Below are 57671 nucleotides of genomic sequence, written 5' to 3'. Positions count from 1 at the left end.
GATCGATAATAGATAAACGCTCATGGCTTAGTATGTGCCCTTTTTCGGTCACAAATAAATCGCTTTCATCGGGGCCGCGGTGCGACATCCTTTTAGATAGCTGCTGTACTAATGCCTCGTCTTTCCCCTTACCAATAATTGCTAAAATTCCACACATACACTGTTGTTTTATAATTTTATGCCAAAAACAACTTTTTTAGTTATTCCCAACAAGACAAATTTGAAGTTATAGTTTAAATTATAAAACACAAAACACAATAACGCTTACAAATTGAAACATTTAAACATTTAATTATATAAATCTATAAGATTAGTAGGTAATTTCTTTAGCAATAGATTACAAATCATAAAAAAACCATCGCTAACGATGGCTTTTTTCTATACCTGCTTTTTTAGAAAGATAATCGGGCATATAGGAGATTGCCTGTTTTAGCCGTATATTATTTGCGGTTACTACATTTTTATTATCAAGATTGCGGTTGTAATTCTCAAATAACCAATACATCAAAACTCTATTATAATCATCCAGATTTTTGTCGGCGATCATGTTGAGTATAACTTTTTCAATATTTTCTTTATCCTGAGCTTCAGAAAGCGATCTGCCGATACGCCCAATGCTTCCAAAATAATGGTTTTCCGAAGGATTTCCAACTCTTAAACTTATGCCAAGAAGTAAATCGTTTACGTTTATATCTAAAACCTCCAATTCTTTGATATATGTTTTTCTACCTTCGTAAGCATAACTGGCATCGCTTACCCTGTCAAACCTGTCATTCATTATATCAAGGTGCGATCTTAAGAATATTTCCCATTTCGCAGTTTCTGCTGCGAGTTCAGCTATGTTCATTGCGTGAATGCGCGGGCTGCTATCCATGCTGCAACCGCCTATAACCCTGCGATTTCGTTTTAATTCCAGCGCTGTATCCCTCGATATATAACGTGCCACATATTCCTCAAATTCATCGTCTGTTACCTCTTTTCCTTCCTTTGCATACCGTAATGCAGCAACAAATAAATCCTGCAACTCCTTGTCGGTTTTCATTAGGAGGTCTACTCTTTTGAGACGAACCTTTTCCCATTCTTCAAGTCTTTCCGAAAATTCCCTGTATTTTTTATGGTCAAGATTGTCAACAACGTAGGCGGTAGTATCAACTGCTGTGGTATCTGCTAAAACGAGTACTGCAGATGTATCTACCGCTGTAATTGTAGAATTTTCTCTGATAAAAATCGGTTTATCCAGCTTTTTATCGATGTAATTGAGCATTTCGCGAATTTTACCTTCGGTATAAGAATAGCGCACTCCTGATTTGGCGGCTCCCGCTAAATATACTGTGGCTGTAGTATCTATAAGACAATCAGAATACTGAACTAATCGTGAGTAATTTTCCTTAAGCTTTACAGATTTAAGTCCGTCAAGATAAAAAGCTTCAAGAGATTCATTGCTATACTCTGATTTTTCCCGGTACATAAATACCCAGCCTTTATTTTTAGCTCCCATCTCCTTATGTTTCGAGACTTGCAAACTTAATTCATATTCTTTGTCGTTAAGGCCTACATTCTCAAGCACGACAATGTCTTTATCTGCATAATCTTTATAGCGATGCTTAACAACAAGCAAATCAGGGTCAAGCTGTGCTTCCGGATACTTTTTTTTGAGTTTTTTAGGGCTAATCCCAGATTCAATTTCCATTTTTGCCTTTCTGGCATTAGGACCTTCTATAGAAAAATAAGTCCCTTTTCCCTGTAATTTTGTGTAGTAAGGCTTATTATCGCAGGTCCTGAATTTAAGGTTCAGGGAATCTACAATATGCTTTAGCTGGTTTACGGCAGTATCAGAATAGATAAGTCCGTTTTGAGATGGAACAAACTCTCCAGATTGAGACCATCCGAATGAGAATGATAAGATAAATAGTAAGGACAGGGTTTTCATAAACTAAAAATTTAAAAGTTTAACAATACCTTCTTTACAATTTAAACGATTTCTTCAATCAAATATTTTGTCCCGCTTATATCAAATTCACCACCTTTTTCCATTCCCATCAATTTAGTACCTAAGGGTGACTGTGGCGAAAGCGCAATAACGGTAATCCCGTCTATAACGATCTTGGGCAATGCCGCACTTACAAAGAGGTGCATAGCGTTAGCTTTTACAAGGGTGCCTACGGCAACCTTTGTTGTTTTTGCCTCGGGGTTAATCTTTTCAAGTATACCTTTCTGGATAATAAATTCACCCAGCTTATTATTTAGTTTTTCCTGCTCAAGATGCATCATAGACAATGCTGTTTCGTGCTTATCCCCTGCCGATCCTTTTGCATCGTTAGCAGCATCTTCTGTAAGTTCAGCAATCATGTCGCGAAAGGCATCTATCCTGTCGTCTGTCTGCTGTTTATAGTAATTAAGTACTTTATGTTTTAATGTTTCCATTGAAAGATAAAAAGGATTGAAATTAAAAAATTCTCTTTCCGACGATTTTACCGAAAAGAGAATCTATACTGAGTTTTTAAATTATTTAATTTTCTTAAAAATTAAACTTATATGAAGCACCTATAAGGAACTGGAATCCCTGCACTTGGTAGTTTACCCAACGCTGGTAGTCCTGGTTTGCTATGTTGTTCAGCTTAAGGAAACCTGTAAGGCGTTCACTGTACTTATAGCCCACATGGGCATTAAGGTCAAAATAGTTTTTAAGAGTTACCACCTCTGTATCATAAACCGCAGCAGATGTATCTACAAAAGTATTGTTAGGCAGTACAAGGTCTTTTCTGTCGCCTACAAAGAACAGGTTAAGACCTGCATACCATTTTGTATTGATATCTACGTCAAGGGTTGCACCCACTTTTATTTGTGGAAGGTTCCATGCTTCAGCCTGCCTGTCTACAGAATAGCTGTTGTATGTACCGTTGATTCCAAAGGTTACACTTTTAGAGAAGTCAGCTTTAAGCTCTCCAAAAAAGCTTACCGTTTTCACTTTATCATACACTACGCTGAATGAGTTTCCGTACTGGAATCCAAAAAGGTCAGCTCCCGGACCCGGTAATACTCCCGGATTAAAATTAAGGAACATTGCTTTGTTATCTTCACTCATGTACGACCCACGAATGTTATAAGCCACTGCGTTAGCGAGCTTACCTTTAAGCCCAACATACACATCATATTGCTGGTCTGTAGGTGTGATAACCTGCATAGGCGATATGAACGGATTTTGGCTTGCAAAATCAGCATATGAATTTTGCTGCAATGTACCTTCGGCACCAGCGTAAGCCACCATAAGGTCGCCCACTACTTTATACGATGCCTTAACCTGCGGGTAGATATGAAAATTGTTATCGCTCTCGCCGTTTATCTTGCCCATACTGTAAAAAATGCCTGCACCCAACTGCACGGAAAGGTCGTCTTTTTGATATACGATACTCGGCTGGATACCTACATTAAAGTTGGTATAGTCTATAGGGAACTCAGCGTCATCTGCCAGTGTTCCGCCTACATAATCTGCAATAAAATCAACTTTTACCCTTTCATCCATCACATCGATATCTAACGAGGGTTTTACAAAAAATCGGTTCTCAGCAGATCCGTATGCATCCCAAAAGCGTTTGTATTGCACCGATGCATCTCTAAAGAAACTGTCTTCGGCGGCTATTTTACCGCCTATATAAAACGAATTATACGTTTGCTTTGGGTCTATTGCCAGTAACGCCCCCTGGTCAAAAGGGACATCCTGATACTCCAGCGGAAGCCCGTACCAGTTATATACCTGATTTTGGAAACCTAGGTCAGTATTCCAGCTAAATGTCTTTTGGCGATTACCATAGGTAAGATCAATAGACGTGTTGTAATATTTATCATCAAGCTTTACGCCTTCTATACCACCCTGAGATGAGATATGCCTAAGCACACCGCCTACATACTCATTACGGTTAAGGCTCTCGGTAACAAAAAGCTCAGCGTTTATAGTTCCATAGTTACCTATGCCAAGTGTAGCATAATTATTATAAAGGGTCTCGCGCTTTGGCTTGTCTACCCCTGCCGCCTTACCTTTAGACGGTGTAAATGTAGACGCTACCGGAAAAGAAAATATGTTGTATTCTATCTTCTCTTTTTGCGTATTATCCTCATCTTCAATAACAGGAGTTTCTTTTACCTTGAAAGCGTCAGATACTGTCGGCGTATATGGTTTTACCACATTTACAACTTCCGTACCTATGTTTTCGTCCTTCTTTTGCGCGTAAGCCCCGGTTGCCGAGACAAATGCTGCTGCTATGGCTATATATTGAAATTTGATCTTCATGGCTTCTCTAAATTAATTTTGGATAGATGAATTACGTTTTGCTTCTTCGCCTTTAATGGTGTCAAGCTCATTTTTAGCTTCTTCAACAACATCGGCATAGGCTGTAAAGTTCTTGATAACACTTTCCAGGATATATGTAGCCTGGAAGCTGTCTTTAAGCCCGTAGAAGTTTTTAGCCATTACAACAAGGCCTTTGGCTCCAAAATATTTGTAACCCGAATAATCTTTAGAAAGCTTTTGCACCGCAGTGTTAGAAGCATCATATTTTCCATCTTTATTTTTAAAATAAGCATCATAGTAAAGTGCCTCTGCAGCAAGCTCACCTTTTGCCATTGTAAGAAGTTTAGCGTAGGCTTCCTTAGCTTTTGGCTCGTTATTAGACTTGATGGCAGAACGCGCCACAATGATCTGTGCATCACTCTTAACCCTGTCCTCTGTTTTACTGTTAGCCAAAACTTTATCAGCATATATTACTGCATTAGCATAATCCTGCTGATCATAGTAGCACTTCATAAGGTTAGACTGTGCAAATGTTACGTTTTGCGGGAAATCAGCTTCTGCCTCAAGGCGCTTCAGTACAGGGATTGCTTTAGCATAATCGTTTTTCTTAAGATGTATCTGCGACAACCTTGCCAGCGCCTGCTCTGTATATTCATTCCTTGATTTGCTGATAACAAATTCATAGTTGGGAACCGCATTGCTTTCCAGCCCTTCTGCATAATAGGATTGTGCCAGGTAGAAGTTTGCCTTAAGCGACGATATTCCATTTGGGAATTTGCTTACATAGCTGCTAAGCGACGATATAGCCTGTTTTGTATTGTTTTGCAGGTATTGCTTTTCGGCAGCCTCAAATGCAGTATTATCAAGATCAGCATCACTTACATCAACGAAGTCAAGTGTTTTAACCCACGATGCATATTCGTCTGTACGGCCGCTGTCTACATAAATAAGTCGTGCTGTAGCCACAGCCTCAACAGCCTCGGGCGTATTTGGGAATTCTGCCACCACTTTTTTGAATTTAGCCAATGCCTGTTCGTCATTTTCTGAGTTGTAGTATATCAGTGCCTGGCGCATAATCGCCTTTGATGTATACGAGCTTCCTTTGTATTCGGTTATAAGCCTGTCATAGGCAGCAATCGCTTTCTGAGTTTGCTTTTCAGCTACATAGGTGTTACCAATTTCATACAAGGCATCATCGGCATATTTAGATTTAGGATATGTAGAAACAAATTTAGTCAGGTCTTCTATCTTCTTCTCGTTTCTTGCCACAAAACCATAGCTGATACCTTTTTGGAAGAAAGCATAATCAGCGTCAATGCCTTTCATGTCTATAGCTTTGTTGTAGGCTTCCATTGCAGGCCAGTATTTTGCAGTAACAAAATTACTGTCACCTAAACGCAGGTACGCATCATTAAGGCGCACCGCATCTCCTTTTGCAGCAGCCGAAGACACATACTCCTGGAAATACTTAGCCGCATTTTCATATTCTTTAAGCTTGAAATATGTATAGGCAAGGTTATAATTATAATTTTTAAACTCCGGTGTATTCCTGGCTTCTGCAGATCCTCCAAACTGTTTATAACTCAACAAAGCTTCACTAAAGCCGTCAAGTACATATTCTGTTTCTGCCTTCCAGTAGGTAGCACGTGCTGTGATCTTGGCATCGCGTGGCTCTGCAATAGATTTCTTAAACATCGTCATTGCTTCCTGATAATTACCATCTGTATAAAGCTCAAGTCCCCTGTAGAACGTAACTTTTTGGTAAGCCGGCCTGTTAGCCGGCGATTTATCTTTTTCTAATAAGGCAAGCGCCTCTTTATAGTTTTTAGACGTTATATACGAGTTGATAAGCAGCGTTTGTACTTCCTGCTTGAATTGCGTATCGGGATATTTTTGCAGGTAGGCTTGTAATACTTCCGGCACACTCTGGTAAGGGTTACCTATCTCGTAGCTCAGCTTTGCATAATTAAGGTAGGCATCTTCCTGAATTTTAGCATCAAATTCCATTTCCGATGCATTTTTGAATGCATTCAGCGCCTGTTGTTTTTTACCTGTTTTCAGGTAGCTCTCGCCCAAATGATAGTATGCATTTTGCGCTACGCTGTCCTGTCCGCCAATGATTTTATTGAACTCAGCAATAGCGTTTTCAAAATCCCCTTGTTTGTAGTATGCATATCCTAACTGGTAAAAATCAGTGTTATTCCACTTCCCTTTTTTACCCCTGTATTCTTTAAGATAAGGGATAGCCTTGTCATACTTGCCAAGGTTAAAATAACTTTCTCCGATTATCTTGTTAAGCTCAGACTTTTCATTAGCATCAGATTTTGCAAGCTGAGGCACACCAAGGTCAATAGCCTTTTGGAAATTACCCAGTTTAAAGTTCATGTCTGCCTGAAAGTACGACATTTTTTCCCTGTACCTGTCCTTATCTTCAACCTGGTCAAAAAGCTGGTTTGCTTTTTTATAGTCATCACTTTCATACGACATAAAACCCAGGTAATATTTTGCCTGAGATCCGTACTCCTTAGAATTAATGATCTTGTTAAAATATTTCTCGGCCTGTTTTTTATCGCCTGCATTAAAATAGCTGTATCCCTTCTGGAAGTTATAACGCTCCCTGTCGGCAGCACTCATATTGCTTTCGTCAACCTTATCATACCATTGCAACGCCTGAGGGTATTTACCCTGTCCGAAGTAATAACCGGCAACCTCAACATAGGCCTGGTTCTGCTTTGTGCTTGTCGGATAGTCTTCAACAAAATTCTCCATGAGCATATCGGCATTCATCTGGTCCAGTCGTATTGCACAGTTTGCAATATAGTAAGCACAGTCAGCCTGAACCTCCATTTCCTGGTTGCTGCCTCTAGTTTTTTCAAAAAGTATCTGTGCTGCCTGGTACTGCTTGTCGTTATAAAGCAATACAGCCTTGTCAAAATCTTTAAGCTCGTGCGTGTAAATACTGGATTGTTGTGCCGAAAGGCTTAAACCCCAAAGGGGTACAGAAAATAGGAGTAGCCTGTTTAGTCTGCGCATGTCTTATTTGTTTTTTAGGTAAGCCAAATATATCAATTCTTATTATATTTTAACGGATGTTATTTTGGTTTTAGTATAGCCCTCCTTCCTGCTGTATTGCAGTGTAATACTGTAAATCACCTGATTTCAGGCAGCATTGCCTTAAAACTTTAACCCAACTTTAACCCTTTGCGTTAACAATACACCAAAAACAACAAACACCACACCCTGCGCAAAAATAAAATTTTGAATACCGCCGTTATCTTATTACTTTTACCAAAACAAACACCCTAAAACTTATGTCTCAGCCTGTATTATCATTACAAGATGTTACCATTTACCAGGACAGTAATGCCGTTTTATCTAATATTACCCTTGATGTTAATCATGGCGAATTTATTTACATCATTGGTAAAACAGGATCAGGTAAGAGTTCACTGATGAAAACCCTATATGCCGACCTTAAACTCAGGGAAGGTGAAGGCACATTTGTTGACTATGACCTTAAGACTTTAAGGGAGAGAGATATACCTTACCTGAGAAGAAAAATAGGAATTGTTTTTCAGGACTTTAAACTGCTGCCGGACAGAAGTGTATACGACAACCTTTTGTTTGTACTTAAAGCTACAGGCTGGAGCGAAAACAGGGAGATGGATGTTAAGATCAAGGAGGTACTTGATAAAGTAGGCCTTAAAAATGCCGCCAATAAAATGCCGCACCAGGTATCAGGCGGAGAACAGCAAAGGATTGCCGTTGCACGTGCCCTGCTTAACGATCCTGAGGTTATTCTTGCCGATGAACCTACCGGTAATCTTGATCCGCAAACCAGTGTAGAAGTTATGCAGCTGCTGCGTGAAATAAACCAAAACGGGAAAACAATAATAATGGCAACACACGATTATGCCCTGTTAATGAAATTCCCCAGCAAAACATTAAAATGCGAAAACGGTACCTTATTTGAAGTTGTTCAAAGAACGGTCTAGATATCATTAAAAGAGCTGCCAAATGGCAGCTCTTTTAATTTAAACCCGGTTGCTATTCATCATTCATAGCTTCCCTCAGTCTTTTCTTTTGGTTTCTCAACAGGTCTTTCATATCCCTTACAGCATCGCGGGCAACCTTGTCAATCTTTCTGAATTTCTTAGAAAAATAGTCCATTTTGCCTTTTTCTTCTTCGCTAAGCTTTTGCTCAATTTTTTCCCTGAAAGTGGCAAATTCTTCGTTTACATTTTCAAGGTTTTCGTAAGCTGCTTTTAACTCATCGTGCAGCTCTTCAATATCCTTTACCCCTTCACGGCAGTAAGCCGTATTCTTTTTATTGAACTCCTTACGCAGTTTTTTTTCCTGTTTGTCAAATAATCCCATCGTGTGTGTTTTTGGTTGTGCAAATCTTGCCACATTAAGCGTAATGCGCATTACTTTACTATTACCATTACATTATATTACTTCAGCCGGCAAACAAAAACTATGGCATTATTTTGTAACTTGGTACTTACTAAAAATTCAACCATGCCAACAAATAAACCCTTACGCAGGGCAGCCATCGTGGGGTACAACCGTATTCCCTTTGCCCGAAACAATACCGCTTATACTACCGCCAATAACCGCGATATGATGACTGCAGCCCTTAACGGACTCATAGACCGCTATAACCTCCAGGGAAAAGAACTGGGGGAAGTGGCAGGCGGAGCTGTTATAAAACACAGCTGGGAGATAAACCTTATGCGCGAATGCGTACTCCAAACATCCCTCGACCCTAAAACCCCGGCTTGCGATATCCAGCAGGCGTGTAATACAGGAATAGAATCGGCTGTTTATATTGCCAACAAGATTGCCTTGGGCCAGATAGACTGCGGTATTGCAGGCGGTGTAGACTCTACAAGTAATGTTCCGCTAGAGTTTAATGAGCATATCAGGAAGATATTGTTATCTGTTCGCCGAAGCAAAGGCACTTTTGATAAGATAAAACAACTGGCAAAGATCAGGTTCAGTGACTTTGCTCCTGTTGCTCCTGAAAACCTTGAACCGGGAACAGGATTATCTATGGGCGGACATACCGAATATACTGCCAAATATTATAAGATATCACGCGAAGAACAGGACAACTATGCACTGCACAGCCACCAGAAAATGGCTGCCGCAACCGACAGGGGATTCTTTAACGATATGCTGTCGCCTTACCTTGGTCTGGAACAGGATAACAACATGAGGCGTGATACTTCTATAGAAAAGCTTGCTAAGCTTAAACCCGCTTTTGATAAGGAAAATGGCTCGCTTACAGCCGGAAACTCCTCTCCCCTTACCGATGGCGCTTCGTGCCTGCTGATTGCCAGCGAAGAATGGGCGTTGCAAAACAACCTGCCCATACTTGCCTATATATCGCATGCAGAAATGGGTGCTATTGAATATGTAAAAAACAAACAAAACCTGTTGCTTGCCCCTGTTTATGCGGCTCCTAAAATGCTGGAGAAAGCCGGGCTTACACTTCAGGATTTTGACTTTTATGAAATACACGAGGCTTTTGCAGCACAGGTACTGGCTATATTAAAAATATGGGAAAGCCCTGAACTGTCTAAAGAATTTGGCGTTGAAGCTTTAGGAAAAATTGACCCTGCCAAACTTAATGTAAACGGCTCCAGCCTGGCCACAGGTCATCCATTTGCCGCTACCGGCGGACGTGTGCTCGCCACTATGGCAAAGCTCCTCCACGAAAAAGGTAGCGGACGCGGCTTCGTATCGGTATGTGCTGCCGGAGGGCAAGGCATGACCGTCATCTTAGAAAAATAAAGGAAGAGGGCTGTCTCAAAAGTAATTTTATAGCCATTTTGTCATTTCGATCGCAGCGAAGCGGAGTAGAGAAATCTCTAAAAATAAATCAGTTGATATTTTTTGACTACACTTCGTTTCGTTCAAAATGACGCTTTCACAACAGCCTCTTTCTCTTTTACGGCAATACAAAAAAAATATCGCATAAAGAATTACTTTTGCGGCATGACTACGATTATTGACCACCATCACTTTATTATATTCAAGCCTTTTGGTTACCTAAGCCAGTTTACCTACAACCTTAAACGCAACAAAAAGCTTTTGGGAGAACTGCATGACTTTCCCGAAGGTACAATGGCTATAGGCCGTCTTGACGAAGATTCTGAAGGTTTGCTGCTACTCACTACCGATGGCATGATGAGTGAGATCGTGCGCAGTAAAAAAGTTGAAAAAGAATATTACGCACAGGTCGATGGCCTTATCACACAGGAAGCCGTAGATAAGCTTAAAGAAGGTGTAGAAATAGGCTTTAAAGGCACTAAATACATTACCCGAAAATGCGAAGCTTATATCGTAACTGATAAACCTGATTTCCCCGAGCGCGGACGTAAAATTCGTGACGAGCGCCACGGTCCTACCGCATGGGTTTCCATTACCGTTACTGAAGGTAAATTCAGGCAGGTGCGCAAGATGACGGCTGCTGTTGGGTTTCCTACCCTGCGCCTTGTTAGGGTACGTGTAGGTGATGTATTACTCGGTAATTTACAGCCGGGAGAAGTTCAACAAGTAGAAGGATTTGACGTGTAATACAACTCGAAAATTAGCATAACTTTAATCAAATCTAATTTTTTAAAGGGTAGTTTTAATCAAAATTACCGCCATGAAAAACCTTTACGCAATAGTACTTATTGTCACTTCTTTCTGGGCAGCGTCTGCACAGGATGAAATAGATACCGACAGGCCTGACCAAACGGAAACACCTTCCATCGTTCCGGCAAAACGTTTCCAGATGGAGAATGGTTTTGTACACCAGCAGAATGCAAAGAGCGAGAGCGAACTGGCCCTGCCTACTTCACTATGGAAATTTGGCGTAAGCAAAAATGTTGAACTGCGTGTTGATACCGATCTTATCTATAACAAATCGCACGACAGTACATCTACCGGGCTAAGCCCCATTACCGCTGGCATTAAAGTAAAACTATGGGAAGAGAAAGGCTTTATACCAATGACGTCGCTTATAACTCAGGTATTGTTACCAAAGGTGGCATCAGGCCAGCTTCAGGTGAAATACCTCGCTCCCGAATTAAGGCTATTGTTCCAGAATTCTATTACCGATGATATTGACCTGGGTTATAATGTAGGCATGAAATGGGATGGAGAATCTACCGATCCTACATATGAATATACCTTATCCCCAAATATAAGTATTACCGATAAGCTTAAAGCCTATATTGAAATATATGGTTTTATGCCCCAGCAAAAACATCCTGAAGAATGGTTTGACGGCGGTTTAATGTTTTTAATAACCAAAAATGTACAGGTAGATATTTCGGCAGGTTACGAGATAAGCGCACTGCATAAACACCACCAGTACTTTGAAAGCATAGGGTTTTCCTTCAGGATCTAAACCTCTTTTTTATCAGACAGAAGCTCATATATTTTTTGCTGTGCCCGTTTATGATCTTCGGTTTCTAACTGTATCTCTATAAGTTTTAGCATTTCGCTTTTTATCGTCTCATCATAAATAGGGAAACACACCTCTACCCTGCGGTAAATATTACGGTTCATCCAGTCGGCAGACCCTAAGTAAACTTCTTTGATTCCTATATTATGGAAAACAAAGATTCGTCCGTGCTCCAGGTAACGGTCAATAATACGCTTTACGGTTACATTTTCGCTCAAGCCTGCTATACCGGGTATCAAGCAGCAAATGCCACGCACTATAAGATCAATCTTTACCCCCGCCGCTGAAGCTTCATACAATTTATCGATAAGTACTTTCTCTTCGAGGTTATTGAGTTTGATAATTATCTGTGCAGGCAGTCCTTTGGCAGCATTAGCTATTTCCCTGTCTATAAGCGCAAGAAAACCATCCCGCAGGTTAAATTGTGCCACAAGAAGGTGTTTGTAGTCATATTTATCTTCGTCATCAGGCTTTTTCATCAGGCTAAGAAACTTGAACACCTGTTTGAGTTCTGTCATTATGCCTTCGTGGGCAGTAAGCAGTATATGGTCGGTGTAAAAACGTGCTGTAGTTTCGTTTAGATTTCCCGTTGCCAGCAGTCCCAAAGCCTTAACGTTATAGCCTTTCCTAAACTTAACCAATGCAATCTTGGCATGTATCTTAAGCGAGGGCACACTATGGATTATTGTAACCCCTGCATCGCTTAGCTTTTTAGACCATCGTATGTTGTTAGACTCATCAAAACGGGCTTTAAGCTCAACTATTACCGTCACTTTCTTGCCGTTTCGGGCTGCGCTGATAAGAGCATTTGCTATTCGGGAGTCCTGCGCCATCCTGTAAACGGTAACGTACACCTCTTCAGCTTCAGGATGGATCGCAGCTTCATTAAAAAAGCGAAGCACCGTATCATACGATTCATAAGGCGTATGTATCATTATATCCTGTTGCTGTACATGATCCAGCAGCGACTTGCCCTGGAATGTAAAAGGTATAGCAGGCCATTTTTTATATTCAAGGCTGTCTTTATGTACAGGGATTTCGGCAAGGTCTTTAAGATTATGATAGGAGCCGCCCATAATAACATTTGCTCCCTTTAGCTTTAATATACCGATAAGTACATCAAGGTATTCGGCAGGCATCTTGTCATCATACAAAAAGCGGGTAGCAATACCAAAATCGCGCTTAGCGATCTTCTTTTCCATCTGGGCAGCCAGTCCTTCTTCATAATCGTCATCAAACTCAATGGCAGCGTCTCTGGTTATCTTGAAGCTATATGCTCCATTTATGGTATATCCCATAAAAACGGCATCGAGATGCTCCTTGATAATATCGTCTATAAAAAGAATGTACTGTTTAGCATCAATTTTTGTACTGAAGAACCTTGGCATCTCCTCTGAAGGTATATTTACGATATGCAGGTATTCATGACCATTATCATCAGAAAGTGACACTAGGAAGTAAAGTTTGTTATTCTCGGTAAAAAAGTCGGTATCCTCATTAAGCCCCATGCATTTAACATAGGTAAGGATTCGGGTAAAGAAGTAATTCTCTGCTTCAGCGCTAACCTCATCGGGAATTGGCCTGTCATAAACAAGCTCTATATTTTCGGACGCAAGTCCCGGCAATATCTCCCCTTTAAAAATATCACCGAATATCTGCTGCTGCTTAAACACAGTACTGCTTATCTGGTGCAATATTCTTTTGTATCCGCTCTTGTGCCTTTCTTCTTTTTTACCGGTAAGCTTCTTTAAGGCCATAAGCGCAGGAACGCGAACACGGTAAAACTCATCCAGGTTAGATGAATATATGGAAAGAAACTTTATCTTTTCTAGAAGAGGAACGCCTTTATCGGCAGCTTCTAAAAGTACTCGCTCATTAAAGCTGAGCCAGCTTATATCCCGGTCGTTATAATGGACAGTTGCAGGTAGTATAGAGGTATTGTGTTGAGACATAATTATAAATAAGCATAAAATTACAAACTTATACGCTACACCCGGTTAACTTTTTGTTACGGATGCTGGTAATTTATAAGGTAGGAATATACGCCTAATAGTATTGTAAGTAATTTTTTAGCAAAACTTTAATTACCTCCCACCTCAAATATGTCTATTTTTAGCCTACAAATGGATGCAAAGCTTAAAAAATATTTACGCAAAGGATTAAAAATTTTCCTTTGGACAATAGGATCGATCGTGGGATTGTTCCTGCTTGTCGTGCTATTACTGCAAATACCTTATTTTCAAAACATTGTTAAAGACAAGGCCGTAACTTATCTTGAAAAAAAGATAGGTACAGAAGTTAAAATTGGCAAAATAGAGATAGGGCTGCCTAAGAAAGTGATTCTTGAAAGGGTTTATTTTGAGAGCCAGCAGGGAGACACGCTGCTTGCAGGTGATAAACTTGCAGTTGATATCAGCCTTTTTAAGCTTCTAAGCAACGAGGTTGAGATTAATTCCATAGATCTTGAAGGCATTACAGCCAATGTAAAGCGTAATAAGGACTCCGTTTTTAACTTTGACTATATTATTGATGCCTTTGCTTCTAAAGAGCCAAAGAAGGATACTACGTCTGCCCCAATGAAAATTTCAATAAGGAAAGTAAATCTCGACCGCGTTAATGTAAAATTTGACGATAAAATCTCTAAAAACAGCCTCGCCGCAAACATCAAACATTTTGATACGCGCATTACTAAATTTGACCTAGATAAAATGGACTTTTCGATCCCTAAAGTAAATCTTGACGGACTAAAACTAACCCTTAAACAGGGAATGATCGCTGAAATAGCCCAAGGCACACAAAAAGCGGCCGAAGAAGCCTCTAAACAACCCGACCTTAAATTAAAGCTCGGCGAAATAAACCTTGCGAATATTGATATTGGGTATGACAACGAAGGCAGCCGACTCGACACGGGGCTTAAGCTGAAAAAGCTATTTGTAGAATTTAACGAAATTGATCTTAAGAAACAGCTTATAGACCTGAAAAATATTGAGATTGATAACCTGAAAGGCCAGCTTGCCTTTGGTAAGTTTGAAAAACAGGTTCAGGAAAATTTACCTGAAGAAAGCGAAGCTGTAGAAAAGGCACAATGGAAGTTTAAGCTTGGCAATGCCGATGTAAAAGATGTTGCTTTTAAATTTGACGATCAGAATTCCGCCCCTGTTACGAAGGGAATAGACTTTAAACACCTTGACATTAACGGATTTAACTTTGAAGCTAAAGATTTTGACTATTCTCCCAATGCTATAAAAGGAAAGATAAATAAACTGACAGTAAACGAAAAAAGCGGATTAGTTATAGACGACCTGCGCACCCACTTTTTCTACGGACCAAAAGGTGCAGAGCTAAAAGACCTGTATCTTGAAACACCGCAGACACTGGTTAAAAGAGAAATTATTGTAGGCTATCCCTCGCTTGACGCCGTAACTAAAGACATTGGCAGTCTTAGCGTTGACGCTACGCTCGACGGCAGCGAGATAGGGTTTAAAGATGTACTGCTTTTTGTACCAACACTTGCCGATACCGCTCCTTTTAAAGGAAATCCTAATGGCGTACTAAAGATAAACAGCCGTGTTCAGGGTAAAGTTAGCGACATTCGCATTGCTGAGCTTCAGGTTAGCGGTATTGGCGCTACCACCATAGATGCAAGCGGCAGCATTACAGGGCTGCCCGATGTTAAAACTGCTTATTTTGACCTTGACGTGAAGGCTTTCACTTCTACAGCAAAAGATATCAATACGTATACACCAAAAGGTACATTACCTGCTAACATAAAACTGCCGGGCAAACTTTCGGCGAAAGTCACATTCAAGGGAAAAATTGACAATTTTAATGCAAACGTTGACCTGAAAAGCAGCTTTGGTAATGCTAAGGTAAAAGCACAATTCGACCAGCGAAGAAAAGGCCGTGAAACTTATGATGCCACCGTTGACATAGATAATTTTGATGTAGGCACGCTTATAACAAATGACTCCATCGGAAGGATATCTGTAAAGGCTAAAGTAAAAGGCACAGGGCTTGACCCACAAACAGCCAACGCAAAAATTCTCGCAAAAGTTATCAAAGCAGAATACAATAGCTACACCTATCGCAACCTGAATGTTGATGGAAAGATAAATGGAGGTAAGTTTGAGGCCGTTGCCGATATGGCCGATCCTAACCTTGAATTTCAGTTGACTGCAAATGGCGGATTTAATGGCAAATATCCTAATGGGAAGATTAGGCTAAATGTAGATATCGCCGACCTTGACAAACTTAACCTGCACGCGGGACCACTAAAACTGCGCGGCAATGTAAACGCCGATATTACCGATGCTGATCCTGATAACCTTAACGGTACTGTAAGCCTTCACAGCTTTATGTTTGTTAACGACAAGGAAGAGTTTGCACTGGATTCCATAAATATAATTGCAATTACAAAGCCCGATACTACTTCTATAGAGATAAAATCGCCTATTGTAAAAGCGTATATGAAAGGTAAATATAAGCTTACACAAGTGGGGCCTGCCCTCTCTAATACCATCTCTAAATATTATGCCACAGCGCCTGCAACTACAAAAAAATCGAACCTGCCGCAGCAGTTTGACTTTGGCCTTGTAGTAGATAATGATCCTGTGCTGTATAAACTTGTTCCGCAGATAACACGTATAGAGCCTATAAAAATTGAAGGTAAGTACAACAGCGCTACCGACAGCATTTCTATCAACGGATCTATACCGAGGGTTGTTTATGGCAACTACACCATATCTGGTGCAAACCTTAAAGTACAGAACGAAGAAAAAGCGCTTGCCTACAACCTTGTTATAGATGAGGTACAGAGTGAATCGCTCCTATTGCCACATACTACCCTAACCGGAAATGTGCAGGATAATATTGTTACTTATAAACTGCAGATTCAGGATAAAAAAGAAGAAGAGCAGTATATGCTTGCCGGTCAGCTGGAAGCTAAAGACGGAAATACCGAACTGAAACTTGACCCTGATGGGCTAAAACTGAATTATGAGCCGTGGAATATTGCCGTAGATAACCTGCTCCGTTTTGGCAAAGACGGTATTTATGCCAATAATTTTGAAATGAGCAGTGAAGGTGGTTCGTTGAAACTACAGTCGGCTTCCGAAGCCTCAAATGCACCGCTTGATGTTGAACTGGACAACTTTAAGATTGAAACGATCACTAACATGATCCAAAAGGACGAACTTAAGATTGCAGGTATGATAAACGGTAAGGCAGAATTAAGGAACCTTACTACAAGTCCCGTATTTACATCTGACCTTGATATAACCAACCTTGCAGTTAGTAAAGACACTATAGGCGATATTAAGATTAAGGTAAACAACGAAATTGCGAACACCTACACCGCTGACGTTTCTATAACAGGAAACGGAAACCAGGCCGATATCAAGGGTAATTACAATGCCGAATCGCAGAGCTTTGACCTTAATCTTGACCTACAAAAATTAACTATTGCGAGCCTGCAGGCATTTAGCTTTGGTAATGTAAAAGATGGCGAAGGAGATTTATCGGGTAATTTTAAAGTAACGGGAACCGCGACAGCGCCTAATGTAAACGGTAACCTGAAGTTTAACGATGTTGCCTTGAGGGTAACACAGCTTAACTCCTATTTTAAAGGTATGAATGATAACATCACCTTTACAAATACCGGTATTAACTTCAACAACTTTGATATTCAGGACGAAAAAAATAACGAGCTTACTATTAACGGCGACATCAAAACAACCGATTACAGGGCATTTGGATTCAATCTTACGGTAAAGGCGGATAATTTTAGGGCGGTAAACTCTAAGGCAAAAGACAACGACCTCTATTATGGCGACCTGTTTATTGATACCAACCTAAACATTAAGGGCACGATGGACGCGCCTGTGGTTGACGGTAACCTTAAAATTAATGAAGACACTAAATTTACCGTCGTACTGCCACAGCAGGATCCGTCTATAGCCGACAGGGAAGGCATCGTTGAGTTTATTGACCAGGACAACATGGAAATAAAACAGCGCCTTAAAATGGAAGAGACGCTGAACAGCACAGCCGTAAAAGGCATAAAGGCATCGGTAGATATTGAGATCGTTAAAGAGGCGGAGCTTAACCTTGTTATTGATAAAGGAAACGGCGATTACCTTCAGCTTAAGGGAGAGGCACAGCTTACAGGAGGCATAGATGAATCAGGGAAAACAACGCTTACAGGACGATATGAGTTTAGCGAAGGGGCTTACCAGATGACCTTCAATTTCATTAAACGTAAGTTTGATATTGAAGAAGGCAGCTATATTCTATGGACAGGAGAACCTACAGATGCTACGGTAAATATTACAGCGGCATACAAAACAGAGGTACCTCCTATTGACCTTGTTGACCAACAGATGACCGCTTCTACAAACAGAAACACCTTTAAGCAAAAAATACCTATACATACGCTGCTTAAAATAAATGGCGAACTGCTTAAACCTGAATTGTCTTTTGATATTATTGTACCTGACGGAAACTATAATATCCCTACTGACGTGTTGAACTTAACCAAAACAAAACTGGATCAGATAAGGCAGGAACCATCTGAAATGAACAAACAGGTATTTGCTGTGTTACTATTAAACAGATTTATTGGCGAAAATCCATTCTCTAGCGAGGCGGGCGGAACAAGCGGAGAATCATTGGCAAGACAGAGTGTGAGTAAGATACTTTCGCAGCAGCTTAATAATCTGGCGGGCGACCTTATAAAAGGCGTTGAACTTAATTTTGACCTTGAATCTACAGATGATTACACCACAGGGCAGCAGCAAAACCGTACCGACCTTAATGTTGAAGTCTCTAAACGTTTATTGAACGACAGGCTTAAAGTAACTGTAGGAAGCAGCTTTGGGCTTGAAGGACAGCAGGCAAACGAGGAAACTAATAATATTGCGGGCGACCTTGCCGCAGATTACCAGCTTACGAAAGATGGCAGGTATCTTGTAAGGGCCTACCGTAAGAATGAGTACCAGGTTGCATTACAGGGCCAGGTAATTGAAACCGGTGTAGGTTTTGTTATAACGATGGACTATAACAAGTTCAGGGAATTGTTCCACAGGACGGAAGAAGAAAAACAGGCACAACGCCAGGAACGCGAACGCAAACAGCGCGAAAAGATAGAAAAACGAAAAAAACAAGCTGAAAAAGTTAAGGAGGATGCTGAGAAAAAAGCAGATGGAACAGAAAATCAGTCTGGAGATACAAAAGACGACCTGCCGCCAAACAGTACTAACGACAAGGACAAAAAGAATGAATAACAAGTACCTATATTATCTTATCCTGACGCTGCTGTTTGCTTATGGTTGCAGCAATACCAAATACCTGCCTGAGGGCGAAATGCTCTATGTGGGCGGCGAAGTAAAGGTAATTGATACCGTTATGAAGCGAAAAGACCGTAAAGCCATGGAAAAGGAGCTCGAAGGGCTGCTACGCCCTAAACCCAACCGCGCCATTTTAGGCCTTAAGCCAAAATTATACATTTACAATATAGCCGGAGAGCCTAAAAAAGAGAAAGGATTCCGTCATTGGCTGCGTACTAAAGTGGGCGAACCTCCTGTACTTTTCAGTCAGGTTGACCTTGACTACAATGCCGATGTATTACAAAACTATAGCGAGAATAAAGGCTATTTTAAAACCCGCACTGCAGCCGATTCTACCTCATCAAACAAAAGAGCGAAGGCAAAATATACCGTTACAACAGGACAGCGATATACTATTCGTGAAGTGCTTTTCCCGGGAGACTCAACAGCTACAGAACTTGACAGTACTGTTGCCAGCATTAAGCGGAGGAGCCGCCTTAAAAAAGGTCAGCCTTACGATCTGGCCGTAATAAAAGAAGAACGTGAACGCATAGACCAACGCCTTAAAAACAAAGGCTACTATTATTTTAACCCTGATTATATACTTGTACAGGTAGACAGCACCGTTGGTAACCATCAGGTGGACCTTATTGTAAAAGTAAAAGACGAGACGCCCCAAAAAGCTCGAAAAGTATATTCTATTGACGACATTTATGTTTACCCCAATTATTCGTTAGCTACCGCTAAAGATACCCTTATTACCGCTCAGGATTCCGTTATTAAATACAAAGACTTTGTTATTACAGATCCTCAACATACTTTCAGGCCTATAATATTTGACCGCACATTGTTTTTTCATAGGGGCGACAAATACAGCAGAAGGGATCATAACCTGTCTTTAAACAGGCTTGTAAACATGGGGACCTTTAAGTTTGTTAAGAATGAATTTCGCCTTTCTGATTCTTTGCCATCGGCACTGGATGTATATTATTACCTTACTCCCCTGCCCCGAAAATCGATAAGGGTTGAAATATTGGCTAAGACCAACTCTGCGAATTATAACGGTTCTGAAATTAATGTAAACTGGAGCAACCGTAATACCTTCAGGGCAGCAGAACTGCTTAATGTGAGTGTTTTTGGTGGTCTTGAAGTACAGGTATCAGGACAGAACAAAGGGTATAATGTGTATCGTGTGGGTACAGAAGTAAGCCTTACATGGCCCCGATTTATATCTCCGATACACATAGCTGATTCAAGTGCCTACATACCACGCACCCGGGCATTGGTAAGCTATGAATATCAGAATAGGTCTAAACTTTATTCCCTGAATTCCTTTAAAGCTAACTTTGGGTATTTATGGAAAGACAATCCCCGTGTTGAGCATCAGCTTATGGTTACCGACATCAATTTTGTAAGCCCTACAAACGTCACTGATATATACAGGGCACAAATTGAGGCTGATAAAAATGAAACAGGCGCACTTGTATCACCGCTTGAAAAAGTAATTGAGAAACAGTTGATCTTTGGCCCAACGTATTCGTACACGTATAATAATTCTACCCAAAAGCGTAAAAGAAATACATTTTACTATAAGGGATCTATAGACCTCGCAGGGACTATTGCCGGTATTGCCACAGGTGGAAACACTGACGACCCTACAAAATTGTTTGGCGTTCCGTTTAGCCAGTTCATTAAAACAGAGCACGATTTCAGGCATTATTTAAATATAACTGCAAATTCGCAACTTGCAAGCAGGATTATTGTGGGGGCCGGCCTTCCTTATGGCAATTCTAAGGAGCTTCCGTTTATCCGCCAGTTCTTTATAGGCGGTACTAATAGTATCAGGGCATTCAGGGCGCGTTCCATTGGTCCCGGAACTTACAGGAGAGAAGTTGATAACAGCTCGTTCCTGCCCGATGAATCCGGAGATATAAAACTGGAAATGAATACCGAATACAGGGCAAAATTATTTAGTGTAATACACGGTGCCTTGTTCATAGATGCCGGTAACATCTGGCTTTGGAATAAAAATGACAACAAACCGGGTGCACAATTCTCAAGCAAATTCATGGATGAAGTTGCTGTAGGTACAGGTGCAGGTTTAAGGGTAGACCTCTCTTTCCTTGTACTAAGACTTGACCTTGCATGGCCGTTAAGAAAACCGTATCTACCTGAAGGTGAACGCTGGGTTATTGACGATATAGATTTTGGGAGTAAATACTGGAGAAAAGAAAACCTTGTATTTAACCTGGCGATAGGTTATCCGTTCTAATTATCCAATCTGCTGTTACAAAATAGGATCTCGTTCGTTATAAGAAAAAGCTTTCTTATGAAACGAACCGTAAAATATATAGCACTAGCCATTGCACTATTGTTAGGATGGATGGCATTTTCTGTGCTATATCCTAATTCTTATGATGTTCCCCAATTTAAGGAGCGAAAAGGGACAAAATACTGGAATCTTTCCACGGGTTCGAGGATCGGATATACATTTATGCCGGCAAAAGGTGTAAGGAAATCATCACCGGTATTATTTCTCCAGGGAGGTCCCGGCGGATTTATAACAGACAAAAACATCGGGCTTTTAGGTAAATTGTCAAACGACGGATACGACGTTTATCTGTATGACCAGATAGGCAGCGGGCATTCGGCGCGTCTGAATGACATAACTGAATATACAGCTGACCGCCATAAGAAAGACCTGGAAGCCATTGTAGCAGAAATTAAAGCCGATAAAGTTATACTGATAGGACAGTCGTGGGGCACGATTCTCGCAACACTTTATGTTGCAGATAACCCTTCTAAAGTAGAAAAAGTTGTATTTACCGGGCCGGCACCTATCGCTCCTTTTAACAATGATGCGTTACAACAACCAGCGCCCGACAGCCTTGATCTTAAAGAGCCAGTGTTTAATAATAGGGATGCTAATCTTAAAGCTAACAATTTAAGAACAAGAGCCGCTTCATTTATGGCTGCGGTGAACGGCAAAAAACTGATGACCGATAAAGAAGCTGATGATTTTCAGACCTATCTTAATAGTCAGCTGAATAAAGCTACGGTAGCAAATCCTGATAATGCTGTTCCCGCTGAGGCAGGTGGAGGCTATTATGCACAGGTTATGACATACAACAGCCTTGCCCGAACCAAAGACCCAAGAAAAGCTCTAAAAGGCATGCAAATACCTATACTTGTATTGAAAGGCCAGTATGACAACCAGAAATGGGGCGCAGCGAAAGAATATCTAGACCTGTTTCCTAATCACAAGCTAATGGTAGTAAAAAAAGCAGGGCATTCTGTAGCAACAGAACACCCTGAGATTTATGTCAATGAGATCAGATCTTTTTTAAAAGGCTAAACTGTTTTGGCAGCCTCCTCTTTTTTTCTGCTTTTATCAGGCCTGATGATCATTCGTAAAGACTGGTCTTTAGAAAAGTAAGCTACCATCCAGTTGTATGCGGTAAGTATCCTGTTGCGGTATCCTATAAGCGACATAACGTGAACGAATAACCACATAGCCCAGGCGATAAAACCTTTAAAATGCATTTCGGGCTTAGGAAGATCGGCTACAGCCTTATTTTTCCCTATGATTGCCATAGATCCCTTATCTTTATATGTAAATGTTTTAAGGGGTTTGCCACTAATTTCATTCTTAAAATTCTTAGCCAATAACACAGCCTGCTGAATTGCAACCTGTGCCAGCTGCGGATGCCCGCCCATAAAATGCAGGTCTACCGCTTCCATGATACAGGTGTCGCCTAATGCATAGATGTTAGTGGTATTGGTCACTTTATTATAACCGTCTACATTAAACCTCCTGCCACGGCCGTAGCTCTCTGCGGGTATGCCTTCAAATACCTTTGCCGAAACTCCGGCTGCCCATATAAGGTTTTTAGACTGTATGGTTTCGCCATTATGAAAGTACACAGTATCATCTTTATAATCAACAACCCTGGTATTTAGCTTAACGATAACGCCAAGCTTCGTTAAAGCTTCCAGTGTATCTTCCTGCGATTTTTTGCTCATTGGTGCAAGCAGCGCGTCGCCTCCGTCTACAAGGTAAATATTACTGGCACTGGTAGAAAGTTCAGGATATTCTTTAAGCAGTATGCCGCTGCGCATTTCGGCAAACATACCCGATACCTCAACACCTGTAGGCCCGCCTCCTGCAACAACAATATTAAGGTACTTACGGCGCTCACGGCTGTTTGTAAGTATTGTTGCTTTTTCCATACGCTGAAGCAGCTTGTTACGCATCTCGATAGCATCGTTTAGCGTTTTCATTGGGATGGCATTCTTGCGAACGTTCTCCATGCCAAAATAATTAGACTCTGCTCCTGTTGCAAATATCAGGCGGTCATACTTAAGCTCTCCGTTGTTAAGTACAACAGTATTGTCTTCTTTCCTTACAGACTGCACTTCGCCAAGGCGAAAATGCACATTGTCATTTTTTCTGAATAATTTACGAAAGGGGTAACTGATGCTTGATGGTTCCAGATAAGCCGTTGCTACCTGGTATATAAGCGGAGGAAAAAAGTTGTAGTTGTTCTTGTCTACAAGTGTTACATCAAAATTTTTGTCTCCTGCGAGGCCTTTGGCAAGGTTTATACCAGCAAAGCCGCCTCCAACTATTATTATCTTCATGTAGTGATGAATTTAGTGCACTAATAATGGTGCAAAATACCTGTATAAAGTTACGCCTTTTTTAAGGCGTGTACAATGCTGTGCAAGCATACAGAATCAATTTTATGAAATAATTGTGTTTTGAACCTACCTGTTAAATTGATGGTATTTTTGGATGGCAAAAATTATCATTGCTATATATAGTTATGTTAATTTTGTAGTGTTTACCTCATGCAATATGTATTTTTATAACAATAATTGCTATCACTATGAAGAACTATTTCTCCAAAAAATCGCTTACCAACGCGTTTAAAATTCTAAAAAATACCTTTACAGGCTTCATGGCCGACAAGGGGTTAAAACTTAGCGCGTCGTTATCTTACTATACCCTTTTTTCGTTGGCGCCACTGTTGCTGCTTATCATATCGCTTGCCGGTGTTATCTTTGGGCAGACAGCCAGTGAGGGAAGGATTTTTGATGAAATTAACGGCCTTATCGGTGCCGAAGCCGCAACTCAGGTACAACAGATAATACGTAACCTCCAGCTATCAGGTAAGTCTACCTTATCTGCGATTATAGGTGCTATAACTCTTGTAATAGGTGCTACCACTGTTTTTGGAGAAATTCAGGATTCCATAAATATGATATGGCGTGTCAAGGCAAAACCAAAAAGAGGATGGCTGAAAATGCTTAAAGACAGATTGCTTTCGGGTTCAATCATTGTAGGGCTAGGTTTTTTGCTTATTGTATCGCTGATAATCAATGGTGCACTTATGGCACTAAACGAAATATTAAGAAGCTACTTTCCTGACCTTACGATCATACTGATAAACATTGCCAACATTGTTATAAGCTTCGCAGTAATTACGGTACTGTTTGGAGTGATATTTAAAGTGTTGCCTGATGCCAAAATTGCCTGGAAAGATGTGCGTGCCGGAGCTTTTTTTACAGCACTGCTGTTTATGCTGGGACGTTATTTGATAGGTATATACATAGAAACTACAGCAGCAGGATCGCCTTATGGCGCAGCGGGATCTATTATAGTAATATTATTATGGATTTATTATACCGCAGCAATACTTTATTTTGGCGCAGAATACACCCGCGAGTACGCCTGCTTTAAAGGTGCGCGTATACAGCCGGCGGAATACGCCGTATATGTAGAGCAAAAAGAAACAGAAAGAAATGTTGAATTTATACCTTCAAAACATGAAGGCGAGGATAAAAAGTAATTTTCCTTTAAAAGCAAAAAACTCCCACGTTTCAACGTGGGAGTTTTTTTATTTATAGCTCATTGTTTACATTCAACCTGCCTTCTACTCCTGCATCATTATCAACACTGCCGGTAATTGCAGCTGCCGCAAATTTAAGCATAGAGATCATTTTTCCGTATTTTGTGTCCCAGTAGTAAGCATCTTTAGTTTCAACTTTGATTACAGTCACATCCGGATCATCTTTACCTTCTTCAAACCATGCTTTTGCTATAGGTGTCCAAAGTTCCTCAATTAGTTTCTTGTCCTTATAGATTGTAGCTTTACCATACACAGAAAGGAAATGAGCATCAGAATTCTTAGAAAAAATCAGCTGTACTTCGTCGTCGTGCCTTATCTCAAAGTTCTTATTACTTTGCTTAGAACTTATAAACCAAAGGTTTCCCTGATCATCTACTTCACGTACCGCCATCGGGCGGGTTGGAAAGGGGCGAACTGATAACTCTGTACAAAACATACAGGAGCCTATATCTTCGGCCATTTCTTTTATTTTGGCTACTGCCTCTTTATTATGGAGGTCTTTAAAATTATCTTTTGAATTTGAATCTGACATAGCAATTAGATTTACGTGGTTAAAAATTAATTTTCACTCCTGCCTGAAACCCAGTCTACAGCATTTTGATATTCTGATTTATGGTAACCGCGGAATTCGCCCGGCATTACCTTGCTAAATACATCGGTAAACTTTATAACGGTGTCAGAATCGGTTACAATAGCAGAGCGGTTCCACTTTGTTATGTTCTTTATGCCGAGTAGTGCATCCTCAAGCCATGCGCCTGCGGTAAAATCAGCCGGGGAGTTGTCAAGAAAAAGCAGGTAGTTAAGTTTTCCTGTTTTTTCAACCAGGCTTGCCACCTGGTGCTTTATTACTTCAAAATCGTCTTTGGTCACTTCACCGTCTGCACGGAAGCCCACCATGTTGTCCGGTAGTTCTGGAATTTGTACTATCATGATAATCAGGGTTTAATTTGTTGTAGTATAAATTTACCCCTTGTGCCATTAAACATGTGTTAGTGGCATCATAATATAAACGCAAAAGAATGGTAAAGTTTAGAGCCCCTTTTCCATAATAAAGTCTTCCATAAGATATCCGTTACCAATATTGATATCTTCTTCTCTTACTTTTACATAGCCATTTTTAGCATAAAACTGCACTGCCGAGTTGTAACGGTTAACATTCAGGCTAATCCTGTTGTTTCCGTTAGCCGCAGCCGCTTTCTCAATTTTAGCCATTAAAAGTTTACCCGCGCCCCTGCCCTGCGTTTCAGGCAATACATATAGTTTATGGAGTTTTGTGGTTTCAGAAAGGTAATTAAGCTCGTAAGAAGCAAAACCAAGATAGTTATCGCCTTCATATAACAATAAAAAACGATGCCCTTTTATAAGAATTTGTTCTGTTATGGCATTTTTACTATACATCATTTCGAGCATATAATGCAGCTGCTCTACAGATAAAATCTCTTTGTAAGCATCGTGCCATGTTGCTATAGCTAAACGGTTTATAATCTCAAAATCTTCGGAGGTGGCTTTGCGTATCTGCATTATTTTATATTTTTAAAACCCCAGTACTACAAGGTTTTCGGAACACTGTAAAGGTAAGAAAAAATTATTGGCACAGTAATTGAATATTGCTAATCAAACAGGAAATAAATAACAACTGAAACCATCATAAAACAACTTAAGCCATGAAAACGATATTACAACAGATAGCCCTTTTTACACTGCTCTTTTCGGCAGATGCATTTGCGCAGGACGTCACTACTGTACGGGCTAACAATAACGACATAAGCGATAACCTTGACCTACAGGCTGTAGCTTCTATCTTTGGTGAATCAAGAGACCTTGAAGATTTTGAGAGAAGGCTTAATGACCCGGAGATACAAATTTCTAACCTGGATCTTAACGGAGATAACAAGGTAGATTACCTGAGAGTTGTAGAAGCTGCCGAGAACAATACACACCTAATCATAATACAGGCGGTATTAGGCCCCGATACTTTTCAGGATATCGCAACTGTTGAAGTAGAAAAAGACCGAAGCAACAATGTGCAGGTACAAGTAGTAGGAGATACTTATATGTATGGATCTAACTATATCTATGAGCCGGTATACGTGTCGCAGCCAATAATATATGATACTTTTTGGGTTAGCACTTACCGTCCTTACTATTCACCGTGGTATTGGAATTATTACCCAACATATTACACCTACTGGGCGCCATACCCTGTGTACAGATACAGAACGCGTGTTCATAATCACATAAATACCAGAAATAACTATGTTTATGTAAACACTAGAAGAAGCTCACGATCTGAAACATTATACAATTCAAGGAGGCAGAATGCTTATGAAAAGCAGCATCCTAACAACTCTTTTAGCAGCAGGAATAAAAATGTAAGCAACAGGTATGCACTGGAACAAAGCCGCGGTACATTAAGGACCAGCCGTGGCGCAGGATCTGCAACAAAGAACTCGTTTTCTAACTCACGAAATGCCGATAAATCTAATAAGAGGGAAACAACTGCGAGAGCTAAAGACAACAACAGTTTTTCTAATTCATCAAGGAATCAGTCGGCTAGAAATGCAGATTCTCCTGCAAAAACCAGTAACAGTGCCGTAAGAAACAGTGCTGTTCAACAGTCGAAGAATGAATATACAGCTCCTGCAAGAAACACAGATGTGCAGCGTTCGGCTCCGGTACAACAAGCAGCTCCGGCACGTATCGAGCGCACGGCTCCGGTGCAGCAGCAAGCGGCTCCTGTAAGACAAAGTGAGCCTGTACAAATACAACGTTCTGCTCCGGTACAGCAGCAGGCAGCTCCTATTCAAATGGAACGTTCTGCCCCGGTACAGCAACAAGCTGCTCCTGTAAGACAGAGCGCACCGGTTCAACAGGCAGCGCCAGCAAGACAAAGCGCTCCAATGCAGTCTGCACCGGCACCTTCACGTTCAGGTGGAGGTTCAAGAAGAGGTTAAGTTAATTCTATTATATTTGAAAGAAAGCACCGCTGGTAATTCAACGGTGCTTTTTTTATGGTTACCCGGTCTATCTTTAAAGGTGAAAAAAGACTTAATGATAGCCACGATAAAACTCTAAGTTTTTATGAAACGCTATTAAACTATCCTTCTCCCTTTTATAGCCTCAACCCATTCATTTTTTGAACATACGGTACATTTTCCGGTTGTAGGCTCAAGCCTTTGTGTATTGGCACAAAATGTACAGGCATATACTCCCGATTTTGGTATTACAGTACTTTTTAGATTAAATAACTGTGGCCGTATAGGAAGTCCGAATTTGACATCTTCATCCTCGTAGAAAAAAACACTTATATCGCCATTGGTTTCCATGTAAGCATTTCTTACCTGCCCCAAATGATCAATTGATTTCAACCTTAGCTCGGCAAAAAATTCGTCCTGTGCAAGGTCTTCTTTTTCAAAGCTAGTAATAGAAAATTGGCCATCTTCTATAATGCAATGTGGTTTTCCTTCAATAAAATTTTCAAATCTCTTACTCTTCGCCAACAGCCAGGTTACAGCCCTATACATAAAAAGTATGATAAGGAATACGGTTATGGCAGGTATAAGGCCTACATCTTCATAAAACATTGGGTCGCCAGCAGCAGATCCTAATGAGATGATGATTACCACCTCAAATATTGAGAGTTGCTTTACCCCTCTCTTTCCGGCAAATTTTAGCGTAAGCAGTACAACCGTAAACATAATCACGGTACGGAAAATCACTTCGGCTAAAAATTCAAAAGGCAGGTCGTTAAACAGAAGCCTTTTCCACTCAAAAATATTTTTCATTTCATGTTAAGAATTATCATCTTAAAAGTACCAAGACTATTTTGCTCATTAACAAACATTAGGACAACTTTAATACAGCGTTATAACTAATCCCAAACAGGCTCTCGTACTTTTATGATTATCAAAATACTAACAACAAAAAAATACAATTATGAGCAAGAGAGTAGCCATACTGGCAACCGACGGTTTTGAGGAAAGCGAACTTAAATCACCAAAACAATATTTAGAAGATCAGGGCTGGCAGGCCGATATCGTGAGCCTTAAAAGCGGTACTATTAAAGCATGGGCAGAAAAAAACTGGGGCAAAGAATATACTGTAGACTACACATTAGATGAAGTATCTTCTTCAGACTACCATGCACTTGTACTTCCGGGAGGTGTTATCAACCCAGACCTTTTAAGAAGAAGCGATGATGCTATTGCTTTTGTAAAGGCGTTTTTTGACGAAAAGAAACCTGTTGCAGCCATTTGCCACGGTCCGCAACTGCTTATTAATGCAGAAGTTGTGGATGGAAGAGAACTTACATCATTCATGTCGGTCAAAAAAGACCTTCAGAATGCAGGAGCTAACTGGGTAGACAAAGAAGTTGTTGTAGACAACGGACTTGTTACCAGCCGTACTCCAGACGATTTGCCTGCTTTTAACAAAAAGATGGTAGAAGAAATCAAAGAAGGAAAACATGAACTTCAGAGAAGTTAATTTCAAGGTTGAAACTTTGATTCACCCGGAAGGCTTTCGTACCCTGTGTATGAAAGCTTTCTTTTTTTATCTTTACTTAAATTAATTTTTTACCAATGAAAACAAAAATAATGTTAGTGCTTGCCATCGTAACTTTACAGGCAAACGCCCAACTGAAACCTGTATCATACACAGAGGGCAAACAAAAGCTTAATGGCTTTGCCGCTATACCTGTGAAACCTTTAAAACAAAAGCCCGGTGTACTTATATTACCTGCGTGGTTTGGCATTAACGACCATACTAAAGAGGTTGCAGCAAAACTTTCTAAACTGGGCTATCATGCCTTTATTGCAGATATTTACGGCGAAGGAAATTACCCTGCAAATGCACAGGATGCAGGAAAACAGGCGGGCTACTACAAAACAAACTATGAAGCTTACCAGAAACGTATTGCCGCCGCATTAGAGCAGCTTATAAAAAGCGGTGCAGATGCTAATAACATTGTGATGATAGGCTATTGCTTTGGAGGTACAGGGGTTCTTGAGGCTGCACGTGCCGATATGAACGTTAAAGGTGTTGTGTCATTTCACGGAGGTTTAGGTAAAGATGCTGCACGCAAAAATAATGCAATAAAAACAAAGGTCCTGGTGTTACACGGAGCAGATGATCCCTATGTGCCTCAAAAAGATATCGAAGCTTTCCAGAAAGAAATGAAAGATGGCAATGCCGACTGGCAAATGGTGTACTACAGCAATGCAGTACATGCCTTTACAGAAAAAGAAGCCGGCAGTGATAATGCTAAAGGCGCAGCCTATAACGAGAAGGCAGATAAACGCTCATGGTCGCATTTTATGGTATTTTTAACGGAACTTTTTCAATAAGAATGTTTTAGAAGAAAAATATTTTGTACTTTAGGCAGAGTAAATCAATCCTGGGGGATATATGAAAAAGACTTTTATGATCATGCTAATGGCACTGGGGGGTACCATAGCAGCAAACGCACAGCACTGCAGCGCTAAATGCACAGCAGCACAAAATTCGCAATGTTCTAAAACACTGGCTAAAAATAGCGAAGAGTATAAAATACGCTATGAGAGGCTTAAAGAGTTAGAGCTTAAAAGAGCCGACAGCCCGAGCTACAATAAATCCGTAAGCCTTAGCAGGGCATTTGACAAAAAACTTGCGCAAAAAATAGACAAATCACTTTACAGCAATGAAACTGCTTTTAACCAATGGATAGAAAAAAATATCCATGCGACAAATTTTGGTTCTGTTGCAGATGCTAAAGAGCAGTGGCAGAAAGTTAATAAAGCATATAACAATGCGGTAGCCGAAAATAAAGACTATTATGACTACATGACGGAGCTTACACTGTCTGTAGAAAATGCTTCAGAAATCATAAAAGGCGCCACTACCACCATAGCCTATGAAAATGTATATAAGTAAGATTATCTTAGTACAACGATACAAAAGCCTCTGCAATGCAGGGGCTTTTTTTTAGCTGCATACTTCATAACATATCCATTAAATATTATCTTTACGTTTCATATTAAATCTCGTTTATGAATAGACTATGTCTTTTGGCTGCGTCGGCACTATTAGTGTCCTGTGGTGCATCTACTTCTGTAGAAACAAAAAAAGATTATGCTAAGGCTGATGTAACTAAATACATGAAGACCATTACGCAGGCCGATCTTAAGAAACATCTTTATATCGTGGCCGGGGATGACATGCAGGGTCGTAATACCGGAGAGGAAGGCCAAAAGAAAGCCGGACGCTACCTTATAGACCAGTATAAAAAAGACGGTATCTCTTTTCCTAAAGGGGCATCCGATTTTTACCAGCCGGTTCCATCTGCGTTTATGACAAGAGCCTTTAGCCCTAAACTGGGCGATTCTGAAAATATCTGGGCATATATAGAAGGTACAGAAAAACCGGATGAAGTATTGGTTATTTCGGCGCACTACGATCACGTAGGTATGAAAAATGGAGAGGTTTATAACGGTGCTGACGATGACGGAAGCGGAACCGTAGCTCTACTAGAGATTGCACAGGCTTTTATGCAGGCTAAAAAAGATGGATACGGCCCAAAACGCTCTATACTATTCCTTCATGTAACAGGCGAAGAACATGGCCTTCATGGTTCACGCTACTATTCAGAGAATCCGCTATTCCCTATCAAAAACACAATTGCCGACCTAAATATTGATATGATAGGCCGTCGCGACGAAGAACATAAGAATAATGGTAACTATGTATACGTTATAGGGTCAGACAGGCTGAGTACAGACCTGCACAACATTAACGAAGAGGCAAATAAAAAATATACTAATCTTAAGCTGGATTACACCTTTAACGCTAAAGACGACCCTAATCATTTTTATGAAAGATCAGATCATTACAACTTTGCTAAAAAGGGAATTCCAATTATTTTCTACTTTAATGGAGTCCACGAAGATTATCACAAACAGGGTGATGAGCCTCAAAAAATAGAATATGATCTTTTGGCAAAAAGAACCCAACTGGCATTTGTTACTGCCTGGGAACTGGCAAACAGGGAAAACCGACCTGTTGTCGATAAAAAATAACACCAAACAAAAATCCCACGCTGAGCGTGGGATTTTTTATTTAATTTTTTTGTTAGAAAAGCCGTTGTTTACAAACAATATAATCCTGTTTTTCTTTTTACGCCTGAAGAACTCCCAGTTTATGATTACGCCTACGATACATATAGCCATAAGGACTACAAGCAGGGATATATAGATGACATCATTTAGCGTAGATATATTGGGCACTTTGAGCACAAAAAAATACAATGATGTAAAAAACACCAAAATTGATAGCAGTAACGAAAATAGTTTCATGTCCTTTCACTTTTTTAATAAATAGGCAGCGTGCGATATAGCAAAAGGGGACAAATTGCTAAAAACATTCATAAGAATGTATCACTTCCATTGGTTGCAACTTTAATAACTTGCAATTCTCTTTCATATTGTTTAACAAATGGCAAATTTATGCAATTTATACCGATTTAACGTATTATTTGCAAGAAAATTACGGTGTAATTCGCTGAATACCGATTAGGTATACCTCGAGCACAAAGTTGCTTTTAGAGTTCGGCTACTTTAGGTTTAAAGAAATTTACATAGAAATATGACCTGGGATCAACGCCTGCATCTACTATCATAGCATTGATTTCATTGACCTTTTCATCATCTTTTGAAGTATTCAGATTTAAAAAAAGCAGAAGCTCGTCTGCATTGGCAAACTTAAAGCTCAGCTTAGTATTAAGCGAATAATTAGTGATGCTGAATTCTGTTTTTTTGCTGTCTATACCGGCTTCCCTAAACGCAGCTTTAATGGTTTCGAAATCGTGATGCATGGTGTATTATTAGAATGTTTACTGTTTTTAAGTGCAGGATATAAAAAAAGCTCCGGGCACTACTACGAAGCTTTTTTTTCAATTATAAAAAGTAAGAAATAAAATTTCTGTTATAACTGGTCATTCTTAACGATTTGTACTTTACCCGGAGGCACATCTCCTGACGTATCTTTAATAAGCAATACGCCTAATACATTTAGCGGGATATCTATTGGCTCATCCGAATGCCTTATCTCTTCAATTATGTTTTCATAATCTGAAGTGCTAAGTACAAGCGAATCGCCTTTATCTATTTTTTTTGCAAAAAGATAATCCCTTATTGCTGCTGTGGAAATGCTGGTTCCTATAACTACAAATTCTGGCATGGCTTTTATTTTTATATAGCTAAGATACCTAGGCTAAATTCAAAATTTGAAAAGGTTTTGTTAAAGTGTTAAAGAAACGTGCGTCTGTTAATCAGGCTTCTTCCGCCTAAAATGCCTATATTTGCACAAAATACAGCATTTACATGGCCACATTCCACGATTTAGACCTGCCGAAAGCACTCCAAAAAGCACTTGACGAGTTAGGCTTTATAACTCCTACCCCTATCCAGTTAAGGGCAATGCCGGTAATACTTTCAGGCCGCGACATGATGGGTATTGCGCAGACAGGTACAGGTAAAACCTTTGCCTATCTATTGCCAATACTTAAGCAATGGAAGTTTGCCGATATACACGTGCCTCGTGTCGTAATTGTCGTGCCTACCCGCGAACTTGTAGTTCAGGTTGTGGAAGAAGTGGAGAAACTTACGCAATTTATGTCGGTTCGTACGCTTGGTGTATTTGGTGGTGTCAATATCAACACACAAAAGAAAAGGGTATACGAAGGTGTAGACGTTCTCGTGGGTACGCCCGGAAGGATGATGGACCTTGCCCTTGACAATGTTGTACGTTTTGACGAAGTTAAAAAACTGGTCATCGACGAGTTTGACGAGATCCTGAATCTTGGTTTCCGTACACAGGTAACCTCAATCCTTTCAATGATGAAGGCTAAAAGGCAAAACATTCTCTTCTCAGCGACAATGACTGATGAAGTAGATGATATGCTTAATGATTACTTTGATTTTCCTGAAGAAGTGTCACTGGCTGCAAGTGGTACGCCGCTTGACCAGATAGAGCAGTTGGGCTACCGCGTACCTAACTTCCTTACAAAAGTTAACCTCCTTAAAAACCTGTTACACCAGGATGAGAGCATTTCGCGTGTACTGGTTTTTGTAAACAATAAAAGAACTGCCGACCTTGTTGCTGATTCACTGGAAGATTTTCCGGGGCAGTTTGGAGTTATCCACTCTAACAAATCGCAAAATTACAGGCTTAATACCATGGCTTCTTTTCAGGAAGGGGAATTAAGGGGTATCATAACTACCGATGTAATGGCGCGTGGACTTGACATATCTGACATCACCCACGTTATCAACATGGAATTTCCTGAAGTACCGGAGCAATATATCCACCGTATTGGCCGTACAGGCCGTGCCGATAAAACCGGTATTGCCATAAGTTTTATTGCGCCGTCTGAAGAAAACATTGAGGTAGAAGCAGAAGTGCTGATGGAAAAGGAAGTTAAATTCCTTGACCTGCCTGAAGGACTTGAAATAGCCGAGCGTATGCTGGACTTTGAGAAAGACAAAGTAAAGATGAAAGTGCTTGTAAGGGCTCCTAAAAAATCTACCGGAGGTTTCCACGAGAAGAAAGAAAAAAATAAAAAGGTTAACCTTGGCGGTCCCGGGAAAACCAAACCCCGAAAAACAAAATCGCGTAACCGTGGTATTGAAAGGGCTCGTGATAAAAAGAGAAAAGACAAGGACAAATAAAATATACAAGGCGATGCAACAGCATCGCTTTTTTTATGCTTTAGATTTAAGAAGATGCAGTACGTCGATAAAATTGAAGTATGCACTCTGCCTTTTGTATAGTAACAAAATTTCTGCTAACTTTAATATGCCTTTTACCCGATCATCTACTAACCAATACTATATATGGGCAAATTTACTATTAAAAAAAGGTCAGACGGCGAATTCCAGTTTGACCTGAAAGCCGGCAATGGCCAGGGCATATTAACCAGCGAAGGCTATACTACTAAAGCAAGCTGTATGGGAGGCATAGATTCTGTGCGGAAAAATTCGCAGATAGATTCCAGGTTTGAGAAAAAGACCGCCTCTAACGGAAAATATTATTTTACCCTCAAAGCAATGAATGGCCTGATCATTGGCCAAAGTGAGATGTATGAAGGAAAAACATCGAGGGACAACGGAATAGAATCAGTAAAGTTTAATGCCGCTACAGCAGATGTAGAAGACAAAAGCGAATAGATTGTATACTAATTTTCAATAAAAAAGGCGCTCAGTATTGTGAGCGCCTTTTTACATATTTTTTTATTCTCTTAGTGTCCTGAAACCTTCGCAGAATGCTCTACATTCTTAAGTTTACGTGAACAGTAAATACCGAAGAACAGTATATATAAATAACAGAATACCGGCACTATGAATGAGTGCTGAACTCCGTATACAGGATCTGAATCGGCAATAGCGCCCTGAATTACAGGAACGATAGCCCCGCCCAGGATTGCCATTACAAGCAGCGATGAGCCCTGGCTAGTATACTTGCCAAGCCCTGATATACCTAATGTATAAATATTAGAAAACATGATTGAGTTAAAGATACCCATACCAAGTATGCTGTACATAGCCAGTTCTCCTTCGTTAAACATCGCAGATAACAACAATATAACATTGATCGAAGCAAATACAGCAAGCGTTCTAGCCGGAGCCGATTTACCTATCATAAATGCTACAAAGTTAAGTGCGATAAATACAAGGAAGAAACTTATCTGAGAGAAAGTAAGGTCTACCACACCATATATTACAAGGAATACAACCGCTGCTGTAATAAGCATGAACAGGTATTTCTTGGTTTGCCCCAGCGAATGGTTTAACGATATAGCTCCTAAAAATCTTCCTATCATGGCACCACCCCAGTATAATGCTAGGTAGTTTTTACTCACAGCCTCACTAAGGCCCATGATATAATCTTTCTCAAGGAAACTAATGATAAAGCTCCCTACCGCAACCTCACCACCTACATAGCAAAAGATCCCTAACACGCCCAGCTTAAGCTGTGGGAATTTTAAAGCACCAAGGCCTTTAGTTTCCACTTCCTCTTCTGCCTGGAATGACGGTAGTTTTACGTTATAGATAAGCAGTGCTACCAGTAGTAATATACCAGCAAATACAAGGTATGGTATACGTGTAGCCTCAGCTGTGATCTCGTGTGACGCGCTTGACCCGAAGATAAGGAAACCACCTAATATCGGCGCGATTGTAGTACCAAAGGCGTTGAATGCCTGTGTCATGTTTAGTCGGCTTGATGCGCTGTCTTCTGTACCAAGCAGCGATACATAGGCATTGGCAGTGATCTGCAGGATTGTAAATCCTAAACCTAATACGAATAGTGCCCCAAGGAACAATCCGTAAACTGAAAAAGTAGCTGCAGGGTAAAATAAGATACACCCAAGAGCCGACACTATGATACCGGCGATGATACCATTTTTGTATCCTACTTTATTTACAGGGTCACCATAGCTGTATGACACTAAAAAGTAAGCAAGAGAGCCTAAAAAGTAAGCCCCAAAGAAACAGAACTGCACCAGCATAGACTCCAGGAAGGTAAGCTCAAACAGTTTTTTTAGATACGGGATCAATATGTCATTCATACAGGTAATAAAGCCCCACATGAAGAATAAAAGTGTGATGGTAATCAGCGGAACGGTATAATTTGTTCCCTGATTCTTTTGTGTTGAAGTACTCATTAATAGATGTTATTTTGGACGCACAAATTATAAATTTATTAGCTATTGGCGCTAATGTTAAATAACTTTTAAATTATTCTAAAAAAAATAAGGGCATTGAAAATTATTCAATACCCTTATATATAAATAACGACGTTTTTATCTCTAATTAAGCCATAAATTGTTAAAAATGAAAAACGAAAACGTGGTAAACTGCGTATTTTAGGATTTTGAACCCTAAAAATATACCTTAAATTTCATTTTATTTATTTGGAGTGAACACCAGGCATACCGGAGAGCAGATGTCTATTCTCTTGCCCGTGTCGCTAAGGAGGCCTGTCGTCTTATCCCTCTTAAAGATGACAATAGTATTAGCATTTTGGTTGGCCATAAGCAGATAATTATCTGTAGGGTCTATAACAAACTGGCGAGGGCCCTCGCCCATTGTACTTATCTGCTGTACCTGGTTCATCATCCCGTTAGCGTGTACTTTGTATACCGTTACATTATTCGCATCTCCCCTATTGGTAACATATAAATATTTACTGTCATTAGAAAACGAAATATGTGCAGCACCATTAAAATCGTTGCAATCTTTTGCATTAAGTGTTAGTTCCTGTATAAGGACCATCTTTTCTTTCATGTAACTAAAAACATCTACCGTACCGCTTAACTCGTTTACAAGATAAACGAAAAGGCCGTTAGGATGAAACACAAGATGTCTTGGCCCGCTTCCCGGCTTGACATCAACGGTTTCCTTAAGTGTAAGCGTTTGTTCGCCGCCATCAGAGGCGTAATTGTAAATGAATATCTTATCTACTCCAAGGTCATTTACGAATACATATTTTTTATCTGGCGAAAAATACACCATGTGTACGTGTGCTTTTTCCTGGCGGCTTGTATTTATACTGCTTCCTGTGTGTTTAACCACCTGTTTTGCATCGGTAAGGCTGCCATCATTCTTTTTACCAAACACGGCTATGCTTCCGCCTGTATAGTTGGCAACAATAACATTTTTGTCGTCGTTGATGATGTAACAAGGGTCGGCGCCTTCTGCATCCCTTTTGTTCATCTGCTGAAGTTTTCCTGTAGACGGAGTATATTTAAAAGAGCTAACGTTGCTTTTTTCTCCGTCCTCATTAACGCTGTATACCACAGAGTTACTTTTATTTACGGTAACGTAGCTTGGATTGATAACGCCATCAGTACTGTTCTTTTCTTTAAAGGCAAGCGTATTTACATTAAAATCATACACATAAATACCTTTACTGGCACAGGCGTTTGTATAAGTACCTATAACAAGGTTGTAGTTATCCTGTGCTGCCGCATTCATACAAAGAAGTATTAGTAATACTTTGATAATTTTCATTCGAATAAATTTATGGAAAAACAAAAGTAAGGCATTTAAAGATGATGTGAAATTTATCGTAGGGATTTGCTATGCGGTTTACAATAAAAATTAGTATTTTTGACAAACTTTCAACCGAAATGCAGTTCAAACACCCGGAAATTCTATACTTTCTTTTCCTGCTTGCAATTCCCATACTGGTCCATTTGTTTCAATTGCGCCGTTTTCAAAAAGAATATTTTACCAATGTACGCTTCCTTAAGGAGCTGAGCATGCAAACCCGCAAAAGCTCTAAGATCAAAAAATGGCTTTTACTCGCAACCCGTTTATTACTGCTCGCCTTTCTTATTGTTGCTTTTGCGCAGCCCTATTTTAAGGCTAAAGACGATGATAATAAAGGTAATGAAATGGTTATCCTGCTGGATAATTCTTTCTCCATGCAGACTAAAGGCAGCAAGGGCGAACTGTTGAAACGTGCAGTACAGGATATCCTTGAAAATACACCCGAAAATCAGCAGTTCTCACTTATTACAAACACTAACGTTTGGTGGGACACCGATGTAAAATCAATTCAAAAAGACCTTCAGAACATCAAATATAGTGATGTGCCTTTCCGTCCGGATTTTCTTTTGACAAAAGCACAGGCTAAGAATCCGAATAGCGGTAAAGATATTGTTGTTATTACCGACGCTATCAACCTTGACAGCAAAGACCTTTCTAAATTTGATGGAAAATCGCCTACCTATTTTATAGTGCCCGAAGCAGAGAACACTGCAAACGTCTCTATAGACAGTGTATACATCTCTCAGGTTATGGACAACTTTTACGAGATAAAAGTAGATATGGAAGCTTTTGGCGATGTAGAGAACGATGTGCCTATTTCGCTTTACAATGGCAAAAGCCTTACCGCTAAAACACTGGTAAAGTTTGATGGCAGCACGAAAAAATCGAGCACCTTCACCATTCCTAAAAAAGACTTTCACGGATATGTATCCATCAATGATAACAGCCTGATGTATGATAACAATCATTATTTCAGCATTTCAAAGCCACAAAAATCAAACGTAACTGCCATTGGCGATACCTCCAAAAATGGCTTTCTTGCGAGAATCTACACCGATGATGATTTTAACTTTACCGCTTCAGAGTTGCGTTCGCTGGACTATAACAGCCTTGACAAACAGGATGCAATCATTTTAAACGAGGTAAAAGACATTCCACAGGCGCTCATTACGACACTTAAAACATTTTATGCTAAAGGCGGAAACGTGATTATAATACCGGCACAGGACAGCAGTCTGCAAAACCTGAACAGCCTTATGGCAGCCTTTGGCGGAGGCCAGTTCAAAAGCCAGAACAGCAACGAAAGACAAATTACCAAGATTGCCTTTAACCACCCGCTCTATGCTACAGTATTTGAGAAGAAAACCGACAACTTTCAATACCCTAAAGCAACTACCGGATTTACCCTTGGCGGAAGTGCGCTGCCGGTTTTAAGCTATGACGACCAGACGCCGTTTCTTGCATCCGTAAGCAATAAATTGGGCAATGTATATGTATTTACTGCAGCCATTACTAAGACTAACAGTAACTTCCAGAATTCTCCGCTCATCGTGCCTACCTTTTATAATATGGCACAAAACAGCGGGAAAACAGGAATTAGCGCTATCACTATTGGCGAAAACCAAAACCTGCTACTGGATGCCCTATTATCTAAAGATGAAGTGCTGACGGTTAAAAACGAAACGTCTGATTTTATCCCGATGCAGCAATTGCTGAATAACAAGGTCAAGCTTTCTTTTGGTGATTACCCTGAGGAAGCGGGTAACTTTGCAGTTTATAAAAACAACCAAAACCTTAGGAGCATAAGCTTTAACCATGCACGGACAGAAAGTGACCTATCCCTGCAAAATAAAGCTGTAACAGATAAATTTACAGCTGCCACTTCGGTAGCGACAGTATATAACGATATTAAGTCAGAACGTACCGCTAGTGAATTATGGAAATGGTTCATCATCGGCACGCTGATTTTCCTTTTAACTGAACTTCTTATTCAAAAATTCGTAAAATGAACCTGATATTCAAAAACGCCGTTATTATTGACAAAAACAGCCCTTTTAATAAGCAGGCTGTAGACATACAGGTGGAAAACGGCATCATTAAAAAAATAAGCCAAAATATTGCAGCTGATGGCTTTGAGACCGTAGAACTTGATAACCTTCACATCTCTAAAGGCTGGTTTGACAGTTCTGTAAGTCTTGGCGAGCCAGGCTATGAAGACAGGGAAACCCTTGCAAATGGTCTTGACGTTGCCGCAAAAAGCGGCTTTACAGATATCGCGCTTCAGCCAACGGGAAACCCAATTGCTGAAAGACAGGCCGACATCAATTTCCTTTTAACAAAATCGGCGCATGCCGCAACAAAGCTGCACCCTATAGGAGCGCTGACAAAAAACAGTGAAGGCAAAGACATCGCTGAGCTTTTTGACATGAAAAATGCAGGGGCTGTTGCCTTTGGCGATTATAATAAATCGATTACCGATGCAGGCATCTTAAAGATTGCACTGCAATATGTTCAGGACTTTGACGGACTAGTTATTGCCTTCGCACAAGACAGTAACATAAAAGGCAAGGGCGTTGTTCACGAAGGTATTGTAGGCACGCGCCTTGGCCTTAAAGGAATCCCTACCCTTGCCGAAGAACTCCAAATAGTGCGTAACCTGTACCTTTTAGAGTATACTGGCGGCAAGATGCATATACCTACAATCTCTACGGCAAAATCGGTTCAGCTTATTAAAGAAGCTAAAGCGAAAGGGCTTAATGTTACCTGCAGCGTGGCTATCCACAACCTGATATTGACAGATGAAGTGCTGGTTGACTTTGACACCCGTTATAAGGTTATGCCTCCGCTACGCCCGGATGCTGAACGTAAAGTATTGATTGAAGCGGTGTTTGATGGCACGATAGACATGATAACATCAGACCACAACCCTATTGACATAGAAAACAAAAAACTGGAATTTGACCTTGCCAAAGATGGTACAATAGGTTTTGAAAGTGCTTTTGGCGCTCTGCAAACCATATTGCCGCTTGAGGTCATCGTTGAGAAATTCACGGCAGGAAAACCTGTATTTGGGTTTGCCAACCAGGATATCACAGAAGGTGCAGCTGCATCGTTCACACTGTTTAATCCTGCCACGCAATGGACTTTCAGCAAAGCGGACATCAAATCAAAATCAAAAAACTCTGCTTTCTTAGGCCATGCGCTTAAAGGAAAAGCATACGGAATATACAATCAGGGAAAATTAATACTGAACGACTAACATGACCGATTTAGAAAAAGGCAAAACAAATGCCATTATCTCATACCTGCACATTATTGGCTGTATCATTGCCATGGTAATGAACAGCGACGCAGAAAAGAAAAGCGCATTTGCATCTTTCCATATACGACAATCGTTGGGATTAACCCTATTGTCTATGTTATTAGGATCAACCATCTCAAATTTTGACAGCTGGTATGTAACAGGCCCTTTTTATCTGTTTTTTATTGTTCTTTGGACCTATGGTTTTATAGGGGCAATTCAGGGACAAATGAATATGATTCCGTTATTGGGCCCATTCTTTCAGAAACTTTTTAAAGGATTATAATATATGGACTTATCATTATACCATCTTGTAAGAGAACCAAAAGTAAAAAAGGATAAGAATCCGTTACTGTTGTTACTGCACGGCTATGGAAGCAACGAGGAAGATCTTTTCTCGTTTGCAGCGCAATTGCCAGATGACTATTTTATCGTGTCGGCAAGAGCACCGTATAACCTTCCGCAGTACAGCGGCCATGCGTGGTATGCCATTACGTTTGATAACGACATGAATAAATTCTCTGACGATAAACAGGCAGCAGAATCCCGTGACCTTATCGTAAAGTTTATTGATGAGCTTATTGCTGCCTACCCTATTGATAAAGATAATGTAACGCTTATTGGCTTTAGCCAGGGATCAATATTAAGCTATGCCGTAGCGTTAACACACCCTGAAAAAATAACACGTGTAGCAGCACTAAGCGGATATTTAAACATGGATATCGTAGGCAACAGCCTGCATGCAGAAGATGCCGCTAAAGTTCGCTTCTTTATTTCTCACGGAACTGTAGACCAGGTTATCCCTGTTGAATGGGCCCGCAAAGCGCCGGAGTTCCTTAAAAACTTAGGCCTTGATGTTGAGTACAACGAGTACAACGCCGGACACGGTGTTGCACCGCAAAACTTTTACGATTTACTAAACTGGCTGAATAAGTAGCAGGACAAAAAAATAAACACAAAAGGGATAAGCTTTAAACTTATCCCTTTTGTGTTTTATATATCTAATAAAGTTTTATCCTCCCATACATCTTCATATCCATCATTTGTCATTAAGAAACGATAACCCGGTGGCAATCCTAAATATCTGATAATATTCTGATTAATATCTTTTAAATGAGAGGCATGTATCGGTTCAAAGAAATCAGTAGCCTCTGAAAAATCACCTGCCCAGATATACCATCCGTTTGAGTTGCCTTCGACCGGATGTCTTAATCCATCCATCGGCATTATTCCTTCTCTTACTGATTTCGAAATTTCAATAATTGAATTTTCTTCAACAGGAGAATGCTCGACATTATATTTCTCACAAATATACTGACTGAACCTGTTCATCCTAATGAGGCAATTTGCTTTTCACAATACCATAAAAGTAAGTCCCAACTAATGCGCCTAATAGCACTACGCCTATTCCGTAGAAACCGGCGCCGATAAGAATATACATTGGCCCCGGACATGTACCTATAAGTCCCCAGCCTAAGCCGAACAATATACCTCCTACAAGATAATTGGTAAAGCCTTTTTCTTTGTCGGGGATAACAATTGGTGCTCCTGTAATATCTTTTACATTATTACGCTTAATTAACTGTACGCCTATAGTACCTACTACAACAGCTGTCATGATGATGCCAAACATGTGGAAAGACTGAAAGTGGAACATTTCGTAAATACGGTACCACGATACCGCTTCAGATTTGGTCAGCACAATACCAAACACAACACCAACCAATAAGTATTTTATAAATTTCATGAGATGATCTTAATTAAAGAATAATGGTAACAGCAGCCATGACATAATGAGTCCGCCAATAAAAAATCCTATAACTGCAATAAGTGACGGAAGTTGAAGGTTGCTTAAGCCTGTAATTGCATGCCCTGATGTGCAGCCCCCGGCATAACGCGTACCAAAGCCCACCAGAAGTCCTCCAAGCAATAGAATACCTAAGATTTTGGGCGATTGCAGGGCTTCTGCGCTTGTTAATGCATCAGGCAGTAATTTGCCGTTTCCATTATCATTGGGTGCGTCAATATGCATCATGTGCAGTTCGGTAACTGTTTGTGGGTTAACCTGCACTGTTGGTACTGATGGATCGCTTAAAAAATGTACTGCAATATATCCGCCAAGCATCGCACCAAGTACTACGACAAGGTTCCAGCGTTGTGATTTCCAGTCGAATCTAAAGAATTCGGTTGTTTTGCCTGCGCCAAGCATTGTACACATGGTACGAAGGTTAGACGACATACCAAATGTTTTTCCAAAATAGATTAGCGCCAGCATAACCGACCCTATAAGGAATCCTGACACATACCACGGCCAGGTACCGTATATACTTTCCATACTTATTATTATTTACCTGCAAATGTAACATTTTAGTTTAGTATTGAGAAAGGAGATTTGAGATGTTAGATTTGAGATAATAGACATCATACTCCCAACTTCTAACATGCGACATAAAACATCGCACAAAAATTATTACTTTTGGTTAACAATTAATCAATCATGAAAAGATACCTTATACTTTCCTGTATTGCTCTTGTACTTACAGCATCTTGTGTAAGCACAAGAAATACCATAAGAAACATTGATGATAATGCTATCATGCCTGCCCTAAGCAAGGATAAAACCTTTATAATAACTGAAACCAGCAAGGACAAGAAATATGGTTACGATCAGGACTATCCGGTAAATCTTGGCTTCCTGCCGCTGACTACTGGCGAATTGAATGTGAAGCGCTATTTTGGTGCACTTACAGGACCTAACGGACAAGCGCTGACATTTACAAAAACGGAAAGCTGCTGCCCATTTCCAACAAAAAAATTTGATGCCGGAGCCGGATTATTAGATGTATACGAAGTTACCTGGGAGGGTCTAAATACTCCCAAGAAAATCTATATAAACCTTTATGAAAAAGGCAAGGTGATTGCACCGCATGGTTTTGCCATAAAACCTATTGCTCAATAGATACTCTTGATAGCCTTCGTATACAGCAAAGGCTTTTTATTTTTATCTTTGCATCAAATTATAACACAACAATGAACTTACAGAATATACCTCAAATTAAAAATACAGACAGTGGCAACTTTTTTCTTCTTGCCGGCCCTTGTGCCATTGAAGGTGAAGAGATGGCGCTTCGCATAGCTGAAAAAACAGTCGAAGTAACCAGCAAACTGCAGATACCTTATGTTTTTAAAGGCTCATTCAAAAAAGCTAACCGTTCAAGGGTTGACAGCTTTACAGGTATTGGCGATGAAAAAGCGCTTAAGATACTACGTAAAGTGTCTGAAACTTTTGGGGTGCCTACCGTTACAGATATCCACACAGAACAGGACGCTGTCATGGCTGCCCAGTATGTAGATATCCTTCAAATCCCTGCTTTTCTTGTACGCCAGACCGATCTTGTTGTGGCTGCAGCCGAAACGGGAAGGGTTGTAAACCTTAAAAAAGGACAGTTCATGAGCCCTGAAAGCATGAAACATGCAGTTCAGAAAGTATTGGACTCTAACAATGAGAACGTAATGGTTACCGATCGTGGTACTATGTTCGGTTATCAGGATATGATCGTAGATTACAGGGGAATACCTACCATGCAGCAATTTGCTACAACAGTACTTGATGTTACCCATTCACTTCAGCAGCCTAACCAGACTGTTGGTGTTACAGGCGGCCGACCTGACATGATCGAGACTATTGCTAAGGCTGGTATCGCTGTAGGTGTAGACGGTATTTTTATAGAAACCCACTTTGACCCGGCTAATGCTAAAAGTGACGGCGCTAATATGCTTCACCTGGACTACTTTGAAGGCCTTATGCAAAAATTGGTGGCAATCAGAAAAACCATAAACCAGTTTTAAGAAGGTTAATTTGGTTATCTGTTGTCATTCTGAACAGAATATAATGACGTGAAGAATCTTATCAAAAAAAATATAAAATTAAAAGCCCGCAAATGCGGGCTTTTTTATTGGCCCAAAATTGCTATTAAAAAAATTAACATATTGCATTGCCAATCCAATTTTTATAATTTACTTTGTACTTCAAAGTACTTTTATATGGAAAACTATTTAAAGGACATACAGGATATTAAGAAAATGATGGACAAATCGTCACAGTTTCTTTCGTTAAGTGGTATGGCAGGAGTTATGGCTGGTATCTATGCGCTATCAGGTGCTTTTGCTATAAGAGAAATAGCAATACATAATCAGGGCAAGGTCACTTTAGAGAGTTATTCTTTTAAACTTATCGTTCTTATAGCCGGAGCTGTGCTTTTCCTTTCGGTACTTACGGCATTTATCCTTACGATGCGTAAAGCAAAAAGATCGGAGGAATCAATGTGGAATTCAACCTCAAAAAGGCTGGCAATTAATTTCCTGATTCCTCTTGGTACAGGCGGTATCTTTGCTGTACTTTTGATGAAGAATCATTACTACGGACTTATTGCACCTATAACCCTTATATTCTACGGACTTGCGTGTGTAAATGCCAGTAAATATACGGTGAGGGATGTGCGCTATCTGGGCATTACCATAGTTATACTGGGCCTGTTTGCTACTGCATACATGGGTTATGGCCTGCAGTTCTGGGCGTTGGGTTTTGGTGTATGCCACATCATTTATGGAGCATTAATGTATTTTAAATACGACCGCAAACAGTAACATTTGAAGAACATACTACAACATATAAACAAAGCTTTTGACCACCGCATACGCCTGGGGATCATGTCGATCCTTATGGTGAACGAATATGCCGACTTTAATACGCTTAAAGAGTTACTGGGCGTGACCGATGGCAACCTTGCCAGCCACGCTAAAGCACTTGAAGCAGAAGAATATATTATGATTGAAAAACAGTTTATTGGCAAGAAGCCCAATACACGTTACATGGCTACCAAAGAGGGTCGTAAAGCCTTTAAAGACCACATAGATGCCCTTGAAAAATTGATTCAGAAAAGCTAACCTATTTTTTTATCCATTAACTTTGAATTACAAAGTACTTTAAAAAACTAAAACTATGATACAAACAACCGCATCCCGAATTTTCAGCAGGCATTACATACTGTTTGCTCTTGCAGCATTTTGCATCGCTCTTTTATTAGTGCGTTCTAAAATCACCCATTCCATATTTTTCTTTTTTCTGATTTGGAACCTCTTCCTAGCTTACACCCCGCTTGGACTAACATCAATGCTATATAGCAATCTCAAGATTACTAATACGTGGTACCTGTATTTACCGGTATTATTCTGCTGGCTTCTGCTCCTGCCTAACGCACCATACATTATAACCGACTTTATGCACCTGAAACGAGAAACAGGTGTTCCCGTGTGGTTTGATGTGCTGCTCATCGCATCATTTTCTATAACAGGAATGCTGTTTGGGCTTGCCTCAATGAAAGATATGTTTAGGCTGTTTGTGTACAGATTTGGAAACAATACTGCATGGTTTATAATGGCGGGTGTATGCCTGCTATGCGGATTTGGCATGTATGTAGGCCGATTTTTACGCTATAACAGTTGGGACATTTTACAAAAGCCTTACACCATGACCATCGATATTTTATGCAGCCTGACCAATGCCGAAACATGTAAACCTGCGTGGGGCATAACCATTGGCTTTGGTACGCTCATGTTCCTCTTATTCAACCTCTATCACACGCCTAAGCCAAAAAAAATTTGTAAAAATACTTTGAATTTCAAAGTGAAAATATAACATCATGAAAAAATTGAAAAACATCATCAGCATCTTTATCGAGGGTAAAAAAGCCCCTGTTTCTATGGACGATCTTATTGGCTACCCAAAAGATACGCTTGGGTTCCATGTTGGTTCTTTCTTGTTCAACAACAGCCACGATGCCGATCCTCAGCCTGAATTAACTGACATACACAGAGTTCTGATAAGCAAAGAAGTATCAGACAAAGAAGAAATAGCAATGCATTTTTATCTTTTTGGCAATGGCGACCTGGCATTTAAAAACCTGTTTGTAATGATTACAGGAGCGTTGCTTTATCCGCTGCAACTACACTACTTCTACATAAGATATAAGGACGGAAAAAATGCATTGCGCTTTTATGACCTGAATCATTTCAAGATGCTGCACCTGCCAATAGACAGAATAAAAGATACCTTTTTAATACGATAAACCATGATACCAACAACATTTAACAACAGGATGGCTCAGCTTTTACAGCTGCCGGGATGGATTGCCGGACTATCATTTGGCATTGGAACGCTGCTGCTTTTACTCCATCTAAGTATAAAGGATGAAATGATTATAGGGATAGGAATGCTGTATTTGGTTTTTGCTTTCTTTCTTAACGCATCGGTATTTGGTTCACTCATTATTTGTTCTTTTCTATTCAAAGAATATCAAAAACAGATTTTGCTTCAGGCTGCTATACTGCTAATCAACATACCTGTAGCGATACTGTATTTATATGTAGTGATAAACAATCCATTCACAACGTCTTCTCTTTATCAATTTTAAATAATAAAACTATGGAAACATATGAGGATATCATAGAAAACCGCGTTGACCTGCTACTAGCCATTCCAAAATGGCTGTTTAATGTAACATTAGCCTTTGGGACATCCTTGTTTTTATTGGCGCTAACGGTCATTGATACTGAATTCCTGCTTCCCATAGGTTTCTTTTTTGTTGTAATTGCTGCCGTAATAAATACGGTAACCTTTTGCCTGCTTATCGCGTTCTCATTTGTATATCGCTATTACCAGAGAAGCCTGATTACCGGTTCACTTATACTTTTAGCAAACTTCCCTGTTGCGTACGTCTATATAGTCATAATAAATATTTTTCATAATAGCAGAGTCATTTAAAATTTAAACTGCATACATCATTATATCATTAACATAAAACCAATTTCAATTATGGAAACGAATCAAAATTTTGAGTCATCACCAATGCACCAGCCAAGTAACAGTCCTAATTTCTTTCAGTCAAGTACCGCAAAAATACTTATGGTAGGTCTGCTTACACTCGTACTGCTTATTCCGCTGCAATATGTAAAGACCCTTATTTTTGAAAGGGCAGACCGCCAGAAGGAGGTTATTAAAGAAATAAATTCCAAGTGGGGCGAAAGCGTATACATGTATGGCCCGGTGCTAAAAGTGCCTTATACCCATTACAGTGAAACAAAAATTTCAAACGAAAAAACAAAACAGATAACCGTGCAGCAAACTGCCGAAACACGCTTTGCCTATTTTTTTCCTGATAAGCTTAATGCCGATATTAACGTAAAGACTCAGCAAAAAAACAGGGCCAACTATCAATCTGTGATCTATACTTCATTGCTGAATTTTAAAGGCAATTACCAATACCCAAATTTTGGCAGCCAATCCATTCCGGCTGAAAATATACAGTGGAACAAAGCCAGCATAGTAGTTAAGACGAATAACATAAAAAGTATAACAGGAAGCGTGCAGGTAGCAATAAATGGAAAAAGCTACACTTTTGAACCCGTTCAGGAAGACGAAGGCAGGGATTCTGTAGCATCATTAGAAACAAGGCCTTTTGATATAAAAAGTGCATTCGCATCAGGTTCGGCAAATTTTGACTTCAAAATAAACTACAAAGGCAGCGAGCAGATAAAAATAGTGCCTATAGGTAAAATGACATCGGCAAAAATGACTTCTAATTGGCCTTCGCCGAGTTTTGATGGCAACTTCTTACCGGAAAGCAAAAAAATAACGGATAATGGTTTTACCGCTGACTGGAAAGTATCGCACCTCAACAGGGCTTTTGGCCAAAAGCATTTTGGCACACTGCCCAACCTTGCAGCCTACACCTTTGATGTAAAATTCCTTATACCCGTAGACCAGTATCAGCAAAACGAACGTGCTGCAAAATATGGCTTCCTTGTCATCGGGTTAACCTTTTTAGTATTCTTCTTAATACAATCGGTAAGTAAGATATGCATTCATATTTTCCAGTATTCTATGATAGGGCTTGCGCTTATTATGTTCTATACACTGCTTATTTCTATAACAGAACACAGCAGTTTTACGCTGGCGTATATTATAGCGGGAATTTCGGTAGTAGTCATGATAGGCCTTTACTCGCGTTCCATTCTTAAAGACCTTAAGTTTCCGTTATTTATCATTGTCTCATTAAGTGCACTGTACAGCTTTATCTATGTTATTATACAACTTGAGAACTATGCATTGCTAGTGGGCAGCATCGGACTGTTTGCTATCCTCGGAGCGGTAATGTACTTCTCCAGAAAAATTGAATGGAAATAAAAACACACCAACCAACCCTTTTTATACAAAGAAACCCTGTCCGGGAGCGGACAGGGTTTCTTATTTATATATAACAATTATAACTATTTAAGTTCTCTCACAACGATGATAGCTTCTGCTTCAAGGTTAGTAACCTCTCCTTTTACAGTAATCTTATCACCTACATTAACCGATCTGTATTGCTTAGGATCTGTCATATTAGGGATGCTTATAGTAGCACCATATTTCTTGCCATCGGCAGTTTCAACTTTAGCTGTATAACCGTCTTTGCCTTTGTTGATCTCTTTAACAACGCCCGACACTTCAACGGTTTCTCCATCTTTGTATACAGTTGCAGCAGCAGGAGCTGCAGACGCAGTAGTATCTGCAGTAGTTTCAGGAGCAGGAACTTCAATCGCCGTAGAATCTACAGCTGTTGCCGATGCATCACCCTCTGCTTTTTTGCTGCAAGATGCTATTGAAAGTACCAGTCCTAAAAGCGCAATCGATAAAATTTTCTTTTTCATAGTTTATATCTTTAACTCAAAGATAAGGATTTTCGTATATAGCAATGTTAGCAAATTATAAAAAAAACGGCTGCAAAAGCAGCCGTTAATTATAACATACAGATAGCCAGATATTAATGGCCTCCGCTTATTTTTTTATCAAAGTCAATGCCCTGCCCTCTAAGGATGCCTTTTACTTTCCATGCATAAAATGCCAGGTAGGCAAAACAGATAACGCCTACGATATAACTGGTTTTAATAGTCGTTGCATCTGCAACAAGCCCCTGAACAAAGCTCATTACACCACCACCCATAATCATCATTACAAGGAAGTTACTGCCCTGTGTTGTTTTTTTGCCAAGTCCGCTTACTGCAAGTGTAAAGATACAAGGCCATAGCGTACTACAGAAAAGACCAACGCTTGTAAAGGCATAAACGCTTACCATACCGGTTGTCGCCATACCTATCAGCAGTGCCAATATACCAAGTGCAGAGAACAACAACAGCATCGTTGCCGGGTTACCTTTACTGGCAAGGTCGGCAAGGATAAGAACGATAATTATTAATCCATATACATAGAACGGAGCAAGGTCATGCCCCATAAATGCATTTACCCCTAAGAACACTGCAAAAGCAAGGTAAGGTGCAACAAATTTAAATAATGTCTGCATCGATTTACTATCTGTAAAAGCTTCAACAGCACCTCCCCAGCGGCCTATCATCATACTTGCCCAATACAGGGAAACATAAGGCGCAATATTATGTGTAAGGAAACCAAGGTCTTTTTCAAGATATGCAGGCAGGTTGCTTGCTGTAGATACCTCTACGCCCACATAAAGAAATATGGCAAGCATACCCATTAAAAGCTGTGGATATTCAAGCGCTGATGTTTTAGGGCCTCCAATTTCTTCTTTAACAACGTCACCTTCTTCTAACGGCGGGTGGTTTGGTATCGATGAGAACTTAAGTAATACTGCAACTAATGCAAATGCAGCTCCAAGTATAAGATATGGTACCTTAACGCTTTCTATGCTAACAGCAGTGCTAGCTTCTGAAACTGATCCAAAAATCGCGAAACTCACAACCAGCGGACCAATTGTTGTACCAAAGTTGTTTATACCTCCTGCAAGGGTTAAACGCTGTGAACCTGTTATAATAGGTCCTAGAGCAATCGCGAGTGGATTTGCTACAGTTTGCTGGAGCGAGAAACCAAGGCCAACAATAAATAGACCTGAAAGCATTAATGGGAATGAGCCCATATTAGCCGCAGGATAAAATAATAATGTTCCTAATGCTGAAATTATAAGGCCTAATGATAATGAATTCTTGTAACCAATGCGGCTTACAACATCTTTTCCTGTAATAATTGAAATACCCAGGTATAAAAGCGATCCTACCGTATAGGCAATATAAAACGCAAGTGACACAAGCTGGCTCTGGCTTTGGGTTAAACTAAAAGCCGATTTAAATACAGGAATAAGGATATCGTTACTGGCAGCAACAAATCCCCAAAAGAAGAAAACGGTTACCAGCGGTATAAACTGGCCCCATTTGGTTTGTGAATTTTCAGAACTCATAATGTGATTTTAAAAGTTAATTTGTATTTGGGTTATAGATGTTTGGGTTATTCTGATTTTTTAATTTCTGTTGTTGGCCCTATGCCATTGGCATTAAAAGCTTCAATCCGGAAGTAGTATGCATCGCTCCTATCCAGCCCGCTAAAATAGTATTCATTTTTGCCATATACCATAATTGAGCCATATAATTTTTCAGGCGATTTGCCAAAATAGATCACATAACCGTCGGCGTTGGGCTCCTGCTGCCATTTGAACCATAGGTTTCGGCGCTCGCCTTTCTTTTTAGGTTCGGCACGAAGCGGAACAAAATTTTGTACAACACCCGGTTTTGCACCGTTTCCTTTCCCAAAAATCCTAAGTCCGCTAACAGCAAATTTGCCCGTAGGCATCTGGTGGTTTTCAAGTTTTATATAACGCGCCGTTGCAGGCTTGGCAAGTTCTATATAATCATGCGGCACATCTTTAGTATTTTTGCTTTTATCTACAAGCACATTCCATTTTTTGCCGTCTGTAGAACTGTAAATGATATATTTATGCCCTGTAGTAGTTTCGGGCTTACCCATCAGCTCAACATCCTGATCAGCGTAGTTTATCTGGATAGCATTTACAGCACTTGTTTCGCCGAGGTCGCTTATAATGTATTCGCCTTTTTTAGCTGTCTTTGCCGACCAATACGTCTTTATGTCTTCATCGGATATAAAGTTAGGCTGGAAGCCACCCAGTGTAGACGATACCTGAACCGGCTTGTTGTAGTTAAGCAGCATCCATCCTGAGAACGAACTTAACCTTGTGTGATCTTTATTTTCTGAAGGAAGAAAGGTTGGGTAATCGCCATAAGCGGTATTGGAATACATAACGCCATCGGCATCAAAGCCTGCAGGCCATATACCTAATCGCCTTTCAAAATTATTTTTAACAGAAAGTACTATGGTAGATATATGCCAATAGGCATTATTATTATCCTGATAGGTAGCGCCATGCCCTGCTCCTCTTGCAAAACCTCCAGGTTTGTACGAAAATGGGTTGAACGATTGGTATTCAAAAGGTCCCAGCGGATTATTGCCTACATATACGCCATCGGCATAGCCGCTAAATTCGGTTCCAGGGGCACCATATTGCAGGTAATATTTACGATTATGTTTAGTCATGAATGCGCCCTCGGTAAACGGCTGAAGAAAAGTATTGTCATTATGTTCACCAAAACGTTCCCATCCGTGTTCGTCGTCATTCAATGCCAGCAACGGAATGACTTCACCTTCCGGCTGAAAGGTTTTGCGGTTAAGCTTTACACCATACAATGGATACATATTGCTCGATCCGTAATAGAGGTATACTTCGTCCTTTTCCTTATCCCAAAAGATTTGCGGATCCCATGCGCCTGCTTCAAATTTGTGTACCAGTTCTTTCCATTCGTCTACTTTTGGGTTGGTGCTCATCCAAATCGGAAAATCTTTGGTATGCGTAGATCCTACTACCAATAGCGTATCGTTTACAAAAGATACTGATGGTGCACAAAGCTCGTCGTATACGTTGTGTTCCGGCCTTAAGAATTTACGCGGTACAAATGTCCAGTCCAGCATATTATCGCTGTGCCAATAACCCCACTGATTTGTTGAAAACAAATAATATTTGCCCTGAAAAAAAGTAATTACAGGGTCTGCCGTTGCGCGGTGTTTTCCCTGGGTTACAAAATTAGGTATAGGGCAATAACCATAATCTATATTAACAGGATTACAATAGGTTTTTTGCTGGCTGTAGCCAAAAGAAAAAACAAAGACCGCCAGTAAAGCAATATAATTTTTCATAAATACTATTTAAAGCGATCAGGCCATAACACTCTCACCTTCTTTTCAGTTCGGCGATAAGCTGCCTGTTCCTCCTGTCGGCATACATCCTGTTGAGGGATGTTACCGCCCAGATGAAGGCAGGAATCCAGCCTATTAGGGTTAACTGCAGTACGAGGCATAGCAGCCCTGACATTATTTTACCCTGCAGCATCAGCGAAAGAAACGGAAAGAAGAATGCAATTACGTATCTCATAATAAGTGATGAATTATTATGGCACTAATCTAATTAATTTTTATCGAAAAAGGCCACCTGTTACGATGGCCTTTTAGTGAATGTGAAAAATAAGTCCCTAAAATTTAAATAACTAACACAAACTTACTGTTAAGTGCTGCATCTGAATTTCCGCCTACGAATACTTCAAAATCGCCCGGCTCAGCTACAAACTTCATATCTATATTATAAAAGCGCAAATCGTCAGGAGAAAGTTCAAACTCTACGGTTTGCTTAGCTCCTTTTTTGATAAGCAGTTTTTTGAATCCTTTTAGTTCCCTTACAGGGCGCGTTACAGACCCTACAACATCTTTAACATACAATTGTACTACTTCTTCCCCATCATAGTTACCGGTATTGGCAACATCTACAGTAACTTTAAGTTTACCGTTTGCATTTAGTGCAGACGACGAAAGTTTAAGATTAGAATATTCAAATGTGGTATAGCTTAATCCGTAACCAAAGGGATACAGAGGGCTGTTATCAGAATCTGTGTAACGTGATTTGTATTTTTGCTCAGGATCTTTAGCTCCAAGGTACGGCCTTCCTGTATTTTTATGATTGTAGTAGATAGGGACCTGACCTACATTACGAGGGAAAGTCATAGGAAGTTTACCGCCTGGGTTATTCATGCCATAAAGTGTTTGCGCAATAGCATCTCCGCCCATAGTGCCCGGATACCATGCTTCAAGAATAGCGTCCATGTTTTCATTTTCCCATGTAAGCGTTAACGGACGGCCGTTAAGCAATACAAGAACTACTGGCTTATTCAGTTTTTTAAGCTCTGCAAGGAATTCTTTCTGAATGCCCGGTAAATCGATATTTGTACGTGAAGCAGCTTCGCCTGTCATGTTTTCAAATTCGCCCATTACAGCAACAATAACATCGGCATTCTTTGCACTCGCAATAGCCTTCTGTATCATGCTTCTGTCATCCTTGAGTATTTCTACGCCTCTTTCGAAACTAACTTTACTCTTGTCTGCAACAAGCTTGTTTACACCTTCCTGGATGCTGACAGCAAAACCATTCCTGTCTCCTGTTGCAGCCCATGAACCGATGATATTGAATTCATCGCTAACAAGCGGACCAACAAAAGCAACCTTTTGCTCTTTTTTAAGCGGAAGGACGTTATTGCTGTTCTTAAGCAGAACGAATGATTTGTTTGCTACGTTAAGTGCAGCATCAAGGTATTCTTTTTTAGTGATGGTCGCTTTCTCCCTTTTAGCGTCGTTGTAACGATATGGGTCATGGAAAAGTCCAAGATCATACTTTGCTTCAAGTACCCTGCGGCAGGCATCATCTATCTGTGCCATTGTTACCTTACCTTCGGCAAGAGACAGTTTTAGGTGCTTAAGGAAAACGCCTCCCACCATATCCATATCTACTCCTGCTGTAAGCGCAAGCTCACCTGCATGTGCCTCGTCTTTTGCATAGCCGTGCGGCACCATTTCGTTTATACCTGTATAATCAGTAACTACAAAGCCATTAAAGCCCCATTCTTTTTTAAGTATTCCATTTACAAGGAATTTACTTCCGGTAGATGGCACGCCCGCTATTTCGTTAAATGATGTCATGAAGGTAGCAACTCCTGCATCTACTGTAGCTTTAAATGGCGGAAGGTACACTTCCCTCAAAACCCTTTCGCTCATATCCACAGTGTTATAATCACGTCCTGCTTCGGCAGCGCCATAAGCAGCAAAGTGTTTTGTACAGGCAAGTATAGAGTTTAGCGACATCAGGTCGTTACCCTGAAAACCTTTAACACGTGCAAATGCCATTTTAGAACCAAGGAAAGTATCTTCCCCTGCTCCTTCAGATACACGGCCCCATCTTGGGTCGCGCGATATATCCACCATTGGTGCAAATGTCCAGTGTATACCTGATGCAGCCGACTCATCAGCAGCTACTTTAGCGCCAAGTTCTACTGCAGCAAGATCCCAGCTTGCTGTTTCTCCGAGTGTAATAGGGAATATAGTCCTGTATCCGTGAATAACGTCATAACCAAACAACAACGGAATTTTAAGCCTTGAGTTGTCCATATTCAACTTTTGCAGCTCACCTGTGTACTTAACACCTGTTGCATTAAGTATAGAACCAACATTTCCTTTCTTTATCTCGTCAATAAAGTTATTACCGCTCTTAGGGCCTGTAACTGTGCCGTCAGCAGTAAACTGCACTAATTGTGCAATTTTTTCGTCAACGGTCATTTTAGCCATAAGTTCCGGTATGAACTCATTGCGGGGTTTGATGTTTGTTTTCTTTGCTTTTTGGGCGTGCATGGTTGCTGAGCAAGCCAACACAAAAAGTAAGGTTCTTGAATACTTCTTCATTTTATTTTTTTAGATGTTTAATGTATAAATAGATAAATGCTTACTGCTTTGACTGCTTCAGCATCCATTCGTAAATATCTTTGTTGTCATATACCCTTGTCCAGCTGTCGTGATTGGCGTCATCAAAAATGGTGAGTTCAATATCGCCTCCGCAAGGTTTTAGCTTCCTGTAAATGGCAATGGCATATTCCACCTCTACCACATCGTCCATCAAACCATGGAAAATGCGTATTGGCAGGTTTTTCATTTTACAGTCTTCAATCATCGGTACACTATCTGCAAAACCGCAGATAGGCACAAGTGCAGCAAATGCATCAGGATGTGCAAATGCGAGCTGCCAAGCTCCCCATCCGCCCATGCTCATGCCGGTTACGTAAATCTTCTTGCTGTCTATGTTATTTTCTTTTACTATCTTTTGTATCAATCGGTACAACACTTCCTGATCCCATACTTCTTCATCTGGGCATTGTGGTGCCAATACATAAGCATCCAGTTTATGGTCTTTTAAATGTTTAAAAGGGCCATGTATTTTCACTTTCTCAAGGTCATTACCTCTTTCTCCCGATCCGTGAAGGAAAACGATCAAAGGCTTCTTCCCTTTTGCATCATCTGGTGAATGGAGCAGATAGCCCAGTTGTTTTTTTTGTACGATCTCGGTTTTAAAAGACCCGCTTTTATCCTGCTGAGCAAAACCCGTTGTAGACATGAATATTGCAAATGCAGTTATTAGAATAAGCCTGTACATTAAAATCCGTATTTACCCGAATGGAAACCAAGGTTAATAAGTCCCTGTTTAACCTCCGGTGCGTTCATAAATAAACTCCATAGCAAACCTGAACGATGGTTCTCTAACATTACTGCCATTGGCCCCTGATCTATTGCTAAATATCTTTTAGCAGACCAGTTGTACTGCTGGCTGTGTGCATCATAAAAACCGGCAGGCCCCCAAAGCAGCGAATTATGGTTCTCATAAAAGTTGCGCATAGCTGCTAACGATTCGGTTGGTGTATACACTATAGAACTGATTGCCGCTGTGGGCGAAATAACTCCCTTATCGTTGCTTGGCATGTGGGCATCATAGCCTATTGAACCATCATTGTTATGGCTGTAAGAAGCTGTAAGCCCCCAATAATTAGGTCCATATCCTGCATATCCTTTAGGATTTTCTACACAGTACTGATAGTCAATCTTTGTCTGGTTAACATTAAGATCCCAGTAATTAGCGTATTGATCGCTTAGTTGATGAGGGTCAAGTCCTACATACGAATAATGCGCCCAGAACAATGGCCCGCCAAATTCTTCTGCTCCATTGTGTTTTAAAATAAGTGGCAATCCATATTTTGTATTGTTAGAAACGATGTTTCCTCCCCTTGCCCATCCCTGGTGATACGCATCGGGTGTAATGCCATGCGTAGGTGAAGCGCTTGCCAAAACATAGGTTATAAGGCACTCATTGTACCCTTCAAGCGGAAAGTTCATTTGCCAGTCATATGTTGGCGACCAGTGCCAGTACAATACATTTTGCCCGTTACGGTACCAGTTCCAGTCAATACCTTTCCACATAGCATCATATCGTTGTGCAAGCTGCTGCTCTTCGGGAGTACCG

General features: G+C 40.3%; 55 protein-coding genes (2 of these 55 running past the window's edge). 28 read left to right on the top strand and 27 right to left on the bottom strand.

The features are described from left to right. The 5 genes from asnB to R1T16_RS07115 all read right to left on the bottom strand — a co-directional run. On the bottom strand, nt 1-157 hold the 5' portion of the coding sequence (gene asnB / locus R1T16_RS07135; protein ID WP_317500412.1) for an asparagine synthase B. 1460 nt of this gene lie to the left of the window's left edge; 157 of the gene's 1617 nt are visible here — the first part of the coding sequence; the start codon lies at nt 155-157; its stop codon lies beyond the left edge, outside the window. A gap of 204 nt (nt 158-361) precedes the next feature. Beyond that, nucleotides 362-1930 (bottom strand): hypothetical protein, encoded by a 1569-nt coding sequence (locus R1T16_RS07130; protein WP_317500411.1) that lies wholly within the window; start codon nt 1928-1930, stop codon nt 362-364. A 41-nt stretch (nt 1931-1971) separates the two neighbouring features. Beyond that, entirely contained in the window at nt 1972-2424 is a 453-nt protein-coding gene (locus R1T16_RS07125) for a hypothetical protein (protein WP_317500410.1), read from the bottom strand. A 94-nt stretch (nt 2425-2518) separates the two neighbouring features. Beyond that, on the bottom strand, nt 2519-4288 hold the full coding sequence (locus R1T16_RS07120; RefSeq protein WP_317500409.1) for a TonB-dependent receptor: 1770 nt from the start codon (nt 4286-4288) through the stop codon (nt 2519-2521). A 12-nt stretch (nt 4289-4300) separates the two neighbouring features. Next, entirely contained in the window at nt 4301-7321 is a 3021-nt protein-coding gene (locus R1T16_RS07115) for a tetratricopeptide repeat protein (protein ID WP_317500408.1), read from the bottom strand. 278 nt (nt 7322-7599) lie between these two features. On the opposite strand from R1T16_RS07115, the gene R1T16_RS07110 reads away from it, so the two are divergent. Beyond that, nucleotides 7600-8283, top strand: coding sequence for a cell division ATP-binding protein FtsE (locus tag R1T16_RS07110; RefSeq protein WP_317500407.1), 684 nt, complete (start codon nt 7600-7602; stop codon nt 8281-8283). Nucleotides 8284-8335: 52 nt separating this feature from the next. On the opposite strand, the gene R1T16_RS07105 is transcribed toward R1T16_RS07110, so the two are convergent. Next, nucleotides 8336-8716, bottom strand: a complete 381-nt coding sequence (locus tag R1T16_RS07105) for a hypothetical protein (protein WP_317500406.1) — start codon at nt 8714-8716, stop codon at nt 8336-8338. Between the two features lie 93 nt (nt 8717-8809). Between R1T16_RS07105 and R1T16_RS07100 the strand changes: the two genes are divergently transcribed. The 3 genes from R1T16_RS07100 (at nt 8810) to R1T16_RS07090 (ending at nt 11693) form a co-directional block, all read left to right on the top strand. After that, complete coding sequence (locus tag R1T16_RS07100) at nt 8810-10087, top strand: acetyl-CoA C-acetyltransferase (protein WP_317500405.1); 1278 nt, start codon at nt 8810-8812, stop codon at nt 10085-10087. 204 nt (nt 10088-10291) lie between these two features. After that, complete coding sequence (locus tag R1T16_RS07095) at nt 10292-10873, top strand: pseudouridine synthase (RefSeq protein ID WP_317500404.1); 582 nt, start codon at nt 10292-10294, stop codon at nt 10871-10873. A 73-nt stretch (nt 10874-10946) separates the two neighbouring features. Then, nucleotides 10947-11693, top strand: coding sequence for a transporter (locus tag R1T16_RS07090; protein WP_317500403.1), 747 nt, complete (start codon nt 10947-10949; stop codon nt 11691-11693). On the opposite strand, the gene ppk1 is transcribed toward R1T16_RS07090, so the two are convergent. Beyond that, a complete protein-coding gene (gene ppk1 / locus R1T16_RS07085; protein WP_317500402.1) occupies nt 11690-13702 on the bottom strand; it encodes a polyphosphate kinase 1 in 2013 nt (670 codons plus the stop codon). The two genes, R1T16_RS07090 and ppk1, sit on opposite strands and share 4 nt — an antisense overlap. 150 nt (nt 13703-13852) lie before the next feature. On the opposite strand from ppk1, the gene R1T16_RS07080 reads away from it, so the two are divergent. Genes R1T16_RS07080 through R1T16_RS07070 form a run of 3 tightly spaced genes read left to right on the top strand, consistent with a single transcriptional unit; the run spans nt 13853 to nt 22427 of the window. Next, on the top strand, nt 13853-19030 hold the full coding sequence (locus tag R1T16_RS07080) for a translocation/assembly module TamB domain-containing protein (protein ID WP_317500401.1): 5178 nt from the start codon (nt 13853-13855) through the stop codon (nt 19028-19030). Further along, entirely contained in the window at nt 19023-21344 is a 2322-nt protein-coding gene (locus tag R1T16_RS07075) for a BamA/TamA family outer membrane protein (RefSeq protein ID WP_317500400.1), read from the top strand. The genes R1T16_RS07080 and R1T16_RS07075 overlap by 8 nt, the downstream gene beginning before the upstream one ends. A gap of 57 nt (nt 21345-21401) precedes the next feature. Beyond that, nucleotides 21402-22427 (top strand): alpha/beta hydrolase, encoded by a 1026-nt coding sequence (locus R1T16_RS07070; protein WP_317500399.1) that lies wholly within the window; start codon nt 21402-21404, stop codon nt 22425-22427. On the opposite strand, the gene R1T16_RS07065 is transcribed toward R1T16_RS07070, so the two are convergent. Beyond that, complete coding sequence (locus R1T16_RS07065) at nt 22424-23713, bottom strand: NAD(P)/FAD-dependent oxidoreductase (protein WP_317500398.1); 1290 nt, start codon at nt 23711-23713, stop codon at nt 22424-22426. The two genes, R1T16_RS07070 and R1T16_RS07065, sit on opposite strands and share 4 nt — an antisense overlap. A 248-nt stretch (nt 23714-23961) precedes the next feature. On the opposite strand from R1T16_RS07065, the gene R1T16_RS07060 reads away from it, so the two are divergent. Next, complete coding sequence (locus R1T16_RS07060) at nt 23962-24924, top strand: YihY/virulence factor BrkB family protein (protein WP_317500397.1); 963 nt, start codon at nt 23962-23964, stop codon at nt 24922-24924. 52 nt (nt 24925-24976) lie between these two features. Here the strand turns inward: R1T16_RS07060 and R1T16_RS07055 are convergent, their stop codons facing one another. The 3 genes from R1T16_RS07055 to R1T16_RS07045 all read right to left on the bottom strand — a co-directional run bounded on the left by R1T16_RS07055 (nt 24977) and on the right by R1T16_RS07045 (nt 26505). Further along, entirely contained in the window at nt 24977-25516 is a 540-nt protein-coding gene (locus R1T16_RS07055; RefSeq protein ID WP_317500396.1) for a pyridoxamine 5'-phosphate oxidase family protein, read from the bottom strand. 26 nt (nt 25517-25542) lie between these two features. Continuing rightward, nucleotides 25543-25914, bottom strand: coding sequence for an STAS/SEC14 domain-containing protein (locus R1T16_RS07050; RefSeq protein ID WP_317500395.1), 372 nt, complete (start codon nt 25912-25914; stop codon nt 25543-25545). Between the two features lie 99 nt (nt 25915-26013). Continuing rightward, nucleotides 26014-26505, bottom strand: coding sequence for a GNAT family N-acetyltransferase (locus tag R1T16_RS07045; protein ID WP_317500394.1), 492 nt, complete (start codon nt 26503-26505; stop codon nt 26014-26016). A gap of 143 nt (nt 26506-26648) precedes the next feature. On the opposite strand from R1T16_RS07045, the gene R1T16_RS07040 reads away from it, so the two are divergent. Further along, complete coding sequence (locus R1T16_RS07040; protein WP_317500393.1) at nt 26649-27938, top strand: hypothetical protein; 1290 nt, start codon at nt 26649-26651, stop codon at nt 27936-27938. 138 nt (nt 27939-28076) lie between these two features. On the opposite strand, the gene R1T16_RS07035 is transcribed toward R1T16_RS07040, so the two are convergent. After that, nucleotides 28077-28769, bottom strand: coding sequence for a DUF421 domain-containing protein (locus R1T16_RS07035; protein ID WP_317500392.1), 693 nt, complete (start codon nt 28767-28769; stop codon nt 28077-28079). Nucleotides 28770-28920: 151 nt separating this feature from the next. Between R1T16_RS07035 and R1T16_RS07030 the strand changes: the two genes are divergently transcribed. The 4 genes from R1T16_RS07030 to R1T16_RS07015 all read left to right on the top strand — a co-directional run bounded on the left by R1T16_RS07030 (nt 28921) and on the right by R1T16_RS07015 (nt 32036). Next, a complete protein-coding gene (locus R1T16_RS07030; RefSeq protein WP_317500391.1) occupies nt 28921-29469 on the top strand; it encodes a type 1 glutamine amidotransferase domain-containing protein in 549 nt (182 codons plus the stop codon). A gap of 95 nt (nt 29470-29564) precedes the next feature. Continuing rightward, nucleotides 29565-30329 carry a dienelactone hydrolase family protein gene (locus tag R1T16_RS07025; protein WP_317500390.1) on the top strand — a complete coding sequence of 255 codons (765 nt, stop codon included), beginning with the start codon at nt 29565-29567 and terminating at the stop codon, nt 30327-30329. Nucleotides 30330-30390: 61 nt separating this feature from the next. Further along, complete coding sequence (locus R1T16_RS07020; protein ID WP_317500389.1) at nt 30391-30894, top strand: hypothetical protein; 504 nt, start codon at nt 30391-30393, stop codon at nt 30892-30894. Between the two features lie 116 nt (nt 30895-31010). Continuing rightward, on the top strand, nt 31011-32036 hold the full coding sequence (locus R1T16_RS07015) for a M28 family metallopeptidase (protein WP_317500388.1): 1026 nt from the start codon (nt 31011-31013) through the stop codon (nt 32034-32036). A 36-nt stretch (nt 32037-32072) separates the two neighbouring features. Here R1T16_RS07015 and R1T16_RS07010 read toward each other — a convergent pair whose 3' ends face one another. From R1T16_RS07010 to R1T16_RS07000, 3 genes are all read right to left on the bottom strand, one after another. Further along, nucleotides 32073-32312, bottom strand: coding sequence for a hypothetical protein (locus tag R1T16_RS07010; RefSeq protein ID WP_317500387.1), 240 nt, complete (start codon nt 32310-32312; stop codon nt 32073-32075). A gap of 245 nt (nt 32313-32557) precedes the next feature. Then, nucleotides 32558-32830, bottom strand: coding sequence for a hypothetical protein (locus R1T16_RS07005; protein WP_317500386.1), 273 nt, complete (start codon nt 32828-32830; stop codon nt 32558-32560). A 110-nt stretch (nt 32831-32940) separates the two neighbouring features. Then, nucleotides 32941-33195, bottom strand: a complete 255-nt coding sequence (locus tag R1T16_RS07000) for a hypothetical protein (protein WP_317500385.1) — start codon at nt 33193-33195, stop codon at nt 32941-32943. Between the two features lie 143 nt (nt 33196-33338). Between R1T16_RS07000 and R1T16_RS06995 the strand changes: the two genes are divergently transcribed. Both R1T16_RS06995 and R1T16_RS06990 read left to right on the top strand, forming a co-directional pair. Next, nucleotides 33339-34685 carry a DEAD/DEAH box helicase gene (locus R1T16_RS06995; RefSeq protein WP_317500384.1) on the top strand — a complete coding sequence of 449 codons (1347 nt, stop codon included), beginning with the start codon at nt 33339-33341 and terminating at the stop codon, nt 34683-34685. Between the two features lie 165 nt (nt 34686-34850). After that, complete coding sequence (locus tag R1T16_RS06990) at nt 34851-35183, top strand: YegP family protein (protein WP_317500383.1); 333 nt, start codon at nt 34851-34853, stop codon at nt 35181-35183. A 71-nt stretch (nt 35184-35254) separates the two neighbouring features. Here the strand turns inward: R1T16_RS06990 and R1T16_RS06985 are convergent, their stop codons facing one another. Further along, nucleotides 35255-36679 (bottom strand): sugar MFS transporter, encoded by a 1425-nt coding sequence (locus R1T16_RS06985; RefSeq protein WP_317500382.1) that lies wholly within the window; start codon nt 36677-36679, stop codon nt 35255-35257. Between the two features lie 241 nt (nt 36680-36920). Beyond that, entirely contained in the window at nt 36921-38027 is a 1107-nt protein-coding gene (locus R1T16_RS06980; protein ID WP_317500381.1) for a lactonase family protein, read from the bottom strand. Between the two features lie 119 nt (nt 38028-38146). On the opposite strand from R1T16_RS06980, the gene R1T16_RS06975 reads away from it, so the two are divergent. From R1T16_RS06975 to R1T16_RS06960, 4 genes are read left to right on the top strand one after another with little or no spacing between them, the layout of a single operon-like run. Next, the gene (locus R1T16_RS06975) at nt 38147-40078 is read left to right on the top strand and encodes a BatA domain-containing protein (RefSeq protein WP_317500380.1); all 1932 of its coding nucleotides are present in this window, start codon (nt 38147-38149) and stop codon (nt 40076-40078) included. After that, nucleotides 40075-41328, top strand: coding sequence for a dihydroorotase (locus R1T16_RS06970; protein WP_317500379.1), 1254 nt, complete (start codon nt 40075-40077; stop codon nt 41326-41328). The genes R1T16_RS06975 and R1T16_RS06970 overlap by 4 nt, the downstream gene beginning before the upstream one ends. A 1-nt stretch (nt 41329) precedes the next feature. Then, complete coding sequence (locus tag R1T16_RS06965) at nt 41330-41656, top strand: hypothetical protein (protein ID WP_317500378.1); 327 nt, start codon at nt 41330-41332, stop codon at nt 41654-41656. Nucleotides 41657-41659: 3 nt separating this feature from the next. Next, complete coding sequence (locus R1T16_RS06960) at nt 41660-42307, top strand: alpha/beta hydrolase (protein WP_317500377.1); 648 nt, start codon at nt 41660-41662, stop codon at nt 42305-42307. Between the two features lie 56 nt (nt 42308-42363). On the opposite strand, the gene R1T16_RS06955 is transcribed toward R1T16_RS06960, so the two are convergent. The 3 genes from R1T16_RS06955 to R1T16_RS06945 are packed head-to-tail and all read right to left on the bottom strand — an operon-like array spanning nt 42364 to nt 43705. Then, the gene (locus tag R1T16_RS06955; RefSeq protein ID WP_317500376.1) at nt 42364-42702 is read right to left on the bottom strand and encodes a hypothetical protein; all 339 of its coding nucleotides are present in this window, start codon (nt 42700-42702) and stop codon (nt 42364-42366) included. Nucleotide 42703: 1 nt separating this feature from the next. Beyond that, nucleotides 42704-43117 carry a DUF6691 family protein gene (locus R1T16_RS06950; protein WP_317500375.1) on the bottom strand — a complete coding sequence of 138 codons (414 nt, stop codon included), beginning with the start codon at nt 43115-43117 and terminating at the stop codon, nt 42704-42706. A gap of 9 nt (nt 43118-43126) precedes the next feature. Continuing rightward, on the bottom strand, nt 43127-43705 hold the full coding sequence (locus R1T16_RS06945) for a YeeE/YedE family protein (protein WP_317500374.1): 579 nt from the start codon (nt 43703-43705) through the stop codon (nt 43127-43129). A gap of 162 nt (nt 43706-43867) precedes the next feature. Between R1T16_RS06945 and R1T16_RS06940 the strand changes: the two genes are divergently transcribed. From R1T16_RS06940 to creD, 9 genes are all read left to right on the top strand, one after another. Next, complete coding sequence (locus tag R1T16_RS06940; protein ID WP_317500373.1) at nt 43868-44329, top strand: 2-dehydro-3-deoxyphosphooctonate aldolase; 462 nt, start codon at nt 43868-43870, stop codon at nt 44327-44329. Between the two features lie 71 nt (nt 44330-44400). Beyond that, nucleotides 44401-45219, top strand: coding sequence for a 3-deoxy-8-phosphooctulonate synthase (kdsA, locus tag R1T16_RS06935; protein WP_317500372.1), 819 nt, complete (start codon nt 44401-44403; stop codon nt 45217-45219). Nucleotides 45220-45414: 195 nt separating this feature from the next. Then, on the top strand, nt 45415-46017 hold the full coding sequence (locus R1T16_RS06930; protein ID WP_317500371.1) for a hypothetical protein: 603 nt from the start codon (nt 45415-45417) through the stop codon (nt 46015-46017). Between the two features lie 3 nt (nt 46018-46020). Continuing rightward, a complete protein-coding gene (locus R1T16_RS06925; RefSeq protein ID WP_317500370.1) occupies nt 46021-46317 on the top strand; it encodes a transcriptional regulator in 297 nt (98 codons plus the stop codon). Between the two features lie 55 nt (nt 46318-46372). After that, complete coding sequence (locus R1T16_RS06920; protein WP_317500369.1) at nt 46373-47068, top strand: DUF1361 domain-containing protein; 696 nt, start codon at nt 46373-46375, stop codon at nt 47066-47068. A 4-nt stretch (nt 47069-47072) separates the two neighbouring features. After that, nucleotides 47073-47498 (top strand): hypothetical protein, encoded by a 426-nt coding sequence (locus tag R1T16_RS06915; RefSeq protein ID WP_317500368.1) that lies wholly within the window; start codon nt 47073-47075, stop codon nt 47496-47498. Between the two features lie 3 nt (nt 47499-47501). Beyond that, nucleotides 47502-47843 (top strand): hypothetical protein, encoded by a 342-nt coding sequence (locus R1T16_RS06910; protein ID WP_317500367.1) that lies wholly within the window; start codon nt 47502-47504, stop codon nt 47841-47843. An 11-nt stretch (nt 47844-47854) separates the two neighbouring features. Beyond that, nucleotides 47855-48193, top strand: a complete 339-nt coding sequence (locus tag R1T16_RS06905) for a hypothetical protein (RefSeq protein WP_317500366.1) — start codon at nt 47855-47857, stop codon at nt 48191-48193. 51 nt (nt 48194-48244) lie between these two features. Continuing rightward, entirely contained in the window at nt 48245-49615 is a 1371-nt protein-coding gene (gene creD / locus R1T16_RS06900; RefSeq protein ID WP_411162020.1) for a cell envelope integrity protein CreD, read from the top strand. Nucleotides 49616-49698: 83 nt separating this feature from the next. Here the strand turns inward: creD and R1T16_RS06895 are convergent, their stop codons facing one another. The 7 genes from R1T16_RS06895 to R1T16_RS06865 form a co-directional block, all read right to left on the bottom strand. After that, nucleotides 49699-50121 carry an OB-fold protein gene (locus R1T16_RS06895; RefSeq protein WP_317500365.1) on the bottom strand — a complete coding sequence of 141 codons (423 nt, stop codon included), beginning with the start codon at nt 50119-50121 and terminating at the stop codon, nt 49699-49701. A gap of 113 nt (nt 50122-50234) precedes the next feature. Then, a complete protein-coding gene (locus tag R1T16_RS06890) occupies nt 50235-51677 on the bottom strand; it encodes an MFS transporter (RefSeq protein ID WP_317500364.1) in 1443 nt (480 codons plus the stop codon). A gap of 47 nt (nt 51678-51724) precedes the next feature. Beyond that, nucleotides 51725-53482 carry a discoidin domain-containing protein gene (locus tag R1T16_RS06885; protein WP_317500363.1) on the bottom strand — a complete coding sequence of 586 codons (1758 nt, stop codon included), beginning with the start codon at nt 53480-53482 and terminating at the stop codon, nt 51725-51727. A gap of 34 nt (nt 53483-53516) precedes the next feature. Then, nucleotides 53517-53717, bottom strand: a complete 201-nt coding sequence (locus R1T16_RS06880) for a YqaE/Pmp3 family membrane protein (RefSeq protein WP_317500362.1) — start codon at nt 53715-53717, stop codon at nt 53517-53519. Between the two features lie 104 nt (nt 53718-53821). Beyond that, nucleotides 53822-56065 carry a beta-glucosidase BglX gene (bglX, locus tag R1T16_RS06875; protein ID WP_317500361.1) on the bottom strand — a complete coding sequence of 748 codons (2244 nt, stop codon included), beginning with the start codon at nt 56063-56065 and terminating at the stop codon, nt 53822-53824. A 40-nt stretch (nt 56066-56105) separates the two neighbouring features. After that, nucleotides 56106-56810, bottom strand: coding sequence for a prolyl oligopeptidase family serine peptidase (locus tag R1T16_RS06870; protein WP_317500360.1), 705 nt, complete (start codon nt 56808-56810; stop codon nt 56106-56108). Beyond that, nucleotides 56810-57671: the 3' portion of a glucoamylase family protein gene (locus R1T16_RS06865; RefSeq protein ID WP_317500359.1), read on the bottom strand. 515 nt of this gene lie beyond the right edge of the window; only the last 862 of its 1377 coding nucleotides appear in the window; its start codon lies off the right edge, out of view — the gene reads right to left on this strand; the stop codon is at nt 56810-56812. The genes R1T16_RS06870 and R1T16_RS06865 overlap by 1 nt, the downstream gene beginning before the upstream one ends.

The sequence above is a fragment of the Flavobacterium sp. DG1-102-2 genome, assembly GCF_033042555.1.
In the GTDB taxonomy this organism is placed as follows: Bacteria; Bacteroidota; Bacteroidia; order Flavobacteriales; family Flavobacteriaceae; genus Flavobacterium.
Note: the sequence above shows the minus strand (reverse complement) of the source record. Positions and strands in the feature narration are given on the sequence as shown.

Bases quoted from the DNA above. Each gene is read 5' to 3' on its own strand.
- R1T16_RS07130 (WP_317500411.1), bottom strand. From the start codon at position 1,930: ATGAAAACCCTGTCCTTACTATTTATCTTATCATTCTCATTCGGATGG.
- R1T16_RS07125 (WP_317500410.1), bottom strand. From the start codon at position 2,424: ATGGAAACATTAAAACATAAAGTACTTAATTACTATAAACAGCAGACA.
- R1T16_RS07120 (WP_317500409.1), bottom strand. From the start codon at position 4,288: ATGAAGATCAAATTTCAATATATAGCCATAGCAGCAGCATTTGTCTCG.
- R1T16_RS07115 (WP_317500408.1), bottom strand. From the start codon at position 7,321: ATGCGCAGACTAAACAGGCTACTCCTATTTTCTGTACCCCTTTGGGGT.
- R1T16_RS07110 (WP_317500407.1), top strand. From the start codon at position 7,600: ATGTCTCAGCCTGTATTATCATTACAAGATGTTACCATTTACCAGGAC.
- R1T16_RS07105 (WP_317500406.1), bottom strand. From the start codon at position 8,716: ATGCGCATTACGCTTAATGTGGCAAGATTTGCACAACCAAAAACACAC.
- R1T16_RS07100 (WP_317500405.1), top strand. From the start codon at position 8,810: ATGCCAACAAATAAACCCTTACGCAGGGCAGCCATCGTGGGGTACAAC.
- R1T16_RS07095 (WP_317500404.1), top strand. From the start codon at position 10,292: ATGACTACGATTATTGACCACCATCACTTTATTATATTCAAGCCTTTT.
- R1T16_RS07090 (WP_317500403.1), top strand. From the start codon at position 10,947: ATGAAAAACCTTTACGCAATAGTACTTATTGTCACTTCTTTCTGGGCA.
- ppk1 (WP_317500402.1), bottom strand. From the start codon at position 13,702: ATGTCTCAACACAATACCTCTATACTACCTGCAACTGTCCATTATAAC.
- R1T16_RS07080 (WP_317500401.1), top strand. From the start codon at position 13,853: ATGTCTATTTTTAGCCTACAAATGGATGCAAAGCTTAAAAAATATTTA.
- R1T16_RS07075 (WP_317500400.1), top strand. From the start codon at position 19,023: ATGAATAACAAGTACCTATATTATCTTATCCTGACGCTGCTGTTTGCT.
- R1T16_RS07070 (WP_317500399.1), top strand. From the start codon at position 21,402: ATGAAACGAACCGTAAAATATATAGCACTAGCCATTGCACTATTGTTA.
- R1T16_RS07065 (WP_317500398.1), bottom strand. From the start codon at position 23,713: ATGAAGATAATAATAGTTGGAGGCGGCTTTGCTGGTATAAACCTTGCC.
- R1T16_RS07060 (WP_317500397.1), top strand. From the start codon at position 23,962: ATGAAGAACTATTTCTCCAAAAAATCGCTTACCAACGCGTTTAAAATT.
- R1T16_RS07055 (WP_317500396.1), bottom strand. From the start codon at position 25,516: ATGTCAGATTCAAATTCAAAAGATAATTTTAAAGACCTCCATAATAAA.
- R1T16_RS07050 (WP_317500395.1), bottom strand. From the start codon at position 25,914: ATGATAGTACAAATTCCAGAACTACCGGACAACATGGTGGGCTTCCGT.
- R1T16_RS07045 (WP_317500394.1), bottom strand. From the start codon at position 26,505: ATGCAGATACGCAAAGCCACCTCCGAAGATTTTGAGATTATAAACCGT.
- R1T16_RS07040 (WP_317500393.1), top strand. From the start codon at position 26,649: ATGAAAACGATATTACAACAGATAGCCCTTTTTACACTGCTCTTTTCG.
- R1T16_RS07035 (WP_317500392.1), bottom strand. From the start codon at position 28,769: ATGAAAAATATTTTTGAGTGGAAAAGGCTTCTGTTTAACGACCTGCCT.
- R1T16_RS07030 (WP_317500391.1), top strand. From the start codon at position 28,921: ATGAGCAAGAGAGTAGCCATACTGGCAACCGACGGTTTTGAGGAAAGC.
- R1T16_RS07025 (WP_317500390.1), top strand. From the start codon at position 29,565: ATGAAAACAAAAATAATGTTAGTGCTTGCCATCGTAACTTTACAGGCA.
- R1T16_RS07020 (WP_317500389.1), top strand. From the start codon at position 30,391: ATGAAAAAGACTTTTATGATCATGCTAATGGCACTGGGGGGTACCATA.
- R1T16_RS07015 (WP_317500388.1), top strand. From the start codon at position 31,011: ATGAATAGACTATGTCTTTTGGCTGCGTCGGCACTATTAGTGTCCTGT.
- R1T16_RS07010 (WP_317500387.1), bottom strand. From the start codon at position 32,312: ATGAAACTATTTTCGTTACTGCTATCAATTTTGGTGTTTTTTACATCA.
- R1T16_RS07005 (WP_317500386.1), bottom strand. From the start codon at position 32,830: ATGCATCACGATTTCGAAACCATTAAAGCTGCGTTTAGGGAAGCCGGT.
- R1T16_RS07000 (WP_317500385.1), bottom strand. From the start codon at position 33,195: ATGCCAGAATTTGTAGTTATAGGAACCAGCATTTCCACAGCAGCAATA.
- R1T16_RS06995 (WP_317500384.1), top strand. From the start codon at position 33,339: ATGGCCACATTCCACGATTTAGACCTGCCGAAAGCACTCCAAAAAGCA.
- R1T16_RS06990 (WP_317500383.1), top strand. From the start codon at position 34,851: ATGGGCAAATTTACTATTAAAAAAAGGTCAGACGGCGAATTCCAGTTT.
- R1T16_RS06985 (WP_317500382.1), bottom strand. From the start codon at position 36,679: ATGAGTACTTCAACACAAAAGAATCAGGGAACAAATTATACCGTTCCG.
- R1T16_RS06980 (WP_317500381.1), bottom strand. From the start codon at position 38,027: ATGAAAATTATCAAAGTATTACTAATACTTCTTTGTATGAATGCGGCA.
- R1T16_RS06975 (WP_317500380.1), top strand. From the start codon at position 38,147: ATGCAGTTCAAACACCCGGAAATTCTATACTTTCTTTTCCTGCTTGCA.
- R1T16_RS06970 (WP_317500379.1), top strand. From the start codon at position 40,075: ATGAACCTGATATTCAAAAACGCCGTTATTATTGACAAAAACAGCCCT.
- R1T16_RS06965 (WP_317500378.1), top strand. From the start codon at position 41,330: ATGACCGATTTAGAAAAAGGCAAAACAAATGCCATTATCTCATACCTG.
- R1T16_RS06960 (WP_317500377.1), top strand. From the start codon at position 41,660: ATGGACTTATCATTATACCATCTTGTAAGAGAACCAAAAGTAAAAAAG.
- R1T16_RS06955 (WP_317500376.1), bottom strand. From the start codon at position 42,702: ATGAACAGGTTCAGTCAGTATATTTGTGAGAAATATAATGTCGAGCAT.
- R1T16_RS06950 (WP_317500375.1), bottom strand. From the start codon at position 43,117: ATGAAATTTATAAAATACTTATTGGTTGGTGTTGTGTTTGGTATTGTG.
- R1T16_RS06945 (WP_317500374.1), bottom strand. From the start codon at position 43,705: ATGGAAAGTATATACGGTACCTGGCCGTGGTATGTGTCAGGATTCCTT.
- R1T16_RS06940 (WP_317500373.1), top strand. From the start codon at position 43,868: ATGAAAAGATACCTTATACTTTCCTGTATTGCTCTTGTACTTACAGCA.
- kdsA (WP_317500372.1), top strand. From the start codon at position 44,401: ATGAACTTACAGAATATACCTCAAATTAAAAATACAGACAGTGGCAAC.
- R1T16_RS06930 (WP_317500371.1), top strand. From the start codon at position 45,415: ATGGAAAACTATTTAAAGGACATACAGGATATTAAGAAAATGATGGAC.
- R1T16_RS06920 (WP_317500369.1), top strand. From the start codon at position 46,373: ATGATACAAACAACCGCATCCCGAATTTTCAGCAGGCATTACATACTG.
- R1T16_RS06915 (WP_317500368.1), top strand. From the start codon at position 47,073: ATGAAAAAATTGAAAAACATCATCAGCATCTTTATCGAGGGTAAAAAA.
- R1T16_RS06910 (WP_317500367.1), top strand. From the start codon at position 47,502: ATGATACCAACAACATTTAACAACAGGATGGCTCAGCTTTTACAGCTG.
- R1T16_RS06905 (WP_317500366.1), top strand. From the start codon at position 47,855: ATGGAAACATATGAGGATATCATAGAAAACCGCGTTGACCTGCTACTA.
- creD (WP_411162020.1), top strand. From the start codon at position 48,245: ATGGAAACGAATCAAAATTTTGAGTCATCACCAATGCACCAGCCAAGT.
- R1T16_RS06895 (WP_317500365.1), bottom strand. From the start codon at position 50,121: ATGAAAAAGAAAATTTTATCGATTGCGCTTTTAGGACTGGTACTTTCA.
- R1T16_RS06890 (WP_317500364.1), bottom strand. From the start codon at position 51,677: ATGAGTTCTGAAAATTCACAAACCAAATGGGGCCAGTTTATACCGCTG.
- R1T16_RS06885 (WP_317500363.1), bottom strand. From the start codon at position 53,482: ATGAAAAATTATATTGCTTTACTGGCGGTCTTTGTTTTTTCTTTTGGC.
- R1T16_RS06880 (WP_317500362.1), bottom strand. From the start codon at position 53,717: ATGAGATACGTAATTGCATTCTTCTTTCCGTTTCTTTCGCTGATGCTG.
- bglX (WP_317500361.1), bottom strand. From the start codon at position 56,065: ATGAAGAAGTATTCAAGAACCTTACTTTTTGTGTTGGCTTGCTCAGCA.
- R1T16_RS06870 (WP_317500360.1), bottom strand. From the start codon at position 56,810: ATGTACAGGCTTATTCTAATAACTGCATTTGCAATATTCATGTCTACA.